The sequence below is a fragment of the Actinoplanes oryzae genome (assembly GCF_030757795.1).
Lineage (GTDB): Bacteria > Actinomycetota > Actinomycetes > Mycobacteriales > Micromonosporaceae > Actinoplanes.
In genome coordinates this window covers 1-51,110 of sequence record NZ_JAUQWH010000049.1, presented here as the reverse complement: position 1 = coordinate 51,110, position 51,110 = coordinate 1, and the positions used below count along the sequence as shown (strand labels likewise).

Genomic DNA, 51,110 nt, shown 5'->3' with positions numbered 1-51,110 from the left:
GGCAACTGCCAGCCGAGTACCGACCGCAACAGCCGACCCTGGATCAAGTGGATCAAGTGAGTACGCAAGCCCTCACCGACAGGCGGCTGTTGGGCGAGCAGTGGGGCACGCTCACCCAACTCGGGGCTGTCATCGATGACCTCGAAGCCCGCCGAGCTCAACTAGCTTTGAGCCGTGCCGACGGTGTCACAGCCCCGGCACAGCAGAACCGACAACGCATGCTGGCGACTACTGCTGCCTACACGCTGCTCGCCGCAGTGCTAAAGAACAGCCCGCCCATCAGCACCCTCGACCTCACCGCTGACCTCGCCACCCAGGCCCACTGGGCCGCCGCTACAAAGGATCTGGCTCTGCAGGCAGTCGACGCAGGACGCGCCCGCGCCGCAGCCATCGTCCCCCTGCTCGAACGAATCGCCGGCCAAGCAACCGACATCACCAGCGCTACGCCGACTGACGGCAAACCCATCGAAACGGCGTACGACGAGGCCGTCGGCCGCCGCGCTGTCGCTGTGAAAACTCGCGACACGGCCCTCACCCAGATCCCGATCATGAACGATTTGCAGCACCGCATCGCGGTCGTCCAGCCCCACCTCGATGCCCTCAACGTCCTCGTCGAGCTACTCGGCAACGGCAAGTTCGGCATCGCTGTGGTTCAGGAACGCCAGCAGAACCTGCTCGGAGCCGCCACCACGATCATCCGTGGCATGACCCTCGGCCGTTTTGCGTTCGGACCCGACTTCCAGATCTACGACTCGCACACCGGCATTCTCCGCGACGTCAAGACCCTCTCCGGCGGCGAGACGTTCCAGGCCAGCCTTGCTCTCGCGCTTGCCGTCGTCGAACAAGCCAGCAGCACCGGCGGGAGAACCGAATCGCTGTTCCTGGACGAAGGATTCGGCAGCCTTGACCACAACGCCCTCACCTACGCTCTCGACGCGTTGTCCACCCAAGTCACCGCCGGCCGGCTCGTCGTCGTGATCAGCCACATGCTCGCCGTAGCCCAGCATGTCCCGGCGCTGCTCCGCGTCTCCAAGAACGCGGCCGGGAGCACCGTGCGTTGGGCAACCGACACCGAACTAAACGAGCTCGCCGACGATCTGGAAACCGGCTCCCTGCACCTCTGACACGATCTCCAGGCACCGATTCGGCGAGAGCAAGGGAGCTATGGCACGGCAAATGAGTCGATGGTTTTGTCACCCGGCCACGCACCGGCTCCGTGTGTACCTACCTGGGCATCCACCGCTGAGCAGCAACTCACCCAGTCGAGAGTACGTTGGCGGTAGCCGTCGTCAGCAACACCGGCGACAACGGCAGGCATTGCATGTCGTACCCGCGTCGTAGGCTTCGTTCTGATGGCTACACGAGGAGTCGAAGGCGCTTACCAGGGAGCGCTCCGGGCGTTCCAGAATCCGATGCTCGCCTTGCTTCACCAAACGCACGCACCATTCGTGGTGACGGTGCTAGCAATGACCTTTACCGCGGAGCGCCCGACGGTCGCGGTGGCGGACGCGCATACCGAAATCAACGATGCCCTCGACCAGTTACGGGCTGCCGGCTACGGCGACGAAGACAACCAGCCGCTGCCCGCAGGCAACGCTCGTGACCTCTGTCGACAGTGGGTGCAGGCGGGATGGCTGGTGCGGCAGGTGTCCGACAACGATGCCGAGGTCTATCGGCTCTCGGCGTACGGCGTCGGTGCGCTCGAAGTCGCCGGCCGGGTCGGCGGAGCCCGTACACGGGTGTCCGAGTCGCGGGTCAGGACGCTGCTGGAGGCGATCGAGCGCCTGGCCCAGGACGCTGATCCGGACCTCATGTCCAGGATGGTTCGCTTGCACGAGGAGATTCAGCAGCGCCAGAAGGAACTGACGCGGCTCGAGAAGGGGGGCGCCGTCGAGACGGTTGACGACGAGCAACTCCTCGAGGAGGCCGAGAACGTGCTGCACCTGGCGCGGGAGTTGCCCGCCGACTTCGCTCGTGTGGCCGAGTCGATCAAAGCCATTCAGCGTGACGTCGTCGCGGAACTGCGGCACGACGTGCGCCCCACCGGTGAGGTGCTGCGCGAGTACCTCGCGCGCGGTCAGCGGATTCTGGACGCGACGCCGGAAGGCCGTGCCTTCGCCGGAGCGCTTCGTCTGATCGGTGACCCGGCGCAGATCGACGGCCTGTGGAGCCAGCTACGAACGGTGCTACGGCACCAATTCACCGAGTTGTTGCCACCGCAGCAGCAACGAGAGCTGACCGACATCTCTCGGAGGATCGAGCATGGAGTGAAGGAAGTGCTGGCCGCCCAGCGGCAGGCGTCGCATGTCATCACCACCCAGGTCCGCAACCACGATCCGATGCGGGACCGCCAGGTGGACGAGATGTTGAGGGACGTCATGTCGGGGCTGCACAAATGGGTTCCCGCATCTCGCCGTGGCGAGGCCGTCGAGCCGTTACGCCGACTGCCTGTGGCCGACGTCGGACATCTACGCCAGAGGTTGAGCGACCCCCGGCCACCACAACCACCTGCACCGCTGCGCAACTGGGATGAGCCCGACGACATCACGGCTGCGGACACTCGGGCGTGGGGTGGTCCTCGGTACGCCGAGTTGCGCGCGCATCTGCAGGCGTTCGCAGACGGGGCGGCGACCGTCGACGTGATGGCCGCGTTTCGTGCGGCGGGTGAGGAGATTCAGCGGCCGGTGGACCTGCTCGGGCTGCTGGAGATCGCGCACGGGGACGGGATGAGCGAGACGAGCGAGTTGGCGGTGGTCGAGACGGTGCGGCCAGATCAGACGCGGCGGCGGTTTGCTCTGGGCGCTGTGGTAGCGGCGAATCCGGCAGGTGTGGACGGGAGTGGTGACGATGAGTGAGCCGGGTGGGGCCGACGACGGCTGGTCGGCGGGTGAGGCGGCCGGATTCATCGATCCTGTCTCGATGGAGGAGGATCCGACCGAGCTGTTCGCCGGTGATGCGGGCACGCTGGAGGCCGACGTGCGCCGGGTGCTGGTCCAGTTGTTGCGGCGCAAGTTCCTGCTCGCGGAGAAGAGTCCGGCGTACTGGCGCATTCTGCTGGAGAACCAGCAGATCATCGAGTCGCGGATGCATGACCTGTTCGTGCGTCTGGTGGTCGACCACGAGCGCGGTGTCGCGTACAAGTCGCAGGTGCGTTCTGTAGAGATGGACGTGCCGATCCTGCTCAAGGACGACCCGTACAACCGGGCCGAGACCTTGGTTCTGGTTCACCTGCGCACCGTTTTCCAGCGCGAACGGGGTACGGGTGAGAGCACGGCGCGGGTAGACATCGAGGAGCTGGAGCAGACCGTGCTGACCTACTTCGACCCGCACGACCACAACCTGGCCCGGCGTCAGCAGGAGGTGCGCAACGCCGTGCAGCGGCTGGTCACCGAGGGGCTGCTCGCCGAGGAATCCGCCGGCCGGTACCGGATCACCCCGATGGTGGAGGTAGTGCTGAGTACGGAGAAGCTCGCCGAGCTAGACCAGTGGTTGCGTGAGCAGAACGAGGCCGCCGCGTGAGCATGATCGACACGCTGTTCGGGCTCGTTCCGGCAGCATCGCGGGGTCAGCAGTGGGTGGCGCGGGATCTGCAGCTGGTCAACTGGGGCGGCTACGACGGCCATCATCACGTGCGGCTCTCGCCGGGCGCGACGCTGCTGAGCGGAGGTTCCGGGTCGGGTAAGTCGACGCTGATGGACTCGTACATCGCGTTGCTCATGCCGCACACGACGCCGTTCAACGGGGCGTCCAACGGCGGGGTGGTCGGCAGGCCGCGGGGCAAGGACCAGCGCAACATCCTGTCGTACGCGCGCGGCAAGCTCGACGAGTCTCGTAGTGACGGTGAGACGAAGTTGCGGGTGCTGCGCGGCGACGGCCGTGACACCTGGTCTGCCATCGCGATGACGTGGGTGGATCACACCGGTGCCGAGTTCACCGCACTGCGGGCCTGGTACGTACCGTCGTCGGCCCGCAACCTTGACGACACCGTGGTGGTCCGTGCCACCTGCGATCACGGGTATGACCTACGGACTCTGGAAGGCCCGGCGGGTAAGAAGTTCGCCCGCGCCGAGGTCGATGCAACCGGTCTGGTCTGCAGTGGCACCGACCGGGAGTTCACCGCGCGGCTGCACACGACGCTCGGCATCGGTGCCGCGGGTGACGGGCACAAGGCGATCGCGTTGCTGGGGCGCATCCAGGCCGGCCAGCAGATCACCACGGTCGACGCCCTGTACAAGACGATGGTCCTGGAAGAGCCGGCCACGCTGGCCACCGCGGACGCGGTGGTGCAGCAGTTCGATGAACTGTCCGGCACCCGTGCCCGGATGATCACCGCACGCCAGCAGGTGAAGGCGCTAACCCCGATCCGTGAACACCGACAAACCATCGACGACGCGGCGGGCCGATTGACGTCAATCGACAAGATCGGATCGTTCGCCGCTACGGCGTCGCCCGCCGCGTTGTGGCGTCACCAACGCCGGATGGAGCTGTTGCGCGCGGCGGAGGAGGACCTGGGCCGACGGCACCGTCGGGCACAGGACGAGCTGGCAGAGACTAACGCTCTGGTCAAAGCCGCCGAGGCACGTCGCGACGGGGTCGCCGACACCATTCGTGCCTCCGGTGGAGACCGCCTGGAGACCGCCCAACGGGAGATCAGCGCCGTTCAGCAGCGGCTGGGCGACGTCGGCAGGGCCCGGGAACGGCTGGACAGGGTGCTGGACACGATCGGTGCCTCGGTCGCGACCAGTGACGAGTTCGCCGCGCTGGTCGAAACGGCGCACCGCTCGGTGGCTGACGTCGACGCCCGGCGGACTGCTCAGCTGACGTACGCCGAGGCAATTGCGGAAGAGAAGGAGGCTGGACGCGAGCTAAGAGGCCTGCGCGCCGAACGCGACGCGGTTAAGGCCCACCGGGGCAACATCCCGACCGAGCTGCACACGGCCCGCGCGAAGCTGGCTGCAGCCGCTGGCCTCAGCCCCGAGGACCTGCCGTTTGTCGGCGAGCTGATCGAGGTGCGAACGGAGTTCGAGCCGTGGCGCGAGGCGTTCAACCTGGCGCTCGGCGGATTCGCCACCCGGATGCTGATCGACATCGGCCGGTTGAACGCGTTCCGTGAGGCGATCAACGCAGTGCCGACTGCACGGCGTATCCAGTTCGAGGGCGTGCGTACCGGGCAGCGTGACGAGGCCGGGCTCGACAGCAAGACGCTGCCCGGCAGGCTCGACTATCGGCCGTCGCCGTTCACCGTCTGGCTTAAGGGTGAACTTGCCCGCCGGTTCGCCTATGTCTGTGTTGACACACCGAGACTGCTGCCGCAGTACACCAAGGCACTCACGATCACCGGCCAGACCTCCGAAGGTGGCCGGGGCGCGCATGGCGGCCATGGCCGAGGCAACGTCCTCGGTTTCACGAACACTAGGACGCTCGCCGACCTCGACACCAGGATCAGCCACGCCCGCAAGCGCGTCGACGCCGCGGCCACGGGGGTAGAGAAGGAGGAGGCAAATCTCAACTCGATGGAAGCGCGCCGCACCGCGTACCAAAGTCTGATCGATCTTTCGTGGAAGCAGGTAGATGTCGCTGGTGTCCAGGCCGAGCACAAACACTGGAACGGTGTCATCGAGGAGATTCGGGCCGGCAACCCGGAGATCGATCAGCTGCAGCGCGGCCTGGACGCTCTCAAGGAACAGGTCAGGGAACTGATCGAACGGGTCGGCCAGCAGAAGAAGAACATGAAGGAACTCGGTGATTCCTGGGCTGCGACCGTCGACGAGGTGGATAGCGCCCAGCTGGCGCTCGACAGGGCCGAAGAGGCGGGCGTCGACCTCACCCGTGAGCATCGGGACTACCTGGAGACCCTCTTCGAAGGAACCACCGAACGCGCCGGCCCGGCGCAGGCGCTCGCCGAGTTCGATGCGGGAGTCAGACGTGCCGCCGAACGGGTCGGCACCGACCGACGATCCGCGACGGAGTCGATCGGCCGATCGCGCAAGGCGCTGCAGGATACCTTTTCCACCTTCCTCGAACGCTGGCCGAACCCCAACCTCGGCATCGAACCGGATGCCTCCTACCGCGACTTCGAGCGCCTTCTTACCGACCTGGAAACCAGCGGCCTGCATGAGCTGGAGACCGAGTGGCGTGACAGTCTGCTCAACCTTTCCGGCAATGACCTGACTGGCCTGGACAGCGAGCTCGCCGCCGCTGTCCGAGAGATCCGCGACCGGATCGACCCCGTCAACCGCATCCTCGCCGAATTACCGTTCGCTGACGACGGGCACCGGCTGCGCATCGACCCGCAGGAAAGCCACTCCACGGCCCGCGCTCGCTTCCGCAAGGAACTACGCGACGTGCGCGCCTTCATCGACAATGCCGCGACAGAGGACGACCGGGAACGCGCCTACAACCGGATGGTCAAGGTGATCGACCGGATCCGCCGCACTGCCCCGGACTTCGCCGACCTCGTCGACGTCCGCAACCACGTCCGGATCAGCGCAGAAAAGATCGACCTCGGCGGTACGCACGTCGCCATCTACGACCACATCGGCGAAAAATCAGGCGGCGAGTCCCAGGAGCTCGTCGCCTTCATCGTCGGTGCAGCCCTGCGCTACCAGCTCGGCGACGCGGGCGCCACCCGTCCCCGCTATGCCCCGGTCTTCCTCGACGAGGCGCTGATCAAAGCAGACGCCCACTTCACCGGCCGCGCCATCGGAGCGTGGCGAGGCCTAGGCTTCCAACTGGTCATCGGAGCGCCGAACGACAAACACAGCGCGATCGAACCACACGTGGACGCTGAGTACCTGATCCTCAAAAACGCCCACGGCCAATCCTGGGCGAAACTGCTGGTCGGGGTAGCAGACGCATGACCGTTCTCGTCACCCCGCAGGACGCCGTCGCGGCTGTCCACGGCAAGCTCAGACAGAAATGGGCGGAGGCGGTGTGCGCGGAGTTCGGTGTCGGAGACCGCGTCGCCTTCTCCGTTCGGCTGCGCCCCGGAGTAAGGACGGGCAAGGCGGTCGAGCAGCTTGGATACACCACCTGGACGAGCTGGCACATGCAATGGCGCGACTTCTGCGACCGGCTCCCCGCCGGCGTGGAGGTCGACCGCGCTGCGGTGACCATCCGGGGAGTCGGCGGGGACTTTCCGGCCGTGCTCAACGCTGATCTAGACGGCGCCGCCGCGCTCCTCGACGGCGCTGAAACGCCGACCGTGGACCTCGGGCGGGCCCGTAAGTTGGCATCGTCCCTGCAATCCGCCAGCGCCACCCTCACCCCATCCACGCTGCGGGCCGTCTACAGCCTTCCACCCAACGACGTGGACGTCCTCATCAGCGCAGTGACCTGGCTATGCCAGCACCCCGACGCCGGGAACTGGACGTTGCGGCAACTTCCCGTGCCCGGGATGCACACCAAATGGCTCGACACCCACGGCGCGCTACTACGCGACGTCGCGGGACGTGATGTCCGCGACGAAGTCCGGCCCCGGCTGACCGTCATGCACCTGACCTACGTCGATCCCGGCCATGCTGTGTCTGGCCGGCGTAGGCACGATGCCTGGACCACTGGGGACGTGCACGACATTGCCTACCCACCGCGCGTCGTACTCGTCGTCGAAAACCGCGACTCCCGGCTCTGGTTCCCACAGGTCAACGACACAATCGTGGTCGAGGGAGGCGGCAAGGCAGCAGCCACCCTCCTCGCGAACGTGCCTTGGATCCGCGCCGCAAATCACGTTGTCTACTGGGGCGACATCGACGCTGACGGGTACGCAATCCTCGACCGCTTCCGCGCCGCGCTCGCCGTACCCGCGCCAGACGGGTCACCAGCCAAACATGTCACCTCTATCCTCATGGACGCCACCGACCTCCACCGCTACTCCCTGCACGGCGTTAACCATGACAAGGCCGGGCGACCCATCAAGGCCTCACAGGAGGACTTGCCGCATTTAACCGAGGCCGAGACCATTGCATACGCCACCATCGCTACCGCAGGCCCAACTCCATTTCGCCGAATCGAACAAGAAGCCATCCCTCTCGATCACGCCGTAGCTCAACTCCTGCGTATATTTAAAACATAGCACCAGTTCAGAGTCGCATATCCGTCACCGCAATAGACAAGAATATCGTCAGCATCCAGATCGCCATCAGCAGAGAACTGAAGCCAAACACTGAAGTCGAACACGTCAACCGGCTCACTAGCTGAGGGGTCTGCGGTTGCCGGCGGCATCGATCTTCGAGCGTGATCGGGTCGATTGCCATCGGCACGAGTATGCGTCGACCCAGCCCAACGTCCGCTACATGACGTGACGGACGATCGCCGACCGCAGGGCGATCGGAGATCATGGGAATGCCGTTAACTTCGAGAATGCCGCGCGCAAGGGTTCAATGCGAGTCTCCGCAGCTTACGCCCAGGCCAAGCCGTCCGGAGTCGGCCGAAGCACGACCGCGGCAGTAGCTATTGGCTGGCCTTCCTCACAGCGAGAGTCTGCTGCGGCATCGGCCCCCAAGCGCTGCCGACAACCTCGTAACGAGAGCCCTCAAACTCATAGAACTGCTCGTCGTATTGGCCCGGGTGCTCGAACTCGGTGAGCCGATCCCCGTTCATATGGTCCAATAGCACAGTTACCTTGATCATAGTCATGGACTATACCGCAAATTCTGCACTCTACGACAGACATCGTGTACGATCTTGGTCGGCACACGAATACGGGCATCGTCGCCGGACGACGGGTATCAGTGTCGAGTCAGCGCATAAGCCCATCTCCTCCATTGTCCGGCTGTTACTGCGGCAGGAGGGCGGCCGTCTGTGAGGGTCTTGTCGCAAACTCGCGACGTGAGAGACTACGTAGATCTAGCCGCCGCAGCGGACACGCTCCAAGCGGCCGAACAGGTCGGCGCAGAGCAGCATCGGCATCAGGGAGTGCGACCGCACCATCGGTGGCATGAGCGTGCGCCATTCTCCCCTTCGGGAAGGTCACAGTTAAGCGTCAAGGCGATCAGGCGGGTCAGGCATCCGACCGTCTGGCAACTGGAGCATGTGCTGGGTCAATCCATCGCGTGGTGTAAGCGTAGACGGAAAACGAAAGGACTCTCACCGGGCTATCTCAGCCATACCCCAAGCGAATCAGCCCGGCTCCGACCGCTCATGCGCAGAAATAGGTCGACTGCTTGCTCCTCGGTGAGGGTACAGATGTAGTCGGCGGCCGCCCGATGCGGCGCCAGATCTTCCCCCTCTTCTTTCTTGGCAGAATCGTAGATATCCCAAAACCGTCGTGGTCTACCGAGGTGCCCCTTCGAGAAATCTAAAGATGCCGAGTTGACTAGCATCTCGTGGAGCTCGGTCACCAAGCGCTGCTGCCCCACCTCAGCTGCACGTATATTTGGATTCATGACAACGTAATACGTAGTTATATGCTTTAGTATCTCGGCTACGTATTGCGTGTGGTCATCGACGCAAACATACGGCGGCCCTGAAATTGAATGACACCCTCGATCCAGCTGCATGATTAAGCTACTGATTAGGCTGTGAAGTTCAGCCTGATGGCGGCGCGAGCCATCGTATGGGTGCGAGATGCTTCCGGCGAACGCTGATTCCACGTAGTTCGCTGCCCTGTTAAACGCTTTCGGCTGGAAACCGCCTTGCCGCCCCAGTTCGTCGCGCACAAAAGTTCGGAAATTTTTCCATTCCGCTACCAGCGTTTCTGGCCTTACGAGTCCTGCGTGAATAAAATCCTCGAGGTCGTGCGTAGCAAAGGAGATATCGTCGGCCCAGTCCATGATGATCGCATTCGGGGACCTGACTCCTGCATCACCTGGCGCTGTCATCTCTCCGCGCGCGAAAATGAAATCATCTTCCTCTGTTCGATACGCCCCCCGTTTCTTCCCCCTGCTTCGGTCGGTCAGAGCTGGAGCGGGCTTTGGCTTAACGAACTGAGGATATTTCAGGATGGCAGATAGCGATGCCAGGGTAAGGTCGAGCCCGGGGCTCTTTTGATTGCGAACGCAAAGCTTGGTGACAATCCGAAAAGACTGAGCGTTGCCCTCGAATCCCTGCTTCGTTCCGGTGACTCCATCCAGGATGTCCCTAAGCGCCGATTCAGCGGCATGCCCAAACGGCGGATGCCCCAAGTCATGTGCCAGTCCGGCCACTTCGACGACATCGGGCACAAGGTCGCATGTATCGAGTTCGGGCTCTTCGCGCAGGAGACGCTCAGCAATCCGGCGACCCATCTGCGCCACTTTGAGACTGTGGGTCAGGCGGTTATGAATCAAGTGCCTTTCATGCACCGCCGCAACTTGCGTTATTCCGGCGAGTCTTCGAAACTCCGCCGAGTAGAGTACCCTGTCTCTATCTTTCTCGGCTGGATATCGGTACTCGTTGGCATCCCTATCGCGCTTCGCATAATTGCGGCGTGAGCGGTTTTTCTTGCGCTCTTTTTCGATGTCTTCGTACATGTTGGACCACCCACTCCGGGCGACCCATCGAGTGCCCGAAAGGACCGCCCTATGCGCTTACCTTGGATATCTTGCCGTCTCGCCCACTGGGAAGAAGCTCACCATTCTTGGTCATTGTAAACAGCGCCTGCCACAGGGCTCGCTGGCGGGCGGCGGTAGTCGGAAGCATTCTTTCTATAAGCTCGTGCCGATGCACTGCCTCGGCGAGATTGTGTACGTACGATCGAAGATCGCTAAGCGCGATGGCTTCCTCGACTTCTTCGTCTCGTTCGACAACGACACCGACATTACCTTCTGGCGTGAATTCCAATCTTCCTTCCGTTAGGAGATAATGCCATCCGATCAAGAGGGAGTCGTATGAAACCAGGAACTTCTCAGAAGCCTGACGAACCAGGACAGACGGGGCGAGCGGGCCCATAGTCGAAGTAACACTCAGCAGGGCGTCGATCGCCTGGTTCTGCTGATTGGTGGTGTTGCCCATTGAGTCTCCGAGAGTCTGCGCGTGCGGGATGCACGACGGTATCAGCAGACAGATGCTTCATGAAAACCTCAGGTGGCGATTTAGCCGGTGCCCCAGTGGCCCCAAATCAGACAAAGTTTACGTCTATCCCTTTAGGTCAATAACAGCTTACTTCCGGTAGACAACTCCCAGTCGTACCTCAACGTCACGATCTCAGAATCCCTACCGGATTGAATCTGACCCCAAGAGCGGGTTTTCAAATAGTAAAAAGCGTCTCTGCAGGTGGACCGCCACCCCATCTCGGCAGATGAGCTTTCTGTCGGAATTTGTGCCATGTCACATATACTTGAACACTCGGCTCGACTCGTCTGTCTCCAGAGTTCAACCCTTGCTTTCGGCTGCGAGCGGGTGCGGATGGCCGGTCAAGGCAGCGAGTGCGGTGGCGACTGCTTGGATGTCGGCTTTGATATAGGTTGTGGTGGCGGGGCCGGTGTTGTCAGTGTGGCCGGCGTAGGCGCGGGCGATGCCGTAGCCGAAGTTGCGTTCGACCCAGGTCAGCGTGGTGTGGCGGAGCCAGTGGGTGGACACGCTTTGTGCTGCGACCCACGGAAGCCGGTCACCGATTCGTTTCCAGAGGTGATCATAGCGGCGAGGGGTGAGGGCCCGGCCGTCGCGATACCGCAGTAGCTGCTCTGCCGGCAGCAGTGCGCCCCGGGCGGAAGCGTGATCTTTCAGCCGGGAGGCCAAGTCGAGGGTGATCGGCTGCCAGCGCAGCGTCTCGCCCTTCTCTCGTAGCCGCACCAGGCCGTAGGTGATGTCGAGGTCCATCAGCCGCAGGGCGAGGGTGCCTCCGCGGCGGCATGCGGTCTCGGTATGAAGCCGAAGGAGCAAGGCGTCGAGGACTGCGTCGTTGCCGCTGGTACGCGCGACCTGATTGATCTCGTCGAGCTCGTGTGCCGTCAGGGCTCTGCGGGGGCTCGGTAACCGCCGGGGCTTCGCAATCTGATGGGCCGGGCTGCTGGTCGGGGCGATGATTCCATCGGCGATCGCCCGGTTGAAGAACGCGCGAGCTGCAGAGATGAGGTTCTCTCCCGCGTGGCGGCCTCCACGTCCGTTTCGTCGCTGGCGAGCAGTGCGGGCACACCTGCGTTGGAGGGCTTCGACGTCGGTGGCGGAGATGGCGGCAACTGATCGGTCTCCCCACGCGTCGGCCATGCGATTCCAGTACGAGCCGTAGGTGCGGTTGGATGCCGCGCTCGCCGCCTCGCGTACTCGCGGGAGATACTCGCGGATAGTCGGGGCCGAGGTGCTCTTGCTGAGCTGTAGGTCCGCGACAGTGAGGCCTAGCTGTTCCAGCAGCGCCCGTGCGGTGGCGATTCGGTCAGGATCAGCGGCCATCACCTTCACGCCCTTGCGGCTGCTCGCCGTAGTAGGAGGCGAGCAACGCGGTGATCAGGGTATGAGGGTGGACCAGCAGAATGTCCTGCCGAGGCGCTGCGACGACCATGACACGATGACCGGGTTCGAGCCCGAGCAGCATCCGAGCTGATCCGGGAACGGCCAAGTCTCCGCGCGCACCGATGCGGTGCCGGCCCGTCGGCGACGAACCAACGATCACGATGTCACCGACAACGGTCAGATCAATGCGATGGCCTGGGTTCCAGCCCAAGTCCCGAAGCAAGCTACGGGCGGAGAACCGGCCGGAGCCGTCGAGCTGGGCTATGTCGAGATCGAGTGAGCCCGTATCAGCCTCTGAGGGCAGGTTGAGCCGTCGCGGCTCCGGAGCCAGGAGCGGACCGGTCTGTGCAGGTCGACGAGTCGCAGGTGGGATCAGCGCGCCGATCATCTGTTCAGCGTGGCCAGTTCTCAACCGGTGAGGTGAGCCCACGACGACCATGGTGACGTTCGGAAGAGATCAACGTCCGGGATTTGGACAAGGTCGGACTAATCGACGCGACCCATCGCCGTTTCGGAAACAAAAATGGTGAAAAACCACCGTGAAGGCGATTTTTCACCATAAATGGTGTCCGAGGGCGGAACCCCCACGAGTGGTACAGATACCACAACAGTATCCGTGTTCATGTGGTAATCCTATCATTGTTCACTCTTCGTTGGCCGCCCGCAGCAATGCCAAATCCGCCGCACAAGTAATAGGCGAAGCTCCGGTAGCCCCAGATTATTAGGGGCTACCGGAGCTTCGCCTATTACCGACATGACTCGCATCACCGCAGCGGCCACAGCCCAGCTACTTGATAGAGCCTCGAAAAGCCGGTGAAGACCAGAGTGAGGTTAGCGTGTCCCGATCTTACTCAGTAGCGGAAGCGGGTGACCACCGAGTTGAGTTCCGCGGCGGTGGTCGCTAGTTCGGCCGCAGCGGCCCGGGTGTCGGCCACGGTGGAGGTGGTGCGGCTCGTGGAAGCCGAGACCGCGCCGATGTTCGAGGCGATCTCCACGGCGCCGGAGGCAGCACCGGACAAGGTCCGGTTCATCTCCTGCGTGGTGGCGGTCTGTTCCTCGACCGCCGAGGCGATCGTGACCTGGAAGCTGTTGATGCGCTCGATGATCTCCGAGATGCTGCCGATTGCCGTGACGGCGCCGTTCGTGTCGTTCTGAATGGCCTGTACGCGCTGAGCGATGTCCTCGGTTGCTTTGGCGGTCTCCTGGGCCAAGTCTTTGACCTCGCCGGCCACGACTGCGAAGCCCTTGCCCATCTCGCCTGCGCGGGCCGCTTCGATCGTGGCGTTCAGCGCGAGCAGGTTCGTCTGCTCCGCGATGGAAGTGATCACCTTCACTACGGTGGCGATCTCTGTCGACGACTCGCCGAGCCGGGCCACGATGGCGTTGGTTTGCGCGGCCATTTCCACGGCTTTGACCGCAACGCCTGAGGCTTCAGTAGTGGAGGCGCTGATGTCGTTGATAGCTGATCCCATCTCCTGGGCACCGGCCGTAACGATGGTGAGGTTACTCGAGACCCGGTCGGCCGCCGCCGCGACGGTCCCGGCTTGCATCGACGCTTCGTTGGCTGCCTGGTCGACTTCTGCGGACACTTCGGAGAGGCGGTTGGCTGCGGCATCGATCGTCGATGCGTTTCCGGCCAGTCGTACAACGTCTTCTCGGAGGCGGGCAACGGCTTGATCGAGCGCTGCGGCCATGCGCCCGATCTCGTCCCCGCTGGTGACGCCTGCGCTGCGGGTGAGGTCGCCTTCTGCCAGCGCCTCGGCCAGTTGGGAAACCCTACGTACGTGGCTGCGGGCTCGCCTGGCGATACGGAGTCCGATCAAGAGGCTGACAGCGGTGCCGGCGGCCAGCAGGGCTCCAATGATCCAGTTCGCTTTCGTGGCCGATTCCTGCGCTGCGGCTATGTCTCGCTCCGCCAGCGCCACAGCTTGCTCGTGCAGGATACTTTCGTCGTCGCTTAGAGCGCCGAAGAGTGCGTTGTACTCATCTTGGCGAGTGGCGATCTGTGCGGTGGTCAGCTTGCTGACGTCGACGGCCTGGAAAGCTACATAGGCTTGCCAGTCGCTTTGCGCTTTGGCGACTGCTTCGACCGCGACTGCGTCGGAAGCCATGCCCGCCCGGAGCACGGCCAAGGCTGCGACGAGTTCCTGATCTTTGGCGGCCATGCTCTTGTCAATGACGTCACCGATGCTCGGGAAGAGTTGCTTTGCGAGAGCGTTAGTGCTGTATGCCTCGACATTCTTGGAGAATGTGCTCGTCGCGGTCAGCAGGGTGATCGCACTGCGTTCCGAATTGGCCGAAGACTCGTTCAGTTGATGCACTGTGGTCATCGACGTCAGACCAATCAAAGCGCCGCTTGCTGTCGCGGACAGCACCGCAGTGGCGATCTTGGTGCCCAATGAACGATTCGCGAGTATGCCGCCAAGCTTCATGCCGCGCCCTCTCCTTAAACCGGGTACACCGTAATGATCGGCTCTCAGGGCAGAGGCTTGAGGCGTAAATCACAACATTAACGTTCAAAATCTAAACAGTCGCACCCGCGACGGATCGTTCGTGCGTCATCTCGGCTCAGAGATGACGCACGAGCCGCGGGCCGCGGCAATCAGTCCGCTTCGCGGGTGCTGAAAGCCGCGTCGAAGGCAGCCTCCGGGGCGTCGAACAGGTGGCGGCGGACGAACTGCAACGCCTCTGGGGCGCCCATGAGCCGATCCATGCCGGCGTCCTCCCACTCGATGGAGATCGGCCCTTGATAGCCGATGGCGTTGAGGGTGCGGAAGCACCGTTCCCAGGGCACATCGCCGTGGCCGGTGGAGACGAAGTCCCAGCCGCGGCGCGGGTCGGCCCAGGCGAGGTGGGAGCCGAGCCGGCCGTTGCGGCCGTTGCCAGTTGCCAGCTTCACGTCCTTGCAGTCCACGTGGTAGATGCGGTCCGCAAAGTCGAGAAGGAAGCCGACCGGGTCAAGGTCCTGCCACATCATGTGTGAGGGGTCCCAGTTGAGGCCGAACGCCGGGCGATTGCCGATCGCGTCGAGGGCCCGCTTCGTGCTCCAGTAGTCGTAAGCGATCTCGCTGGGATGGACCTCGTGGGCGAAGCGGACACCGACTTCGTCGAAGACGTCGAGGATCGGGTTCCAGCGGTCGGCGAAGTCCTGGTATCCGGCGTCGATGACGTCCTGGCCGACGGGCGGGAACATTGCGACGTACTTCCAGATGGCGGAGCCGGTGAAGCCGACCACGGTGTCGACGCCGAGGCGTGCGGCGGTGCGGGCAGTGTTCTTCATCTGCTCGGCGGCCCGCCGTCGCACGCCCTCGGGGTCACCGTCTCCCCAGACGGAGTCGGGCAGCATGTCGCGGTGCCGCTGGTCGATGGGGTCGTCGCAGACCGCCTGGCCCTTCAGGTGGTTGGAGATCGCGAACACCTTCAGGCCGTGCTCGTCGAGGACGGCGCGTTTGCCCGCGAGGTAGTCGTCGTCGATCGCGCCGCGGTCGGGGTCGAGGTGGTCGCCCCAGCAGGCGATCTCCAATCCGTCGTAGCCCCACGACGACGCAAGCCGGCACACCTCGGTGAACGGCAGGTCGGCCCACTGGCCGGTGAACAGGGTGACGGGACGGCTCATCGAGTGGCTCCGGTCGTGGCGAGGTCCGCAGCGGGCACGTCCACCCAGGCGCCGGTGCTGGCGGAGCTGAGCACGGCGTCGATGATCCTCGCGGACCGCAGTCCGTCGGCGAAGGTCGGCAGTCCGTCCGGGACATCACCGCGTACGGCCTGGTAGGTGTCGGCGACGAAGCTTTCGAAACAGGACGCGTAGCCCTGCCCGTGCCCGGCGGGCAGGTGCGACAGGCGACGCTGGTCGGCACTGCCCTGGCCGGGATCGCGCTGCAGGATCTCGGCGGAGGTCTCGGAGCCGAGCCATACCGTCTCCGGATTCTCCTGATCGAAGACCGCCGAGCGGTTCTGCCCGTCGAACTCGAACCAGAGCCGGTTCTTGCGCCCCGGGGAAACCTGCGAGACGTTGACCGAACCGAGCACACCCGACGCGGTCCGGAACGTCACCACTGCGGCGTCCTCGGTGTCCACCGTCCGCAACTCGCCGCCTGAGGTACCGCCGAAGGTGGCCGCCGAGCCCGCCGGGCGCCGCGCCACAGTGGTGGCCGTCGTGGCGGTCAGCGACGCGATGCGCTCCCCGGTGACGAATTCCATCAGGTCGCACCAGTGCGAGCCGATGTCGGCGAACGCGCGCGAAGGCCCGCCCGCGGCGGCGTCCACCCGCCAGCTGGTGGCCAGCGGAGAGACGAGCCAGTCCTGCAGGTAGCTGCCGTGCAGCAGTTGCCAGGGGCCGAACTCGCCGGCGGCGACCCGGGCCCGGATCTCTCGGACGAGCGGGTGGAACCGGTAGACGAACGGCACAGTCGCCACCCGGTCATGGCGGGCGACCAGATCGGTGAGGCTTTGGGCCTGCTCGGCACCAACGGCAAGAGGCTTCTCACAGACGACGTGCGCACCTGCGGCAACAGCGGCCTCGACGTGCTCGGCATGCACACTGTTCGGGGTACAGACGTGGACGACGTCTGGAGCCAGCCTGGCCAGGTCGTCGATGGAGCGCAGTGGCTCGGTGCGCCAGCGGGAGGCGGCCCGGGCGGTGCTGTCCTCGCTACCGGCCATGGCGCCGACGATCTGGGCGCCCGCGAGCAGCGCGGCGCGGCGGTGGACTTCGCCAATCATTCCGGTGCCGAGGATGGCAACCCTCAAGGGATTGTTCATGTCATGTCCTGTTCAAGGAAGGGGGTCAGAGCACGATGCCGGCGAAGGCAACACAGGCCGGTTGTGGGGTCGCGATCTCGGCGACGGGCCTCAGCGAGCCGTCGCTGGCATCGACGGCGAAGCTGCGGACCAGGTTGGCGGGCCGATCCGCGACCAGAAGAAACGTCCCCGTGGGGTCGAAGGCGAAGCTTCGGGCGGCGACCCCGGGATGCAGAGAGCGACCCAACGCGACATGCCCGCTGCGGCTGAGCCGACCATCGGTTCCGACAGCGAACCAGGCCAGGGAATCCTCGCCGCGGTTGTTGACGTAGACGAATCGGCCACCCGGGTGAATCCGGACGTCGGCGGGCTCATTGGGTCCCCGGTAATCGGGGGCCGTGGACAATTGCTCGTCCAGTAGTGTGAGCGATCCGTCTACCGGGTCGAAGGCCAGCGACATCAGCCGTGAGGAAAATTCGCAGGTGACGAAGGCGTGACCGGATTGCGGATCGAACACCAGGTGCCGGGGTCCTGTTTCGGGGCGGCACTGGTACACCGACACGGTCTTCAGCCCGTCGTCGAGCGACAGCACGAGGATCTGGTCGGTTCCTTTGTCACACACCAGCACGTACCGGCCGGACGGGTCGAGCACCGCGCTGTGCGCGTGTGCGCTGGCCTGGCCGTGCCCGCCAACCTGTGGGGAGCCGTTGGGGTCGGGCCCGTGCCCGTCCAGCACCCGCGCGTCGCGCAGATCCGCCAGGGCGCCGTCGCGGTCGAGGTCGTACAACAGCACGGTGGAGTCGTCGTACTCGTAGCGGACCGTCCAGCCGCCGCCGGGCTCGGCGACGACGCGTTCGATGTGGTCGAAGCTGCCATGGTTGGCGGTCATCAGGACCCGGCGGGACTCGCTGACCGTCAGGTAGCACGGGAATGCTCCCGGGGCTGTGCGCGAGTTCACCAGCCGCAGGCCACCGTCGGCGGGGTCCACGGCGTAGGCGTACACCGACGCCGCCGGACCGGCCGGGCCGCGGCCGTCGGTCTTGCGCTCGTCGACGGCGTACAGGGTGGCGAGTTCGGGAGCGTAGGCGAGAAAGCCCGCCTCGGCCGGCTCGGGTACCTGGCTCAGCCGGGTGAGCCGGGTGCCGTCGGCGCTGACGTCCAGCACGTGAATGCCGCCGCCGGCCGGGTTGCCGTCGCTGTAGCAGCCGATGTAGGCGATCAGTCGGCCGATCATGATGCCAGCAACCGGCGCATCATCTCGTGGTGGCGCCGGACCTGCTCCACCTCGTCCATCATCTCCGCGCGGGTGCGGTCCTGGGAGTAGCGCTGCCCCTCGTACTCGGTGTTGAGGTAGCCGTTGTAGCCGCCTTCTTTGAGCGCTTCGATCGCGGAGGCGGTGTCGATGGCGATGTCCTCGTACTCGCCGGCTCGGCCTGGGATCTCCGACATGTGGTTGAACTTGGCCTGCACGCTCACCACGAGCGGGACCAGCTCCCGCAACTGCGCACCGGTGGCGTAGGACAACGTCAGCGCCTCCGCCACCACCGTGTAGTCGATCTCGGCAGGGGCGGGGACACGTTTGTCGGTGAACGCGCGCACCTCTTCGAAGACCTCGCGCAGCCCGTCGTCGCAGGAGCCGGTGCGCAGGAAACGGGTGAACGCCGAACGGATGTTGCCTGCGGTGTGGGTGGTGTGCGTGAACGATCCGGTGGCGAGCAGCCCCGACAGTTCTACCGCTGCCTCGCACGCCTGCGGGTTGGCGCCGCGACGTTCGAACCAGGCGAGCTGGACCTGGGAGGGCCGGGTGCCGAAAACCCCGAAGTCCGGGACGATGCCGAGATGTGTGGTGCCGGTGCTCTGCACGTACCGCTGAATCTCCTGGACCTCGGGCCCGTCCAGGCGCATCGGCTGATGGATCTCCTTGCCGATGCGGATGTTGAGCTCCTCGGCCAGCGGCAGTGCGGAGACCATGATGTCCAGAGGTACCACCGACAGGCATTTGACGTTGGCGAATCCGAGACGTTTCGCCAGGCGGAGGTCGTGGCGCAGCCGGTCGGCGCACTCCTCGTGGCTCATGACGTGGTCGCGGAACCGCAGCACGTCCATGCCGACGTTCATCGTCACCGGCACCGTGCCGTAGCTCTGCATCCAACCGTGCCAGCGCCGCACGAACTCGTCGCCCGGGTCCGGGTAGTGCAGCGACATCTCGTCGATGATCTCGACACCGTCGGCGCCCCCGAGGTTCTGGGCGACCTCCCGGATCTGCCCTTCCAGGTCCAGTTCCTTGAAGAACTGCGTCTGCTGGTACGAGTAGAACGACACCCCACGCTTGATGCCCATCACTTCTCCTCGTTCACGGAAAGGGTGTAGGTGACGACGTAGGGCGTCTTGTCCGACCCGGCGCCTGTGCCCGGCTCCGGCGGGTCCGTCACCCATTGCTCGTCCGTCGGCAGGTAGCCGTAGGCGGCCAGGACGCTCTGCTGGAACCGCACGGTGTGCTGCCCGGCGGCGAGGGGCCGGTCCGTCGCGACGTGCAGGATCGCCTCGTCGTCGTAGTCCCAGTGCTCGTCGACGGCGGTCCGGGTCTGCTCGAAGCTGCGCGGCGGCTGGCCGTTGACCTCGAAGGTCTGGACCTCCCGGGGGTACGAGACCCCGTCGACCTCCACGAAGTAGCCGTTGTGCAGCGACAGGTAGCAGCCGCGGTAGTTGGCGTGGCGTACCGCGAGCTGGAAGCCGGTAGGTTCGTTGCGCAGGCTGTCCGCGCGGATCAGGTAGTTGTCGAACATGGTTGTCGCCTCCCTACTTCTGCTGAGCGATGTGCTCGGCGGCCCGCGCGGTCAGCGCCATGATCGTCAGGGTGGGTCCGACGGCGCCGTTGGAGACGTAGCTACTCGCGTCGGTGACGTAGAGGTTGGGGATGTCCCACGTCTGGTTGTGCTCGTTGAGCACGGAGCGGGCCGGGTCGCTGCCCATCCGGGCCCCGCCGCACTCGTGGATGGCGGCGCCCATCGCCATGCTCTTGGGGAAGCCGAGGCGGAAGATGAGCCGGCTGATCGGGTCGGCGTCGGGCCAGATCTTCGTCGAGTCCAGGCCGAGGGCGGAGCCGGCGAAGTTGACCTGGTACCCGCTGGCCTCGGCCATCTCGCGCAGCCCGCGGACCTGGGCGCGCATCATGGCCCGCTCGTTGTCGGTGATCTGCAGGCGGATCCGCGGGATGGGGATCCCCCAGGCGTCGGTGCGCCGCGGGTGCACGGTGATGCTGTTGTCGTAGTACGGCAGCATCTCGCCGAACGCCATCAGCCCCACGGTGCCGGGATTGCCGTCGGGCACCGGGATACGGCCGATGGTGCCCTGCACCGCGTAGCCGCGGGCGAACTCGGCCGGGTTGGCGCCGTCGAGGTTGTTGAACCGGGGGATGTAGACCCCGCCGACGGGCGCGTAGTAGGGGTCGTCCGGTGCCGGGTTGACGGTTTCGTGGCCGCGGCGTTTCGGGTCGCCGCCGAACAGCAGGCTGGGGGTCTGGTCCATGAAGTAGCGGCCCAGCATGCCCGAAGAGTTGCCGAGGCCGTTCGGGTGCCCGTCGGTCGCCGAATTGAGCAGCAGCCGCACCGACTCGATGGTCGAGGCGCACAGCACCACATAGTCGGCGCTCACCCGGTGCTCGGTCTTGGCCTTACGGTCGATGAAGACGACGCCGTCGGCCCGGCCAGTACGCCGATCGACGGTGACCTTCGAGACGACGGCATCGGTACGTGTCGTGAGCCGGCCCGTCTTACGTGCCGCGACGATCCCGAGCGGTACCCGGTGCAGGTTCGGCGCGGCGTAGCGCCAGGGGATGACGTGCCGCTCGGACCAGCGCTGCTCGACGGTCGCCTTGAACTCCTTCTCCGCCTCGGTGAACAGCGACGGTCCCCGGTACTTGCCGTCGGGCAGGTTCGGCAGCTTCTCGTCCGTGCCGTAGATGCCCATGAACTCCTCGACCCGGTCGTAGAAGGGTTCGAGGTCGGCGTACGAGATGGGCCAGTCCTCGCCGTGCCCGTCGTGACTCGCGGCCTTGAACTCGTGGTCGGAGCCGCGCAGCAGCACCCGGCCGTACGAGTGCAACCGCCCGCCGAGCTGCTGCCCGCGGATCCACAGGAAGTCACCGCCCTGCGTGGCGTACGGGCTCTTCAGGTCGTTGACCAGGAACGGGCTGGTCTGCGCCTTGAACATGGCCCGCCGTGACTGCCGGTGCTGGCCCTGCAGCACCGCTTTCGCCCGTCCGACGAGGTCGATGCTCATCGCGGCGGGCGGGGCCGGCGGCTGCGGGACGAAGTCGGCCTCGGTGATGTCCCGGCCGGCCTCGAGCAGCAGCACCTCCAGACCACGCTCGGTGAGCTCCTTGACGGCAATGCTGCCCGCCGCGCCCGATCCGACGACCACGACGTCGAAACGCTCGTCGAGGCTCTTCACGACAGCCGTCCAGGGATGCGCGCGGTGTCAGTGCTCGAGGTGTTCATGGACGTGCCTTTCTGGGGTTCCCGTGGGGGTGGTGGGGACAGCCGCGGCTAGGCTTCGCTGCGGCGGGAGTCTCGGAAGAACGCTGTCCACAGGGCGGTGGTGAGGATTGCCGCGCCGATCGGGACCAGCCACAGCGGTGTCCAGTCGCCAGGGCCGGAATCGGCGGTCACCACGGCGGCGTAGACCTCTCCGGCGCCGTAGGAGCCGATGAGTGCGCCGAGCCCGGAGACGACCAGGATCAGCATGTTCTGCGCCTGCGCGGCGATCTCCGCCCGGGCGACCTGGTTGAGGTACATGGCGCCGATGACCAGGAAGAAGTCGTTGCAGATGCCGTGCAGGGCCACCGCGGCGACCGCCATGGACAGGTGCCCGTCGGCGGCGGCGATGAACAGCACGAACCGGACACCCCACATGCACATGCCCAGCAGCAGGGCCCATTTCATGCCGATGCGCGACAGCACAATCGGGATGACGACGATGAAGAGCACCTCGGAGGCTTGTCCGATGGCGAGGACCCCGGCGACGTTCTCGATGCCGAGCGCGCCGAGGAACGGAGAGGCATAGGTGTTGTAGACGCCCAGCGAGATCGAGGTGAGCAGTGCGCAGATGAAGAAGACGGCGACGTTGCGTTGCCGCAGCAGGGGGAAGGCCCTCGCCCCGATCATGTCGCCCAGCGAGAAGCGCGCGCCCTTGGCCACCGGAGGCGAGGACGGCAGCGTGAAGGCGTAGAGGCCGAGCACCAGACTGGCGATCGCCGTGACGTAGAAGATGTCGGGTGAGGCCGACAGGGCCAGCGCACCCACTCCGAGGCCGGCGACGACCCAGCCCACCGTGCCGAAGACCCGGATGTAGGGAAAGAGCCGCTCGTTGTCGCCGAGGTGGCGGAAGGCGATCGTGTTGCTCAGGCCCAGCGTGGGCATGAAGAACAGCATGTAGACGAAGATCAGAGTAAGGACCGTGGTGCCGTTGCCGGCTCGTACGGCGCCCGGCAGGAACAGCATCACGCCGGCGCCGGCGAGGTGGGCGAGTCCCAGCACCCGTTGCGAGGGCAGGAAGCGGTCGCCGAGGGCGCCGAACAGCATCGGCGAGACGATCGTGGCGACGGCGGCCAGGGAATAGGCGAGGGCGATCGAGCCGGCAAGTCCGTTGGTCGCCAGGACGAGACCCAGGGTGGCGAACCAGGATCCGAAGACGACGAACTCCAGCAACATCATCGCCGTCAGGCGCAGGAAGACCGGTTTGGCGGAGGTGAGCTCGCCGCTCGGCAGGGGGGTGCTATCGGTGCGAATGGAGCCTTGCCCCATGGCGTGACCACTCATCGGGTTGCCCTTCGGCTATCAACGGCTCACTGAAGATTGTTCAGCAAGTGAATATTCTGAGCACTCAGGTGTTGATATTCATACAGTGTTACGAACGCTTTGCCAATAGGTTGCCGTGGGAAAGCTCACCATCTTGAGGATGCCTGCGCGTGCAGCGCCTCACCTCATCACCAGGTGAACACTCGCTCGCCGCCACAGCGGCACGGCCCGGCGAGCCCTTGACGTCATCGCACTTCAGGCGCACCCACCCGCAGACCATTCACTTGACGAACCTTCGGCTCGGACATTAAATGTTCAACATTCATGTCATGATGATTCTCGCGAGCTCAGGAGGCTGGCCGGGATATGCCTCGTACCCCTCATATCTCAGAGTCGCCGCCCGTGGACGCTCTGAAACCGGACTCGGGTCCCGGCAGGCACCGGCCGTGGTGGCGTGACTTCATCTCCGTTGGTCCGCACAACGGCGCCCACCGTCCAGCGCTGCGCGTCGCCGCCGCCATTACCACTCCGTTGACACTCCTGCTAGTTCTCGGACACCCGAGCTGGAGTGGATACGCCGTCTTCGGTGCGGTCAGCGCGATCTACAGCAAGAACCCCGACTACTCGGCACGTTGGCGCCACCAGGCGGCGGCGGGACTGGCCCTGACCATCGCGGTTACCACCGGCGCCGCCGTCGCAGCGATAGCGCCGGGCTCCCTGCTGGCAGTGGCGGCAATGGCCCTGCTGTCGCTGCTGGGCTGCCTGCTCACCCAGTCCCGGCATTGGAAACCGAACCCGGCCCTCTTCCTCGTGTTCGCGGCAGGGACGATCTCCGCCTACCCACATACCTGGCAGGAGGTGCCCCTCGCAGCAGCATTGGCTGCCGGCTCCGCGGGTTTCGGCATAGTCCTGGGCCAGCTCGGACACCTGCTGCCGGGCCATACCCGCCGCCAGGAACCGGTGCTCCCGGCCGTGCCGCTGCGGCACCTGATACGCCGGTCCGCCTTCCGCACCGACGCCGCGGCGCATCTCCTGGCACCGCTGCTGGCCGGAGGGGCCGCGACGATGCTCGGAATCGGTCACCCTTTCTGGGCTGCCGTGTCGGCGACCGTCCCCATGGGTGCTGCCACTCTGGCCGCCCAGCTGAACCGGGCCGGTCATCGCATCGCCGGCACTTCGCTCGGCCTGCTGCTAGCCGTCGCCCTGCTCGGAGCCGACCCTCCGCTCTGGTTCCTCGTCGCCGCCGTAGTGCTCCTTCAGACCGCCACCGAACTGTTCGTGGCCCGCAACTACGGCATCGCCGTCGTCTTCCTCACCCCGTTGGCCCTCGTCCTCGGCGACCTGGCCGCTTCCAGCCCGCTGCCCACGCTCGTCGCCGACCGCTTCATCGAGACGCTGCTCGGCATCGCGGTGTCCACCGCTCTGCTGCTGTCGCTGCGCAAGAGAACCAGCAGCAGAGACTCCGTGATCGAGAGAATCGCCGGTTAACGCGCATCCCGCAGGTCGGAGAGTAGATCACGAGCGGCTTCGGCGATACGGGGGCGAACCCCGAGTTCACGCAGCTGATCGCTCGCCGCGGCCATCTCGTCCGCGCGCCGCCGGGCGTGCCGGAGACTGCCGTCGACCAGGCGATCGACGGCATGCTGATCGAATCCGGCGAGCTCGGCCGCGATATTGGCCCGCAACCAATCACCGCAGCCTGCGGCCTCGCCCGCAGCAAGTGCCTCCATCACCGCGGCGGCCAGCCCCTTGTAGAAGACGCTACGCAGCAGCTTCCGGGAGATTGCCTCCCCAGCCGGGCCCGGCTGGATCGTCACATCGGCACCAAGACCGGACATGATCGCTTCATACCGGGTGGCCCCCTCACCGGACACCAGCATCGGAGTCCGCAGCCCTTTACCCGGTACCGGAGCCATCAGTGCAACATCGGCGACCACCACGCCGTGCGGCGCGCAGAGCCCCGCCAAGCCGGCCTTGGCCGCAGGCGCAGCGGTGTTCAGGTCAGCCCAGACCGTGCCAGGCGCCAGGCCGGGAAGGGCATTCACCAACGCGGGTACCGCGTCGTGTGAACTGTTCACACTCAGAACCAGGACGGCGTCACGGACCGCGCGCGTCTCATTCTCGCAAGCGGTGACGCCGTCCGGTGGGGTGCATCGTGGGTCGTAGCCGTGGATGTCGGCTCCGGCCGCGACCAGGTCCCGGGCGATCTCCGCGCCGGCTTCGCCCAGCCCGAGCACCGCGATACGCACGCCGGTCACCCTTCCACCACAGCCGCGCTGGCCGCCTCCGCCGCCATGCCCATCCACTCCGGAACAGTGCTCAGACCCTGACCGATATGGTCCATCACCGCTGCCACCCCTCCGAGAACGGCGGCGTCCGCACCGGTCTGCGCCGGTTGAATCCTGATGCTGGGTGACGCCGCCCGCAGGCTGCCGATCTCCACCGACGAGTTCAGACCGTCGAAGACCAGATCACCCGCCGCGCCGAGATCCCCGCCTACCGCCATCACGCTCGGCGCCATCACCTTGGCGGCGTTGGCGAAAGCCCGCCCCAGGTAGCTTCCTGCCTCGTACAGCACCCGGCGGCAGGTGGGATCACCGGCTCGGGCGCTGTCGATCACCTCCCGCAGGGAACCCTTCGTGGTGCCGAGTGAGGCCCCCAGCGCGGTCAGGATCGCGTGCTGCGAGGTGAACGTCGTCAGGCAGCCACGGCTGCCGCAGAAGCAGTACGGGCCGGACTCCTCCAGCACCATGTGCCCCATCTCCCCGGCGAGTCCGTCCCCGCCCCGGTAGATCTCGCCGTTGAGGATCAGGCCACCGCCCACCCCTGCCGAGCACATCACGTACAGGAAATCACTGGAGCCCCGGCCCGCACCCCAGGTCCACTCCGCCAGTGCTGCGAGGTTCGCGTCATTCTCGGCGACCACGACCGTGCCGAGTCGTTCGCTCAGCACGGTCGCGATGGCAACGTCCCTCCAGGCCGGAAGATGAATACGCGCCCACGACGTGATGGCCCCGGTCGACCGGGCGATCGGGGCCGGCATCGCGATCGCGACCCCGGCAAGCCGGTCCGCACTGAGGCTCGCGCGGGCGGCCAGGTCACGCACCACTGCGGCCACCACTTCGGGCGTTCCGCCCTCCCCGCACCCGACGTCAGCGAATTCCATGGCGGTGTCCATGCGGCGGCCGGCTCCGAAATCGAACAGGACAGCCCGCATGGCCGACACACCGATGTGCACGGCGACCACGATGCCCCGTCCGGAGACCAGCGCGACAAGCGACTCCCGGCCGTTGACCGGCTGCACATCGGCGATTCCGTCAGCACGCAGCTGCCGGACGACGTTGTTGATCGTCGCGGGCGACAGCCCGGTCTGCCGCGCCAGGCCGGCTTGCGAGCAGGGGCCACCGGTACGCAGCGCTTCCAGGACGCGCCCGGTACTGCCATGCCGATCTGCGTTTCTCCCACCAGAGCCGCGACGGCCGGCCTTGTGATCCCCAGATGCCATACGAGCAGCCTATTATTCAATTATTGAATAGTCAACCGCCCGCGAGGGCGGCATGACGCGAACGTTTCAGCACACCCATGCACCGACCCGCGCACCTCGACACCGGAGCAGTCGCCGCTCACGCCCGTCCAACCGACCACCTTCCGACACAAAAGACCTGGTTAAGAACGCAGGTCACGTTTGTAACCACCACATGTTGGCCATGTGTCAGCAATATTGCTAGCAACTCTTGACTTTCCCCGATTAATCAAAGAACCATGTGGTAGGCGTCACATGACCCGCTCCTGCGGCACCTCCGGTACGGGTCAGCGACCGACAACTTCCTCATGCCTCTTCTAGGAGCCCGCCTTGAGCGCAGCACCTAATCCCCATAGCGCCTTCGCCCCCCCTCCTCCACCCGGCGCGCACGGCCACCGCACCGGTGTCGCCATCGCCGCTGAGCACGTCAGCAAGCAATTCGGTCACGTCCACGCTCTCCGGGACGCCTCGATCAGGGCGGAATACGGCCAGATCGTGGCCCTCTTCGGCGACAATGGGGCGGGCAAGTCCACCTTTCTGCGCATCCTGCAGGGCATCCACCGCCCCGACTCCGGGCAGGTCGTCGTGGCCGACGCCCCGGTGACGATGTCGTCAGTGCGCAACGCACAAGCCCTCGGCGTCGATACCGTCCACCAAGACCTCTCGATGGCGCCCGACCTCAGCGTGGTGGACAACATGTTCATCGGACATGAGCTTCTCCGGCGGGGCCCGCTATCCACGCTCGGCGTACTGGACCGCCGGGAGATGGCCGAACGCACTGATGCAGCCCTGCGTGAACTGTCCATCAACCTGCCGTCCCTGTCTGTTCCGGTCCGAGACCTCTCCGGCGGCCAGCGGCAGGCAATCGCGGTGGCCCGAGCGGTCATGTGGTCACGGACCGCAGTCCTGATGGACGAGCCCACCGCCGCACTCGGCGCGCGCCAATCGGAACTGGTCTGCGACATGATGCGGACCGTCGCCGCCCGTGGCATCGGCGTCGTCGTGGTCTCGCACGACCTGCCCCGCATCCTGGACGTTGCCGACCGCGTGGTGATCCTGTGGCGCGGGAGCACAGCCCTCGATGCGCCAGCTAAAGATCTGACCGTTCCCGACGTGGTGGCGACCATGGTCGGCTACAACCAGCACGAGGAGGCGGCATGAGCTCCGTGACAGAGTCCGCCCCCGGCACAACAGCGATCGACACTCGGGCCGTGGCCGCACAACCAGCATGGCGCCGGTTGCTGGCCACGCGGGCCACCGGCATCCTGGTGCTGGATCTGTTGTTGTTCCTACTGTTCACCGTTCTGTCCGACGGATTGTTCGCGTCCTTGGCCAACGTCCAGTCACTGCTGCTGTCCATGACCGAAGCGCTGCTGCTGGCGGTCGGCCTGGCCATGATGCTCGGCGCCGGCATCTTCGACCTCTCGCTCGGCGCGAACCTGGTGCTCTCGTCCGTCGTCGGTGCCACGCTGATGAGCACGGTTGGGCAACGTTCGGCCGACGGGACCTCGTATGAGAACCTCGGCGTCACCGTCGCGGTCGGAGTAGGCGGATGCCTTCTCACCGGGGCACTGTTCGGACTGGTCAACGGATTTCTCGTGGCGTACTGGCGGATCAACGCCCTGATCGCCACCCTGGGCACGCTCGGCGTCGGGACCGGCCTCGCCTTCGTCGTCAGCGGAGGCGCCGACATCGCAGGCCTGCCACCGGAGGTTCAGTCCGGCTTCGGCCTCGTGACGCTCGGCGTCATACCGGTACCGGCAATCGTGGCGCTTCTGATCGCCGCCGCCATGTACTTCTGCATCCGCTTCACCCGATTCGGATCGCGAACCGTAGCCATCGGCTCTGCCACCAGCGCGGCCGAACGCGCCGGAATTCGTGTACCCCTTCATTTGCTGCGGCTGGCGGTCCTGGCCGGGCTGCTGGCGGGAGTGGCCGGGTTCATTGATTTGTCCCACTTCACCAGCACCAGCCTCAACGGTCACGCCAACGACGCCCTGAACGCCGTCACCGCGGCGGTCATCGGCGGCACCCTGCTCGAAGGCGGAAAGGTGTCGATCCCGGGAGCGCTCTGGGGCACAGGTCTCGCCGTCATCCTGCAGGGCGGGCTGGTCATCGTCGGAGTGTCGTCGTACTACCAACTCATGGCCGTCGGCATCGTGCTCATCGTGGCGGTCGGCCTGGACCGGGTCAGTTCGCTGCGCCGCGACCGTCGCTGAGCTGCCCCACTCTCTCTTGAACGTTCCTGCCCGGCACAACCGGCTCTCGGATTGTCAACAATATTGTCAATGTTGCTGTCGCCCGCGACAGCTTCCCTCGGAAGAGTGATGTCGTGACAAATAGCCCGCACCGGCCGCTCCTCGGCATGGCCGCCGCCCTCACCGTCTGCCTCACCGCCGCCTGCGGCGAGGTCTCCTCCGGCTCCTCCACAAATTCGTCGGCCGACGGCAAGATCTCCGTCGCCGCTGTCTACGGAATGACCAGCGACCCGTTCTGGACGTCGCTCGGCTGTGGGGCGAAGGCCGAGGCCGCCGCGCTCGGCGTGGAGTACAAAGAGTTCACCTCCGCCTCCGGGGACACGGCGGCGTACTCGCAGAACTTCTCGTCGGCCCAGCTCGCCAACCCCAGCGGAATCATGGTCAATCCCTCGAACCCCAACCAGTTCATCAGCCAGTACCAGAGTTCGATGAACAAGGGCGTCCCGGTGGTGACCATCAACTCCTCCGACCCGCCGGCGCAATACAAGGTGGTCGGAACCGACACCCGCGACCTGAGTTTCCTCGACGACCTAACCGATCTGCTTCCCCAAGGCGACGGCAAGCTCGCCGTCATCAACGGCATTCCCGGACTGCCGCCGGTGGACAACCGCCTCAACCCGGTCGTGGACGCCATCACGAAGAGCCGACCCGGGCTCACCGCGTTGCCTGCGCAGTACACCAATTTCGATGTCACCAAAGCGACTTCGACCGTTTCCTCCCTACTCATCGCCCACCCCGACCTGAAGGTCATCGTGGCGGCCGACGGCCCCGACGGGCAGGCGACCGCCGCCGCGGTCAAACAGGCCGGGAAGTCGGGCAAGGTGGCCGTCATCGCCTTGGACGCGGTGCCCGCCGAGGTCGACGCCCTGAAGGCAGGCACGATAACCGCCCTCGTAGCCCAGGCACCCGCCAAGATCGGCCAGCAGCAGGTGAAGGTCCTCGTCGACTACCTGCAGAAGAACCCCGGCGGAGGGCAAATCAGCGCGTCCAGCGACCTGGTCGGTGTTCCGCAGAAGCTGCTGACCAAGGACAACGTCGACGATCCGGCCCTCGGCGACTGGGTCTACAAGAGCCGTTGCTGACCAAGCAGGCTGCCGGAACCACGCGGTCCCCGGCACCCTGCTCCCGCCCCCGGAAGGAATCAGCATGATCATCGATTGTCACGGTCATTACACGACGGCGCCGGCCGCGCACACAGCCTGGCGTGAGCAACAGATCGCGGCATGGGAGGCCGGGGTCAGCCCACCGCCCTACCCTCAGATCGGCGACGACGAGATCCGCGAAACCATCGAAACCAGCCAGTTGCGGCTGATGGACGAGCGGGGCATCGACGTCACCCTGTTCTCACCCCGTGCCTCGGCTTCGTCCCCGCACCTCGGCGATGCAGCGGTGAGCCAGGACTGGTCCCGGCACTGCAACGACCTGATCCATCGGGTGACAACCCTGTTCCCCGGCCGGTTCGCCGGCGTCTGCCAGCTGCCCCAGTCACCGCGCGGCGGCTTGGACGCCTCGATCGCCGAGCTACGTCGATGCGTCGACGAACTTGGTTTCGTCGGCTGCAATCTCAACCCGGATCCCAGCGGAGGCCTACTCACGGCGCCGCCGCTGACCGACAAGAGCTGGTACCCGTTCTACGAGGCCATGGTGGAGCTCGACGTCCCGGCGATGGTGCACGTCTCAGCCTCGGCCACGCCCGGGTTGCACGCGACGGGCGCTTACTACATCAATGCCGACACCACCGCGTTCATGCAGCTGGTGCAGGGCGACCTGTTCACCGATCTGCCCGGCCTGCGGCTCATCATCCCGCACGGTGGGGGCGCGGTGCCCTACCACTGGGGGCGCTACCGCGGGCTGGCCGACATGCTGTCCCGGCCCGAGCTGGACACCCATCTGATGAGCAACGTCTTCTTCGACACCTGCGTGTACCACCAGAGCGGCATCGACCTGCTGCTCGGCGTCGTCGACACCGCCAACGTGCTGTTCGGCTCGGAGATGGTGGGCGCGGTCCGAGGCGTCGACCCACGCACCGGCCATCATTTCGACGACACCCGTCGCTACCTCGAGGCGTCGACGCTCGACGCGAGCGCCCGCGCCGCGGTCTTCGAGGGCAACGCCCGGCGCGTCTACCCGCGGCTCGATGCCGCCCTCGCCGCATCGGAAGGATCCCGATGAAGACCGTTGTCGTCACCGACCCCCCACGCGCCGACATCGCGGACGCGGACGCCCTCGGAAAATTCGGTGTCGCTACCGTGCACGAGGCGCTCGGCCGCGTCGGCTACCTCGGGCCCCAGCTGCGCCCGGCCTGGCCCGGCGCACGCATCGGCGGCACCGCCGTCACCGTCCTGTGCTGGCCCGGTGACAACACCATGATCCACGTTGCTGTCGAGCAGTGCCGACCCGGTGACGTCCTGGTCGTCGCGACCAACTCTCCGTGCACCGACGGACTGTTCGGCGAGCTCTTCGCCACATCGCTGGCCCACCGCGGCGTACGCGGAGCAGTCCTCGGCTGCGGCGTCCGCGACGTCGCTGAGCTCCGCGCCATGGGTTTCCCCGCATGGTCCACCGCGGTGAGCGCGCAGGGAACGGTCAAGGCCACCGCGGGTGCTGTCAACGTCCCCGTGGTTCTGGGCGCTCACGTGATCCACCCCGGTGACGTCGTCCTGGCCGACGACGACGGCGTCACCCTCGTCCCCCGGGCTGACGTACCACGGGCCCTGACCGCCGCGCAGGCACGCGCCGACAAGGAAGCAGCCACACGTGCCGCGTTCGAGAAGGGCGAACTCGGCCTGGACCGCTACGGCATGCGCGGCAAACTCGCCACACTCGGCATCGAGTACGTCCCCTACGACGCCTACGCAAGGGACAGCCGATGAGCCCGTCCGGGTACGACGAGACCGGCGTGCGCTGCACGATGATGCGGGGTGGAACCTCCAAAGGGCTCTACTTCGAGGCCTGCGACCTGCCCACCGGACCCGCAGAACGTAACGACCTCCTGGTACGCCTGATGGGCACCCCCGACCCTCGTCAGATCGACGGCCTCGGCGGCGCCACCTCACTGACCAGCAAGGTAGCCGTTGTCAGCCGGTCACCCGACCGGGATGCCGACGTCGACTACCTCTTCCTGCAATTGGGCGTCGACGACACCACGGTCAGCGACCGGCAGAACTGCGGCAATATCCTCGCCGGTGTCGGCCCGTTCGCCGTCGAACGCGGACTCGTGACCGCCGGGAAACGTGAGACCTCCGTACGCATCCGGATGATCAACTCCGGCAGTATCGCGGTCGCCACCTTTCCCACGCCCGGTGGTCGGCCCGACTACCGGGGCACCACCGCTATCGCGGGGGTTCCGGGCGCAGCCGCACCGGTCGTCCTGGCGTTCACGAACACCGAGGGATCCGCGACAGGCGCTCTGCTGCCCACCGGCAACGTGTACGACGTCGTCGAGGGCATCGGCGCGACCTGCGTCGACAACGGCATGCCCGTCGTCGTGGCCCGCGCGGATTCCTTCGGGCTGACCGGGCACGAGCCGCACGACGTGCTCACCGCCGACACCGCGCTGGGGGAACGCATCGACGTCTTCCGCCGCAAGGCCGCCCAGCTCATGGGACTCGGCGACGTCTCGGCCTCCTCCGTTCCCAAAACTGTACTGATCGCCGCGCCTGCCGACGGCGGCCACCTCAGCACCCGATCATTCATCCCGGTACAACCGCACTCCTCCCTGGGCGTGTTCGCCGCGATCAGCACCGTCACCGGGATGCTGCTGCCCGGCGCCGTAGGCCACGACCTCGCCCAGGGCTGGGCAACCGGCGACTCCCGTATCGACGTGGAGCACCCCACGGGCCATCTGCTGATCGATGTATCCGTGGACACCACGCGGACACCGGTACACGTCGTGCGTTCCGGCGTCGTGCGCACCGCCCGCAAGCTCTTCGACGGCACCGCGTACCCGCGTGCCTGAGACAACCCCTCACACCGTGGAGATCACATGCCCCCTTCGAACGACATCGCTCACCTGGCCCACATCGAACTACGCACCTCGGTGATGGAGGAGAGCCTCGCGTTCTTCACCCGGTTCCTCGGCATGACCGAAAACGGCACCGTCGGAGACTCGGTCTTCCTGCGTGCCTTCGACGACTACGAACAAGCGACTATCAAACTCACCGCGCACACAACCTCCGGTATCGGGCGCACCAACCTGCGAGCGAGCAGCCCCGAAGCGCTGGCGAACCGGGTCGCGAAGATCGAAGCCGCGGGACGCGGTATCGGCTGGCAGGATGGCGACCCCGGCTACGGGCCGACCTACGTGTTCACCGCCCCCGACGGCCACGAGTACGGGCTGTACTACGAGAGCCGGTGGTACACACCGCCCGCCGGTCTCGAACCCGCGTTGAAGAATCAGGCCCAGGCGACCCCGTCGCACGGCGTCCCGGTACGCCGGCTCGACCACGTCAACTATCTCAGCCTCGACGTCGTCGACAATCGTGACTTCCTGTGCGACATGCTCGGCGCGCGGGTCACCGAACAGATCGTGCTCGATGACGGCACCATCGCCGGTTCCTGGACGACGTTCACCAACAAGGGCTACGACGCTGTCTACACCCGCGACCGGACCAGGACTCCGGGCCGGTTGCACCATCTCGCCTTTGCCGTCGACACCCGCGATCACGTTCTGCGCGCCGCGGACCTCGCGATCGAGCAAGGCGTCTTCATCGAGACCGGCCCGCACAAGCACGCCATCCAGCAAACCTTCTTCCTGTACGTCTACGAGCCCGGCGGCAACCGCATCGAACTGTGCAACGCCGGTGCCCGGCTGATGCTCGCCCCGGACTGGCAGCCGATCGACTGGACCGAGGCGGAACGCGCCAGGGGCCAGGCCTGGGGATTGAAGACCATCGAGTCGTTCCACACCCACGGCACACCCCCGGTCGCGTGACCGCGATGAACCGTCCTTATCCGACAGCCGCACGTGAGGACAACAGCCGTGCCGGACAAGTACTTCGACGCCGTGATCGTCGGCAGGCGAACCCTGACCGACCGCATCGCCGAATTTCAGATCGCCGCCGCCGATGACCGCAGCCTGCCGATGGCGGAGGCGGGAACCCATCTCGAACTTCGATTCGGCGGCGCAGACGGGCGTTTCCTGCGGCACTACTCCGTCGTTGGCCCGCTCACGCTGGATCCCCGGCCCGAGTCATTCTGGCGCATCGCCGTGCAGCACGAGTTCCGCAACCGCGGCTCCGCGTTCCTGCACACCCACGTCCGGCGGGGCGCACGCCTGCTGGTGTCCCGGCCCGCCGGCGCTTTCCGGCTGCGCCGCAACGCCCCGCACACGCTGCTGGTAGCGGGCGGAATCGGCATCACCGCGATCCTGCCGATGATGCGATCGCTGGCCGTACGCGGCCGATCGTTCTCCATGCTGTACGCCGGAACCCGGCGTGCTGCCATGGCCTATGCCGACGAGGTAACGGCGATCGGCGGCGAGCGGGTCCACCTGCACGAATCCGACCGCAACGGGCTGCCGGACCTAGATGCGCTGCTCGCCGGTCAGCCACCCGGAACCATCGTCCACGTCTGTGGACCGCCCCCCATGATCGAAGCGCTGCGTAGCCGGGCTCGGGTACGGGGATGGCCGGACGAGCGGGTGCGTTTCGAGGTGTTCAACGCGGCGCACCGTCCCGACGACACCGGATTCACCGTGCGCCTGCCGTCCGGGCGCAGCGTCGAGGTCGGCGCCGGCATCACCATCCTCGACGCGTTGGAAGCCGCCGGTGTGGACACGCTCTCGGACTGCCGCCGTGGCGAATGCGGGCTCTGCGCCACCGACGTCCTCGATCAGCATGAGGGCATCGACCACCGCGACAGCTACCTCACGCCGGAAGAGAAGACAGCCGCGACTCAACTGACCCTGTGCTGCTCCCGAGCCCGCGGTCGGCTCATCGACCTCGATCTCAGCTAGGAGAGAGACCATGTCTGTGCCCGTTTCCGACGCGGCGGTGTTCGCCGCCATGGAACCGCACGACCCCGGCCAGTTCGCCACTCACACGACTCCTCTGGTACGCAACTGCTGGTACGTCGCCGGCCGCGCGGACGAGCTGGGTCGCGTCCCGCTGGCTCGCACACTGCTCGGCACCGAGGTAGTCCTGTATCGCACCCTCGCCGGCGAACCGGTGGCCATGCGCAACCGCTGCCCCCATCGGTCCTTCCCCCTGGCGCGCGGACAGCTCTCCGGTGACCGGCTGATCTGCGGCTACCACGGCATGGAGTTCGAACCCGACGGAGTTTGTGCCCGTATGCCGGCCATGGCCACCACCCCTTCCACCGTGGCGGTCCGCACGTTCCCCGTCGTCGACCGGGGCCCGTTGACCTGGATCTGGATGGGCTCGCCCGACCTTGCCGACGAGAAACTGGTCCCCGACACGAGCTGGCTGGCGGACCCGGCCTGGGGCACGGTCGCCGGCCAGTTCCACATCGACACCGACTATGTCGCCATGCACGAGAACTTGATCGACCAGACCCATTTCCCGTTCCTGCATCCCGACACCGTCGGTACCCCGGAGTACGCCCGTTCGAAGCTGACCGCCACCACGCAGGACAACCAAGTGATCATCCACCGGGCACTACGGAACTCTCCGCCACCGGCGGTATACGGTAAGCCCGCCGACATCATGCACAAGCGGGTGGACCGCACCTCCGAGGCACGATTCGTGTCTCCGGCGCTGCACGTCGCCTTTGCCGAAATCATCGATTCCGTGCCGGACCCGGGAAAGCCGAGCAATTATCGGTACAACATCACGCACGCTTTTACACCCGAAAGCAACACCTCCATTCACTACTGGTGGTTCAACTCGCGCGACTACCTTCCCGGCGATCCGGGCATCGACATGTTTTTGCGGGAGGCGTCCGCCAAGGCGTACTCGGAGGACGTCGAGGCCCTGGAGTGGATCATGAGTGTGGTGCGCAACGATCACGATCCCCAGATCGACCTCAGCTTCGCACCGGACAAACCCGGACTTATGGCTCGAAGGATAATGTACCGCCTCGCCGAGCTGGAAAAGTCGTGACGAAGCCGGGGGCGGACAAAAGGACGGCCTGCCCGCCCCCCGGCCACCCTCGCCTCACCATCGTCGAGCCGATGTCTATCGTCATCGGCATGGCCGAAACGCAGTCGTCCGACACCTCGCTCAGCGGCGCAGCCGGTCGTCTGACTGCTGAGCAGAGACTCCGCGAGGCGCTACTGGCGGGTCGGCTGGCCCCCGGCCACCGCCTGGTCGAAACCGAGCTGGCGGAGCAGTTCGGCGTCAACCGCAGCAGCGTCCACTTCGCGCTACGCGCCTTGGAGACCGACGGTCTGGTCGAGCGCATTCCCCACCGAGGGGCACGCGTGCGCTTCGTTTCGATCAGCGAGGCCGTCGGCATCCTGGAGTGCCGGCAACTGCTCGACGGGCTCATCACCCGCAAGGCAGCGGAGAACGCCACCGATCAGGAAGCAACGTTGCTGGACGGCAATCGGCGACGCATGAGAGACGCCATCGCCGGCCACGACTTCGTCAAATATTCGGATCTCATCCAGGAACATCACCGGCTCATCCGGACGATCGGCCGGCACCCCATAGCTACCGCCATTGAGGAACGGCTCCAGTGGCAGATCATCCGCCACCAGTTCCGATTGTCGCTGCGACCGGAACGTGCCGAGGAGTCCCTGCGCGAGATCGAGGCCGTCGTTGATGCCGTCATCGGCCACGACCCGGCCGAAGCCGAAGCGGCCTCCCACAGACACTTCCGCGGCGTGATAGCAGCGGTGCTGCGGGAAGCGACGAAACCAGTGGAATAGCGACCGGCTGCAGACGCAGGCTGCCGTGGCGGCGCACCGAACCACCGCAGCAGCCTGCGCCGATCCCGTCAATCACGGCCGCCGACTGCTAACTAATGCGTTGTCCATGAACGTTCGCCGGGTCTGTTCGGTCAGGCGGCCTTGAACCGGGACCAGCCCCAGCGTTGCTGGCGTTCGCTGCGGACGCGGACAGGTTGTCCAGGATGACGTAGATCGGGGCGCCGTCCGGCCGTGTCCTGCGGATCGATTTCAGCGCGGACAGGGTGTGATCTGCGCCTTTGCGCCGACGGTTGACGCCCCAGAGCTGGTCGTCGCCGAGGCTGTAACAGCCGTGGAAGTAGCGGATGCCGTGCGTGTGGCTATCTCCGGGTCTTCGGGGTTCTGTCCCGTCAAGCGTGATTGATCTTCAGGTCAGTGGGCCAGGAGGACTCGTTTGCGGAGCAGGTCGAAGCTGGCTCGGCCATACATTTGCCGCTTGAGCATCTTGATCCGGTTGACGTTGCCTTCGACCGGTCCGGAGCTGTGGGGCAGGCTCAGCCCGGCGGTCACGGCGTCGAGGTCGCTTGTCACGCCGTTGATGAACCGGTTGATGCCCGGCAGATCGGCGTGCTTGGCGTGGGTGAGCCATTCGCCGAGGCGGTGACCGTGTCGCTGAGTCATGATCTCGGCGAAGGAACGCACCAACTCGGCCGCGGTCCGCAGTTCCGGGCAGCTTTCGAGGACCGTGGCCAGGCCGACGGTGTCGCTGTCGGTGAGGTTATCGGGGTGCCGGCAGATCCAGCCGGTGATTTGCCGCGTCGAGAACGGTTTCGGGTTCACGCGTAGGTCCGGTCGTGCCCGGTGCTGTTCGACGAAGCCGCGGACGATGCCGTAGCCGCCGGTGAATCCTTGCGCGACAACCTCGCGGTGCAGCACCGAGGCTTTGAGACATCAGCCGGCGATCCGCTCAGCCAGATAGGGCTTGAACCGGTCGAGCAGACTTGCCCGCTGCTTCGGCACGATCATCATTTCCTGCCACGTCGCGGCGTGGGCATAAAGGGACACGGTCCGGTGGTTCCAGCCCATGTGACGGGCGATCTGCCGGAACCCGGCGCCTTGCGCAAGCATCTCGTGAACCAGGGCATGATTCGCCTGGCGGCGTTGGGCCTTCGCGCCCTGCGGCTCCGCGCCCGCATCCGCATCTGCGGCGGTGGAAGCCCCGGCGACGGGTTTCTCGATCAAGCAGCTCTTGTGTTTGGCGACCAGGCGTTCGACCGCGGTCGCGAGGTTCTGCCAGAGGTGGAAACGGTCCGCAACCTGCACCGCGTCCGGCGCCCCGGTCCGAGCGCCGTCGGCATAAGAGGACGCCCGGTCCCGGCAAATCACCTCCGGTGACTCGTGTCCGAGTAACCAGCCGGCGAGCGGTGCCGCGTCACGTCCCTCAACGAGGTCGAGGACACGGTGGTTCTCGCAGTCGATCAGAACGGTGCCGTAATGGTGTCCTCGCCTGATGGCGAAGTCGTCGACACCGAGCACCCGCACCGAGCCCACCGCCGAGTCAGGGACCGCCCGGACCAGCCGCAACAGGCTGTTACGGCTGGTCCGAACCCCGACCTTGCCGGCCAGCCGGACACCGGCCCGACCGGCCAACGCCAATCCGATCGACGTCAGCATCCTCCGCAACGGATCGCTGCGACGAGCCCGTCGGCGTGTCAGCCCGACGACTGCTCGACGAACGTCCGCATCTCGCAGACGGTGTTGAGGCAGAAGAAGCGGCGCACCGTCAGACACAACTCCACCAGCCGGCCAGCGACCGGCAAATCAGCCAACCGGCGCTGATACCGCGAATGCACCCGCCGAGACGACACCGAGCACGCCGGGCAGCACTGTTCGCCGCTGCGCACCGCGGCATGAAGAACGACGCCTCCGCCGGTAGTAGTGACTTCGCTGATCTCTACGCCGTCAAGATGAGGCAGGAGCCTGCCGATGATCTCATCACACCATCAACCCAACGATCGATCACGATAAACATCGATCACTCTTCACGGGACAGAACCCAGTTTTGACACCACGGTTGGTGGACGCTCGATCGGATGGATTCGATGTTCGCGAGTTTCGACACCACCGGTGGTGGTGGGAGCATCGGCTGATCCGAGACGGAGGCCGGCCGATGCCGCGGATGTCGAAGATCGAGAAGTTCGCGGCGATCCGCCGTGATCTCGCCGCGGAAAGGCAGCCGGCGTCGACAATGCGCACGCCCACCGGTGGCGGCACAACTTCGCCCACGAATGGCACAAGGCCGGCGGAAACACCGGCGACCTGCTGTTGCTACTCGGCTGGGCGTCGGAGGACATGCCCCGCCGGCATGGAGCCAGCGCTGCCGCTGAGCGTGCGCAGGAGCTTCAAGTCCGGATGGGGATCGGCGAGAATGTCTGACTCAGACGTATCCCCGGCCATGAGACCGTGATGGCGACCTGCTAACAGCAGCGCAAGTGTGGGAGCCTGGCGGCGGCTCCCACACCCCGGTTCTTGTCTCAGCCGGCGGTAGCGCCGAAGGACTCCAACCGGTGCCGCAGCGCCTTCAGGCCGAGGCTGGGCTGCAGATCGCCTCGGCCTGAAGGAGCAGACCGCGACCACTCAGGAGATGAACCGCACGCTCAGCGGAGCAGCCTCCGGCGCGGGTGAGATCGCCACGACGATCAGCACGGTCTCGGACGCCACCCGCCGTACGACCGACACGGTGGCCGACACCAGGGCCGCCGCGAATGAGCTGACGGTGACGGCCGCGGAGCTGCAGTCGGTGGTCTCCCGCTTCCGCTTCTGAACGGGTGTGGGCCCCGGATCGTGCCCTGGGGCATTTACGAGGCGACGGACAGGGTGCCCTGCTGGATCAGGTGCAGTAGCCCCGGAAACCTATTGTCGAGTTCCTCGCGGCGCAGGACCGGCAGCCGGTGCGGGCCGTCCGCGGTGCATACCGTGATGCCCGCGTTGAGCAGCTTGGTGAGGTGGTAGGAGCAGGTCGAGGTCGGTAGTGCGACCTGTTCGGCGATCTCACCGGCGGTGCGCAGCTCGCCGTCGATGAGCAGACGCACGATCGCGAGGCGGCTCTCGTCGCCGAGGACCGCGAAGACCTTGTCCAGGCCGGGCAGGGGTATCGGGGCCGAGGTCCGGGGTGCGCGCGCCATGACCGCATGCTAGCATCCTCCAACATTTCCAAATTCTTGGAAATGCCGAATAGGTGAGGTGGGCTATGAGCGACGACAGCCGCGTCCAGTACCTGCTCGACCGGATCGAGATCCAGGACAAGGTCGCGCTGTACGGCCTGGGGCAGGATCTGCACCAGGCCGACAGCGGAGATGCCAACGTGCTCGCGCAATGGGGCGAGTTGTTCACCCCGGACGTGAAGATCGACGCGACCTCGGCCGGGGCGAAGGTTTTCGAACTGCCGGAGTATGCCGAGATGATGCGCGGCAAGGGGCTGGTCGGGGGTGCTGCAGGTCTGGGCCTGTCCTTCAACGCGTGGCAACACGTCGAAGGGCACGCAACGGTCACCCTGCAGGGCGACCGGGCCCACTCGATTACCCCGCACCTGCACATGCACGCGGCTCGAAACGGCTTGGGCAACACCTTCGCCGTCGGCTACTGGCATGACGACTGGTTGCGCACGGAACAGGGCTGGCGGATCCACTTCCGCCGACTGGAACACCTGTTCATCCAGACGTTCGCGGCCATCGATAACCCGCCGATCGTGTCCGGCATCGATCACTTCTGATACACGACGCTCGATTCCGGAAGCTCCCGCGCCTGCTATCCAGACGGGCGCGGGTGTTCTCCGTTGAAAGAAATCGACCGAACGAAACCTGCAGCAATGACTTCGACGGGACCGGCGCACCGATCACGGACGCCGCACTTACGAGGTATCCGGGCTTGGACCGGCTGGTGTTTCAGCCGGCCGGCACTCCCGAATCGATCCTCTTGCCGGCAGCTCCTGGGCGTCAGCGGCGTCGAGGTCCTCTACCGCTTCCAGGCATTCGACGTCAGCGGTCGCCGAGAAGGTCCTCGGCGTCCAGCTGGTCAGGAATGCGGCGCGGTAGCCGTTGGTCGCTGCGATGATCGGGTCTGCGTGGTGGTGCTGGTTGGCTTCCACCACGGCGCCGAGTATGGCGACGCCGATGCCGGCGCCGATCTGCTGGCCGACGGACACCAGGGCGGACGCGACGCCGGCGTCGGCGTCGCGTCGGCGTCGGCGTCGGCGGGGTGGACGGCGGCCAGTGCGGTGAGGGTGAGCGGGACGAACGTCGCGCCGAGTCCGGCCCCGAGAACCGCGAGCGGGATGATCATATCTGGATATGCGCGGTCGCGGTGGCCTGGAGAGCCAGTCCGGCCGCGCCGGTCGCCGCGAGCAGCAGGCCGGCGAGCAGGGTGGGACGGGTGCCGGTCCGGGTGACGATGTGGCCGCTGAGGATCGCCGCGGCACCGAGTGGGACGGCGAAGGTGAGGAACGCCAGCCCGGCTCGCAGGCTTTGAAGACCGAGCACGTTCTGCACGTAGAGCATGAGGAAGAACGCGAGGCCGTAGAGGGCCAGGCCGGCCACCAGCGTGCCGGTGTACGCGACGGCACGGGCCCGGTCGGCGAGGATGCGCCAGGGCAGGGGGCTCGGCGCGGCGACGCTGCGGGTGCCGATAATTCCCTACTCCGCGACGGTCGGTTTCGCCGGTCGCCGGGCACTGAGCAGCAACCCGCTGCCGGCCCCCAACGACACCAGGCCCAAACCCGCTGTCGCGCTGATTCCCGGAACTCCGTCGACAGTGATCAGGACGATGATGGCCGCGGCGAGGTTGAAGAGGAAGAGAAACCACATTACCGGTTTCGTGCCGAGGAAGGATTTGACGGGTTCATTCCGGGCTATCAGGGTCCCGGTGATGAGCGAGACGACCAAACCGCCGTACGTCGCAATGGTTTGGAAAAGTCCGTCAAAAACGAAGCTCGAGCCGATGCAGTTGGCGATGCCGACGACGAAAAGAGCCCAGACACCGGCCCAGATGAGGCGTGATATCAAGATTCTTCCTTCCGAATTTGGCGCGTGGTTCGGTGGGCGCGGCAGAACGCCGCAAGATGAACTGGAACAGCTCGGTAATTGGTTCCAGAACAGCTTTCCGATCGAGGCGGTCCGGAAGAACAGCAGATGAGTGATGCTCGGCTACTGCGAACACGGTAGGCGAGGTCACGGTGAGCTGGCGGATGGGAACCTCAGCTCCCCATCCGCCAGCCGTCGGTCAGCGGTGCCAGCGCATCCAAGCGGCCTGGCCGCCGTCGAGGAGCACGTCGGTGCCGGTCAGATAGAGCGACTCAGGGCCGGTAAGGAAGGCAGCCAGGGCGGCGAGTTCGCCCGGAGTTCCGGGACGACCGATACCGCAGGCCTGCAGGGAGACCATCATGTGATGTCCGGCCTCGCTCTGCTGCTCGGCGTGCGACATCGGGGTGGAGATGACTCCGGGGCTGATCGAGTTGATCCGGGCCCCGCGCCGGTTGTAGTCCATGGCGGCGGCTTGGACCCGGACGTGGTTGGCCCGCTTGGCCAGGATGTACGCCCCCACCGGGGCCCCGCCCTCGGCCGCGCGGACCACGTCGAGGTCGAGCAGGTCCGCGGCGGGCGTAGTGGCCAGGGCGGCTTCCTGGTCCGGGGTGAGCTGGGCAACGTGCCCGGCGACGCTGGCGACGCAGACCAGCGACATTCCCCGGGTCGCGACTGGCTCGAAGGCGTCGATGACGAGGGCGGTGCCGAGCAGGTCGACCTTCATGATCGTGTCAACCGGTGCGGTCGCGGCGGACACACCGGCGGTGTGGACCACTGCGGCCAACCGTCCTTCGGCCGCGGCGGCCTCGGCCAGTTTGGTTACCGATGCGGCGTCGGACACATCGGTGATCTGGCCTGTCACCGCATAGCCCTCGGCCTGCAGGGCCTCGACGGCTCGGTCGAGGGTCTCGGGGGAGGCGTCGGCGAGAATCGTGGTGCGGCCGCTGCCGATCCGGCGCGCCACGGCCAGGCCCATGCCGCCGGCTCCGGTGACGACCACGACATCGGGATTCTGGGTCATCAGATGTCCTTCCAGAGGGCACCCGTGGCGATCTTCTGCCGCCAGGGCCGGATTGCCTTGGGTGACATGCCGACAGCGAGCACGCCGGCAAGCCGGGCGTCCTTGCGGTAGGCGGCCAGGAGACGGCGCTCTTCGAGGTCGCCGTCGACAATGGCGACCTCGTCATGACCACGCAGATAGCCGTAGGCATGGATCTTCATGTCGTACTGGTCGGACCAGAAGTACGGAACCGGCGCGAACGGCTTGCGGGCCTCGGGATTGAGCAGGTTGCGCGCTGCGGCCAGACCCTGTTCGGCGGCGTTGGTGCGGTGCTCGATCCGCATCGTCTCCCCGAACAATGGGTTGTGCCATCGAGCCACATCACCGGCGGCATAGATGCCGGGCGCGGCGGACGTGTACTGGTCGCAGACCACCCCGTCGGCGATCTGCAGGCCGGAGCCGTCGAGCCACTCAGTGTTGGGCAACGATCCGATCGCAATCAGGACCTCGTCGGCCTCGACGAGGTCGCCGCCGGCCAGCCGGACTCCGCCGTCGGCGACCTCGGTCACGCTCACGCCGGTGCGCAGGTCGACGCCGTGCTCGATGTGGGCCTTCGACAGGACCCGGCCGATCTGTGCCCCGACCGCGTGGGCGAGCGGCACCGGCGCGGGTTCGAGCATAACGACCTCGCAGCCGAGCCCCCGGGCCACGGCAGCGGCCTCGGCGCCGAGGAATCCGGCGCCGACGACAGCCAGGCGGACCCCTGGCTTCAATCGTTCCCGCAGGGCGAGTGCGTCTTGCACCGTCCGCAAGACGTGCGCGCCGGCGCCACTGAGCCGCCGTGGCCGGACCCCGGTGGCAATGATCAGCCCGTCGTAGTCAGCGGCTTTGCCGTCGGCGAGCTGTACGCGGCGTGCGGTGGTGTCAAGGCCGACCGCCCTCGCTCCGAGCCGCAACTCCAGTCGCAGGCCCGTGATGTGGTCGAGCGTACGCAGAGCGAGCCGATCGCCTTCCCATTCAGAGGCGAGGATCTGTTTGGACAGCGGCGGGCGATCGTACGGCAAATCGGTTTCTTCACCGACCAGCGTGATCGTCTCGTCGTAGCCTTCGCGGCGCAGGGCTTCGGCGGCCGCGAGCCCGGCCGCCGAGGCACCTACGATGACGATCTGCTTCACGGCGCGACCAGGAGGATCGCGGCGGCCGGGCACACTGCGGCGGCCTCCCGCGCGTCCTCGTGATGCTCGGGGCCGGGCTCAGCGTTCAAGACGATCGCGACGCCGTCCTCCTCGCGCTGGTCGAACAGGTCGGGGGCGACCATGACGCACTGGCCGGCGGCAACGCATTTGGGTTCGTCGAATTCAATGCGCATCAGGTTCTCCTTCACCAGGTCACCGGCAGGGTCTTGAGGCCATAGGCGACGCCTTCCATCGCGAAGGCGACCTCCTCGAACGGCACGGCCAAGGCCAGCGTCGGCACCCGGCGGTAGAGGGTGCTGTAGGCGACCTGCAACTCGACCCGCGCCAGCGACTGGCCCAGGCACTGGTGCACGCCGTAGCCGAACGCGTGGTGCTGGCGTGCGGGGCGGGTAAGATCCAGCTTTCCGGCCTCCGGGAACTCCTGCTCGTCCCAGTTCGCGGCGGACAGGTCGAAGATGATGCCGTCACCGGCCTTGATGGTGGTGCCGTGCAGTTCGATGTCCTCGTTGGCGATGCGCCGGATCCCGGTGTGCACGATGGTCAGGTAGCGCAGCAGCTCCTCGACCGCGTTGGCCACGAACTTGGGGTCGTCGCTGCGCTCGCGCAGCAGCGCCAGCTGGTCGGGGTTGCGCAGCAGGGCCAGGGTGGCCAGGGAGATCATGCTGGCGCTGGTCTCGTGCCCGGCAATCAGGATCGCCGAGCTCATGATGACCGCCTCTTCGAAGGTCATCTCGCTAGCCTTGACCCGGCCACCCATCTCTGACATGACGTCATCGGCCGGCTCGGCCATCTTCTTCTGCAGCAGCGCGGCCAGGTACTCGCCGAGGTGACGGCTGGCGGTGGCGGCCTCGTCCGGCGTCGACTCGTGGCTGATCGCCTTGGTGCTGTTCTCCTGGAAGAACTCGTGGTCTTCGTACGGGGCACCGAGGATCTGGGTGATGACCAGGGTGGGCACCGGCAGGCCGATCGCTTGCACCAGGTCAGCCGGCTTGGGCCCAGCCAGCATGTCGTCGACCAACTGGTCGACGACCTCTCTGATGCGAGGCCGCAACGCCTCGACCCGTTTGACCATGAAGGGCGCATTCACCGTACGGCGCAGCCGGGTGTGGACGGGCGGATCGGTGTTGGTGATCAGGTCGGGGTGGTGCGGGGCCCCCGCGGCCCGGCCCCGGGTCATGTGCGGGTATCCCTCCCGCTTCTCGTTGATGCTGATCCGCGGGTCGTTGAGCAAGGCCCGCTGGTCGGCGTGGCGGGTGATGAACCACGGCGTGCTGCCGTCCCAGATGCGCACCTTGCCGACCGGGTTCTCCCGGGTCATGGCCAGCACCGGAGCGGCGGGGTCGAAGGGACAGCGGGAGTCGCGTGTGGCCGGATAACCGGGGACGACGCTGGTGTCTGACATGGGTCTCCTCGGGCTGGATGGAGCCGAGATAATTGGTTAAACCCATGCAAACAGAGCTTCCAGACAAGCCGCAGACATCGATCGAACGCCCGGCAGATGTGGATCAGGTCACTTCGCGAGGGCAAGCCGGTAGCCGAACCCCCGGTGCGTGTGGATCAGCGTAGAACCGCTCTCGTCGACCTTCTGGCGCAGTCGCGAGACCAGCCGCTCGATCGTGGCGTCCTGCCGGGCATCGCCCCAGACCTGCCTCGACAGTTGCTCCTTGGACAACACACGGCCAGCGTTGAGCAGCATATGCCGCAACAGCCGGTACTCCGCCGGGGTCACTTCCAGCAGCCGGCCGTCACGCCAGGCCCGCCGGACGACGTCATCTAGCACCAGGTCGCCGTGGCGCAGCACGTCCACCGGCCCGGTGGTGCCGCGTTCCCGTACGAGAACCTCGGCCCGCGCCAGGAGTTCGGCACTGCGGCACGGCTTGGTGATGTAGTCCTCCACCCGGGTTCCGAGTACCGGCACCAGCTCACCCAGGAACTCGCAGCCGGTCACGCAGAGCACCGGCGGCCGCTCCGAGAAGACGGCGTGCTGCCGACCCAGGATGTCGAGGTCGGCGGTGTCCCGGTCGACCACGATCAGATCGACCGGTTGCTCGGCCAGCAGCCGCACCGCAGCAACCCCGGTCGACAGCGTCGCGACCCGGTAGCCGGCCCGCAGCAGCTCGGTCGCCAGCTCGTCGCGTAGGCGGGGCTCTGAGGCCACCACCAGGACATTTGGTTCACGTTTGATCGCCGTCACGGCTTGCACCTCACCTATGCCACGCCCCGGCGGGGACGAACGCACATCGGATCACATGGATTGAAACATCTGGTCGCCGCCCTGTCGTCGTTCGACCGCGGTACGGCTTCGACTTCAACGGCCGGACCCTCACCACCCGGCTCGCGATCACCGACGGCGAACTCGTCGGCGCGCACAGCAGCGGCGAGGCCGCCCACCATCTGACCCGGACCGGGAACATGGTCGTGGCACCGCCGGGTTCGGGCGTGTTCCGGGTCGGGGCCAGCGTCCCGCACGACCACGACGGCGACGACGTACCTCGCGAGTTCTTCCAGAAACTGCTCGACGAACGCGTCCCGGGCGGGCTCCGGCTCGGGCACATGAACTTCAGCGGCGTCTTCACCGCCACGTCCGTGCCTCCTCGCGCTACCGCAAGGACCGGGTCTTCCACTCCGGCGACGCGGCGCACGCCATGAGCCCGTCCGGCGCGCATGGACTCAACACCGGACTGCACGACGCCGTCAACCTGGGGTGGAAACTCGCCGGGGTGCTGCGCGGACAGTACCGGCCCGGCCTGCTCGACACCTACGACCCGGAACGACGCTCCGCCGTATGCGCCTTCTCCGATTTCTCCACCCGGCTCGCCACCATCGGCCTCTACACCAAACGCCGGCAGATCCTGGTACGCGACGCCGCCTACCGTCTGGGCTCGCTCACCGGCCTGCTGGAACGCCACATGTCGCCGCGGCTGGCCCAGCTCGACAGCCATTACGGGCCGGGCAAGGGCCGCCTGGGTGCCGGTGCCCGGGTACCAGTCGGGTGGACGCCCACCCCGGTCGCCGCGACCCTCGCCGTTGACTCACGAGGTCGTGGGACGCCTGCCGGCCCGGCTTGGAGCGACGAAATCTTCGGTGGCGTCGTGCAGGGCCCAGGCAAACCGCCCGGCGCTGCGCAACACCCGGTCCGAGCAGACCGGCGCGGGAAGAGGCGGATGGGCCGCCTCTCCGGGCAGGCGAGTCAGCACATCCTGGCCGCCCGGCCCGCCTCCGAGCATCCGGGGCGCGCGGGTGGAACCGCAGGCCGCCGGGTGATCGAGGAGGGCCTGGACATCGGCCGCGGCGGGGCCGCGGCGGTGGGTGACGGTGTCGCCGTCACGGATCGGGGCAGCAAACCGGCCGTCGGGTAACACGTCATCGCTCATCGGGAAAAGTCTCCTTCAGGGACGGCAGCGGCTGGGGGCGCCGCACGGTGCTGCAGCGTGGTCCAGGGCAACCCGAGCCCGCACTGCACCGCCATTCCACTTTTGCACTATATTGATGCGTACGATCGTACATTCAGTGTACGATCGTACGCATGACAGCCACCGACACCGCCGATGACGACTTCCGATCCATGCGTGACCGGATGTTGGCCGGAGACCTGTATCGCGGCGCCGATCCGGAGCTCGAAGCCGAGATGCGCCGGGCCATGGTGCTGACCAAGGCGTTCAACGACAGCGACCCGACGGACCCGGACGCGCGCCGCGAGCTGCTGCAGCAATTGCTCGGTTCTGTCGGCGCCGAGGTGGACATTCGCCCGCCCCTGCATGTCGACTACGGCAGCCACCTGCACGTCGGCGACCGCACCTTCATCAACTTCGGGCTGATGGCCCTCGACGTCGCCCAGATCCGCATCGGCCAGGACGTGCTGATGGGGCCGAACGTGCAGCTGCTGACGCCGACGCACCCGATCGACCCCGAACCACGCCGCGCGAAATGGGAGGCGGCACTGCCGATCACGATCGGCGACAACGTGTGGATCGGCGGGATGACAGTGATCTGCCCCGGCGTGACCGTCGGCGACAACTCGGTGATCGGCGCCGGTGCCGTCGTCACCAAGGACATTCCCGCCGACGTGGTCGCGGTGGGCAACCCGGCACGCGTCATCCGCTCCGTGTACGACAGATGAAAGCGCCACGCCGCCGCTACGAGCCGGACCGCCGGCAACGGCTCGTCGAGGCCACCCTCGACGTCATCGCCGAACGCGGTGTAGCCGGCACGACCCACCGCCGGGTGGCCGCCGCCGCCGACGTGCCGCTAGGCTCGGTGACCTACCACTTCACCAGCCTCGACGATCTGCTCACATCCGCCTTCACCCACCTCGCGCAAACCATGGCCGCCGCGTTCGAGCAGCGGCTGGCGGCGATCGAACCGGGTGCAGACGCCCGCGCGGACGTGGTCGAGTCGATGCTGCCCGACCTGGTCGACAACCAGCGCAGCGCTGTACTGACCTACGAGTTGTACGCCGCGGCGGCCCGAGACCCACGTCTACGGGCGATCACCCAGGCGTGGATGGACCGCAGCCGCCAGGCACTGCAACGACACTTCGACCCCGACACCGCGGAAACTCTCGACGCGCTGATCGAGGGCCTACTGCTGCACGCGACCCTCTCCACCCGGCCGGTCGACGCCCGCAAGATCAGAGATGCGGTCGCCCGGCTCATCCCCGGCGCCTCCCCCGAAAGGCGCCCATGACCACCATCGCCGCTCGGCGTACCGGCCTGTTCCTGCTCTTCTTCATCCCCGGGCTCCTGCTGTCGTCCTGGGTGACCCGAACTCCCGATGTGCGGGACCTGCTCGATGCCTCGACCGCCGAGATGGGCATCGTGCTGTTCGGCCTGTCGGCCGGTTCGATGCTCGGCGTGCTGGGTTCCGGCGCATTCGTGTCCCGGTTCGGCGCCCGCCCCGTCATCACCGTCGGCATCAGCGCCGTCCTGCTCGGCATGCCCGTGATCGCGCTCGGCGCACACCTGTCGCAGAGCGTCCTGGTCGGCGCCGGTCTGTTCCTGTGCGGATTCGGTATCGGCGGCGGCGAGGTCGCCATGAACGTCGATGGCGCCGATGTCGAACGCGTCTCCGGCCGGATTCTCCTGCCGACCCTGCACGGCTTCTACAGCCTCGGCACAGTGCTCGGTGCGGCGACCGGCATGCTGCTGACTCTCGCGGGTCTGCCGGTCGTCTGGCATCTGCTCATCGTCACCGCCATAGCTGTGCCCGTGGCGGTCTTCTCCGTGCGGCGCCTGCCGTACGGCGTGGGCCGGCAACCACGGCGAGCACCGGCCGCCGAGCAGGCCGGAACACCGGCCCCGAAGCTCTGGCGAGAACCGGCGCTGCTGCTCATCGGCGCCATCGTGCTGGCCCTGGCCCTCGCCGAGGGCGCCGCCAACGATTGGCTCCCGCTGATCATGGTCGACGGGCACGACCTCAGCCCGGCCCTGAGCTCTGGCGTCTATCTCGTCTTCAACATCGCGATGGCCACCGGCCGGTTCGTCGGCGGCTGGCTACTGCGACGCTTCACCCGCCCGGTGATCCTGTGCGCCAGCGCGGTCACCGGCGCGATCGGCCTGCTGCTGATCATCGTGGTCGACAACCAGGCTGTCGCCAGCGGCGCCGCCCTACTGTGGGGTCTGGGCGCGGCACTCGGCTTCCCGGTGGCCCTCTCGGCCGCCGCCGACTCGGGGTCCAACTCCACCGCCCGCGTCTCGCTGGTCGCCAGCCTCGGCTACGTCGCGTTCCTCGTCGGCCCGCCCGCGCTCGGCTTCATCGGCGACCACTACAGCCTGCGCAGCGCGATGATCCTTGTCCTGGCCCTCGTCACCCTCGCTGCGGTCCTCGCACCGGCCATGCGAGCACGCAACCTGCCCTCGCCCGGCGACGGTAACGATGTGCGCGAAACTGGTAGCGCTACCGCCGCCCACTGATCACCGATTCGTGGCCGAAGCCCCGTACGAAAGCACCTGCTGACCGGGACGACCGTGTTGTCGTACTTCCAGCAGAGCCCGCGGTCTTGCTGACTGGTGTCCACTTCTCGGAGGAGGTGACGGGAACCTCAACCCACTCGACGCCCCCGGCCCACCACGAACGCAGGTCCTACCAGCGGAACGCGCCCGCCAGTTCCTGCATTCGGCTGGCGATGCGTCCGACATCGGAGGCTGCCGACGCAGTCCGCGCGGCCGAGTCCTTCATTTCCGAGGCCGCGGACGTGACCCCGTCGATCGAGGCGGCGATCTCCCGGCTCCCGGCGGAAATGGTGTCGAACGTGCGGTCCATCTCGGCCCTTGTGGCTGACTGCCCCTCCACCGAGGCCGCGATGTTCGATCGCCGGCCAGCCGCAAGATGTACGCCCAGTTCGAGCGGATGTTCACCCTCCTCGGCGGGACGGATCCCAGCGTCCGCGGGCGGATAGACGTCACGATGGTCGGCGACGGATTCCTGTTCAGCGGCGTCGCCCCGCAGCTGAGCGGCCTTCCCACACGGAGCCGCGCGACCATCTCCTGCGGGTTGCCCGCAAGCTCCTGGTCACCGAATGACCATCAACAGTAACGTTGCCGATCGGCCACATAACTGGAGTGCATCGCATCCGTCCGAGCACCCTCATCATCGATCTCTCCGCCGTCGTGCACGCCCAGGGCCTGCAGTTCTGGTGCTCCGCCCTCGGCGTCCCGGCCGTCTGCGCGGGCTACGGTCCCCATCACATTCTCGACGGCGCGTCGGCCCGAACCGGGTCGTCGTTCAGGAGATCCAGTCGAGTGCGCCCCGGGTGCACTTCGACATCCACACCGACGAGTTCGAGCACCACGCCAAGCCGGTCGAGTAATCTAAATCAAGCAGTTGACTTAACTGGACTCCCTCTTTAGGGTTTTTGGGAAAAAAGACTCTAAAGCGACGGAGGGTTCTGTTGTCTCCCATCACGCCCGAGGATCTGGAAGAGCTTCGTGGGAAGTACCGCCGGGAGCGGGATCGCCGCATCCGGCCCGAAGGCCAGGCTCAATACCGCAAGGTCGCCGGGGAGTTCGGGTACTACGCCAAGGATCCGTATACCCCGATCACGGACCGGGCCCCGCTGACCGACCGGGTCGAGGTTCTGGTGATCGGTGGCGGGTTCGGCGGCCTGATCAGCGGCGCCCGCCTACGGCAAGCCGGCGTCGAAAGCATCCGGATGCTCGACGAGGCCGGCGACTTCGGCGGCACCTGGTACTGGAACCGCTACCCCGGCATCCACTGCGACATCGAGGCCAGCGTCTACATGCCGCTGCTGGAGGAGACCGGCACGGTGCCGACCTGGCGCTACGCCCCGGGCGAGGAAATACGCCAGCACGCGATCACCATCGCCAAGACCTTCGACCTCTA

50 protein-coding genes and 1 pseudogene are annotated in these 51,110 nt (G+C 66.3%); 23 read left to right on the top strand and 28 right to left on the bottom strand.

Annotated features, from left to right (window positions below):
* The 5 genes from RBH18_RS18180 to RBH18_RS18160 form a co-directional block, all read left to right on the top strand.
* On the top strand, positions 1-1,124 hold a 1,124-nt coding region (locus RBH18_RS18180), incomplete at its 5' end, for an SbcC/MukB-like Walker B domain-containing protein (RefSeq protein WP_306209253.1).
* Positions 1,125-1,352: 228 nt separating this feature from the next.
* The gene (locus tag RBH18_RS18175) at positions 1,353-2,855 is read left to right on the top strand and encodes a DUF3375 domain-containing protein (RefSeq protein WP_306209251.1); all 1,503 of its coding nucleotides are present in this window, start codon (positions 1,353-1,355) and stop codon (positions 2,853-2,855) included.
* Positions 2,848-3,519, top strand: coding sequence for a DUF4194 domain-containing protein (locus tag RBH18_RS18170; RefSeq protein ID WP_306209249.1), 672 nt, complete (start codon positions 2,848-2,850; stop codon positions 3,517-3,519). The genes RBH18_RS18175 and RBH18_RS18170 overlap by 8 nt, the downstream gene beginning before the upstream one ends.
* Positions 3,520-3,521: 2 nt before the next feature.
* A complete protein-coding gene (locus RBH18_RS18165; RefSeq protein WP_306209261.1) occupies positions 3,522-6,860 on the top strand; it encodes an ATP-binding protein in 3,339 nt (1,112 codons plus the stop codon).
* Positions 6,857-8,071 (top strand): DUF3322 and DUF2220 domain-containing protein, encoded by a 1,215-nt coding sequence (locus RBH18_RS18160; protein ID WP_306209246.1) that lies wholly within the window; start codon positions 6,857-6,859, stop codon positions 8,069-8,071. The genes RBH18_RS18165 and RBH18_RS18160 overlap by 4 nt, the downstream gene beginning before the upstream one ends.
* 1,021 nt (positions 8,072-9,092) lie before the next feature.
* Here RBH18_RS18160 and RBH18_RS18155 read toward each other — a convergent pair.
* The 12 genes from RBH18_RS18155 to RBH18_RS18100 form a co-directional block, all read right to left on the bottom strand.
* Positions 9,093-10,448 carry a deoxyguanosinetriphosphate triphosphohydrolase family protein gene (locus tag RBH18_RS18155; protein WP_306209244.1) on the bottom strand — a complete coding sequence of 452 codons (1,356 nt, stop codon included), beginning with the start codon at positions 10,446-10,448 and terminating at the stop codon, positions 9,093-9,095.
* Between the two features lie 49 nt (positions 10,449-10,497).
* Complete coding sequence (locus tag RBH18_RS18150) at positions 10,498-10,929, bottom strand: hypothetical protein (RefSeq protein WP_306209242.1); 432 nt, start codon at positions 10,927-10,929, stop codon at positions 10,498-10,500.
* 360 nt (positions 10,930-11,289) lie between these two features.
* Positions 11,290-12,306 carry a tyrosine-type recombinase/integrase gene (locus RBH18_RS18145; RefSeq protein ID WP_306209259.1) on the bottom strand — a complete coding sequence of 339 codons (1,017 nt, stop codon included), beginning with the start codon at positions 12,304-12,306 and terminating at the stop codon, positions 11,290-11,292.
* On the bottom strand, positions 12,296-12,754 hold the full coding sequence (locus tag RBH18_RS18140) for a hypothetical protein (protein ID WP_306209240.1): 459 nt from the start codon (positions 12,752-12,754) through the stop codon (positions 12,296-12,298). The genes RBH18_RS18145 and RBH18_RS18140 overlap by 11 nt, the downstream gene beginning before the upstream one ends.
* A 463-nt stretch (positions 12,755-13,217) precedes the next feature.
* On the bottom strand, positions 13,218-14,798 hold the full coding sequence (locus RBH18_RS18135; protein WP_306209238.1) for a methyl-accepting chemotaxis protein: 1,581 nt from the start codon (positions 14,796-14,798) through the stop codon (positions 13,218-13,220).
* A 170-nt stretch (positions 14,799-14,968) separates the two neighbouring features.
* Positions 14,969-15,982: a sugar phosphate isomerase/epimerase family protein gene (locus RBH18_RS18130; RefSeq protein WP_306209237.1), complete on the bottom strand. Its 1,014-nt coding sequence runs from the start codon at positions 15,980-15,982 to the stop codon at positions 14,969-14,971.
* Positions 15,979-17,127 carry a Gfo/Idh/MocA family protein gene (locus RBH18_RS18125; RefSeq protein ID WP_306209235.1) on the bottom strand — a complete coding sequence of 383 codons (1,149 nt, stop codon included), beginning with the start codon at positions 17,125-17,127 and terminating at the stop codon, positions 15,979-15,981. Before RBH18_RS18125 ends, RBH18_RS18130 begins: the two co-directional genes overlap by 4 nt.
* Positions 17,128-17,152: 25 nt before the next feature.
* Complete coding sequence (locus tag RBH18_RS18120) at positions 17,153-18,340, bottom strand: lactonase family protein (protein ID WP_306209233.1); 1,188 nt, start codon at positions 18,338-18,340, stop codon at positions 17,153-17,155.
* Positions 18,337-19,446, bottom strand: a complete 1,110-nt coding sequence (locus tag RBH18_RS18115; RefSeq protein WP_306209231.1) for an apurinic/apyrimidinic endonuclease family protein — start codon at positions 19,444-19,446, stop codon at positions 18,337-18,339. The genes RBH18_RS18120 and RBH18_RS18115 overlap by 4 nt, the downstream gene beginning before the upstream one ends.
* Positions 19,446-19,892, bottom strand: coding sequence for a C-glycoside deglycosidase beta subunit domain-containing protein (locus tag RBH18_RS18110; RefSeq protein ID WP_306209229.1), 447 nt, complete (start codon positions 19,890-19,892; stop codon positions 19,446-19,448). Before RBH18_RS18110 ends, RBH18_RS18115 begins: the two co-directional genes overlap by 1 nt.
* A gap of 13 nt (positions 19,893-19,905) precedes the next feature.
* Positions 19,906-21,558 (bottom strand): GMC family oxidoreductase, encoded by a 1,653-nt coding sequence (locus RBH18_RS18105; RefSeq protein ID WP_306209227.1) that lies wholly within the window; start codon positions 21,556-21,558, stop codon positions 19,906-19,908.
* 95 nt (positions 21,559-21,653) lie between these two features.
* On the bottom strand, positions 21,654-22,910 hold the full coding sequence (locus tag RBH18_RS18100; RefSeq protein ID WP_306209225.1) for an MFS transporter: 1,257 nt from the start codon (positions 22,908-22,910) through the stop codon (positions 21,654-21,656).
* Between the two features lie 396 nt (positions 22,911-23,306).
* Between RBH18_RS18100 and RBH18_RS18095 the strand changes: the two genes are divergently transcribed.
* A complete protein-coding gene (locus tag RBH18_RS18095) occupies positions 23,307-24,392 on the top strand; it encodes an FUSC family protein (RefSeq protein ID WP_306209223.1) in 1,086 nt (361 codons plus the stop codon).
* Here RBH18_RS18095 and RBH18_RS18090 read toward each other — a convergent pair.
* Both RBH18_RS18090 and RBH18_RS18085 read right to left on the bottom strand, forming a co-directional pair.
* Positions 24,389-25,153 (bottom strand): NAD(P)-dependent oxidoreductase, encoded by a 765-nt coding sequence (locus RBH18_RS18090; RefSeq protein ID WP_306209221.1) that lies wholly within the window; start codon positions 25,151-25,153, stop codon positions 24,389-24,391. The genes RBH18_RS18095 and RBH18_RS18090 overlap by 4 nt on opposite strands.
* Positions 25,154-25,158: 5 nt before the next feature.
* On the bottom strand, positions 25,159-26,409 hold the full coding sequence (locus RBH18_RS18085; protein ID WP_306209219.1) for an ROK family transcriptional regulator: 1,251 nt from the start codon (positions 26,407-26,409) through the stop codon (positions 25,159-25,161).
* 348 nt (positions 26,410-26,757) lie between these two features.
* Between RBH18_RS18085 and RBH18_RS18080 the strand changes: the two genes are divergently transcribed.
* The 10 genes from RBH18_RS18080 (at position 26,758) to RBH18_RS18035 (ending at position 36,516) form a co-directional block, all read left to right on the top strand.
* Positions 26,758-27,588, top strand: a complete 831-nt coding sequence (locus tag RBH18_RS18080; RefSeq protein ID WP_306209217.1) for an ATP-binding cassette domain-containing protein — start codon at positions 26,758-26,760, stop codon at positions 27,586-27,588.
* Complete coding sequence (locus RBH18_RS18075; RefSeq protein WP_306209215.1) at positions 27,585-28,646, top strand: ABC transporter permease; 1,062 nt, start codon at positions 27,585-27,587, stop codon at positions 28,644-28,646. The genes RBH18_RS18080 and RBH18_RS18075 overlap by 4 nt, the downstream gene beginning before the upstream one ends.
* 146 nt (positions 28,647-28,792) lie before the next feature.
* Positions 28,793-29,767 carry a sugar ABC transporter substrate-binding protein gene (locus tag RBH18_RS18070; protein WP_306209213.1) on the top strand — a complete coding sequence of 325 codons (975 nt, stop codon included), beginning with the start codon at positions 28,793-28,795 and terminating at the stop codon, positions 29,765-29,767.
* 64 nt (positions 29,768-29,831) lie between these two features.
* Positions 29,832-30,857 (top strand): amidohydrolase family protein, encoded by a 1,026-nt coding sequence (locus RBH18_RS18065; RefSeq protein ID WP_306209211.1) that lies wholly within the window; start codon positions 29,832-29,834, stop codon positions 30,855-30,857.
* Positions 30,854-31,558: a 4-carboxy-4-hydroxy-2-oxoadipate aldolase/oxaloacetate decarboxylase gene (locus RBH18_RS18060; protein WP_306209209.1), complete on the top strand. Its 705-nt coding sequence runs from the start codon at positions 30,854-30,856 to the stop codon at positions 31,556-31,558. Before RBH18_RS18065 ends, RBH18_RS18060 begins: the two co-directional genes overlap by 4 nt.
* Positions 31,555-32,643, top strand: coding sequence for a 4-oxalomesaconate tautomerase (locus RBH18_RS18055; protein ID WP_306209207.1), 1,089 nt, complete (start codon positions 31,555-31,557; stop codon positions 32,641-32,643). Before RBH18_RS18060 ends, RBH18_RS18055 begins: the two co-directional genes overlap by 4 nt.
* A 27-nt stretch (positions 32,644-32,670) precedes the next feature.
* Positions 32,671-33,618, top strand: a complete 948-nt coding sequence (locus RBH18_RS18050; protein WP_306209205.1) for a VOC family protein — start codon at positions 32,671-32,673, stop codon at positions 33,616-33,618.
* A 48-nt stretch (positions 33,619-33,666) separates the two neighbouring features.
* Positions 33,667-34,641: a PDR/VanB family oxidoreductase gene (locus RBH18_RS18045; RefSeq protein ID WP_306209203.1), complete on the top strand. Its 975-nt coding sequence runs from the start codon at positions 33,667-33,669 to the stop codon at positions 34,639-34,641.
* A gap of 10 nt (positions 34,642-34,651) precedes the next feature.
* Entirely contained in the window at positions 34,652-35,746 is a 1,095-nt protein-coding gene (locus tag RBH18_RS18040) for an aromatic ring-hydroxylating dioxygenase subunit alpha (RefSeq protein ID WP_306209201.1), read from the top strand.
* 71 nt (positions 35,747-35,817) lie between these two features.
* Positions 35,818-36,516 carry a GntR family transcriptional regulator gene (locus RBH18_RS18035; protein WP_306209199.1) on the top strand — a complete coding sequence of 233 codons (699 nt, stop codon included), beginning with the start codon at positions 35,818-35,820 and terminating at the stop codon, positions 36,514-36,516.
* Positions 36,517-36,670: 154 nt separating this feature from the next.
* Here RBH18_RS18035 and RBH18_RS18030 read toward each other — a convergent pair.
* From RBH18_RS18030 to RBH18_RS18015, 4 genes and pseudogenes are all read right to left on the bottom strand, one after another.
* Positions 36,671-36,892: pseudogene (locus RBH18_RS18030) on the bottom strand (IS630 family transposase); the annotation flags it as partial.
* A 35-nt stretch (positions 36,893-36,927) separates the two neighbouring features.
* A complete protein-coding gene (locus RBH18_RS18025) occupies positions 36,928-37,335 on the bottom strand; it encodes a transposase (protein ID WP_372338933.1) in 408 nt (135 codons plus the stop codon).
* Between the two features lie 111 nt (positions 37,336-37,446).
* The gene (locus RBH18_RS18020; RefSeq protein WP_306209195.1) at positions 37,447-38,169 is read right to left on the bottom strand and encodes a transposase; all 723 of its coding nucleotides are present in this window, start codon (positions 38,167-38,169) and stop codon (positions 37,447-37,449) included.
* A 38-nt stretch (positions 38,170-38,207) separates the two neighbouring features.
* Complete coding sequence (locus tag RBH18_RS18015) at positions 38,208-38,399, bottom strand: transposase family protein (RefSeq protein WP_306209193.1); 192 nt, start codon at positions 38,397-38,399, stop codon at positions 38,208-38,210.
* Between the two features lie 740 nt (positions 38,400-39,139).
* Between RBH18_RS18015 and RBH18_RS18010 the strand changes: the two genes are divergently transcribed.
* A complete protein-coding gene (locus RBH18_RS18010; RefSeq protein WP_306209191.1) occupies positions 39,140-39,319 on the top strand; it encodes a hypothetical protein in 180 nt (59 codons plus the stop codon).
* A gap of 34 nt (positions 39,320-39,353) precedes the next feature.
* Here RBH18_RS18010 and RBH18_RS18005 read toward each other — a convergent pair whose 3' ends face one another.
* Positions 39,354-39,680: an ArsR/SmtB family transcription factor gene (locus RBH18_RS18005; protein ID WP_306209189.1), complete on the bottom strand. Its 327-nt coding sequence runs from the start codon at positions 39,678-39,680 to the stop codon at positions 39,354-39,356.
* A gap of 65 nt (positions 39,681-39,745) precedes the next feature.
* Here RBH18_RS18005 and RBH18_RS18000 point away from each other — a divergent pair, with 65 nt between their 5' ends.
* Positions 39,746-40,267: a nuclear transport factor 2 family protein gene (locus RBH18_RS18000; RefSeq protein WP_306209187.1), complete on the top strand. Its 522-nt coding sequence runs from the start codon at positions 39,746-39,748 to the stop codon at positions 40,265-40,267.
* A gap of 138 nt (positions 40,268-40,405) precedes the next feature.
* On the opposite strand, the gene RBH18_RS17995 is transcribed toward RBH18_RS18000, so the two are convergent.
* The 8 genes from RBH18_RS17995 to RBH18_RS17960 all read right to left on the bottom strand — a co-directional run bounded on the left by RBH18_RS17995 (position 40,406) and on the right by RBH18_RS17960 (position 45,963).
* On the bottom strand, positions 40,406-40,699 hold the full coding sequence (locus tag RBH18_RS17995; RefSeq protein WP_306209186.1) for a hypothetical protein: 294 nt from the start codon (positions 40,697-40,699) through the stop codon (positions 40,406-40,408).
* Positions 40,700-40,832: 133 nt separating this feature from the next.
* Positions 40,833-41,147 (bottom strand): MFS transporter, encoded by a 315-nt coding sequence (locus tag RBH18_RS17990; protein ID WP_372338932.1) that lies wholly within the window; start codon positions 41,145-41,147, stop codon positions 40,833-40,835.
* 39 nt (positions 41,148-41,186) lie between these two features.
* Complete coding sequence (locus RBH18_RS17985) at positions 41,187-41,555, bottom strand: hypothetical protein (RefSeq protein ID WP_306209184.1); 369 nt, start codon at positions 41,553-41,555, stop codon at positions 41,187-41,189.
* Between the two features lie 217 nt (positions 41,556-41,772).
* Positions 41,773-42,594: an SDR family oxidoreductase gene (locus RBH18_RS17980; RefSeq protein WP_306209182.1), complete on the bottom strand. Its 822-nt coding sequence runs from the start codon at positions 42,592-42,594 to the stop codon at positions 41,773-41,775.
* Entirely contained in the window at positions 42,594-43,748 is a 1,155-nt protein-coding gene (locus tag RBH18_RS17975; RefSeq protein ID WP_306209181.1) for an NAD(P)/FAD-dependent oxidoreductase, read from the bottom strand. Before RBH18_RS17975 ends, RBH18_RS17980 begins: the two co-directional genes overlap by 1 nt.
* The gene (locus tag RBH18_RS17970; RefSeq protein WP_306209179.1) at positions 43,745-43,957 is read right to left on the bottom strand and encodes a ferredoxin; all 213 of its coding nucleotides are present in this window, start codon (positions 43,955-43,957) and stop codon (positions 43,745-43,747) included. Before RBH18_RS17970 ends, RBH18_RS17975 begins: the two co-directional genes overlap by 4 nt.
* Entirely contained in the window at positions 43,954-45,171 is a 1,218-nt protein-coding gene (locus RBH18_RS17965; protein WP_306209177.1) for a cytochrome P450, read from the bottom strand. Before RBH18_RS17965 ends, RBH18_RS17970 begins: the two co-directional genes overlap by 4 nt.
* Before the next feature lie 108 nt (positions 45,172-45,279).
* On the bottom strand, positions 45,280-45,963 hold the full coding sequence (locus RBH18_RS17960; RefSeq protein WP_306209175.1) for a response regulator transcription factor: 684 nt from the start codon (positions 45,961-45,963) through the stop codon (positions 45,280-45,282).
* Between the two features lie 67 nt (positions 45,964-46,030).
* On the opposite strand from RBH18_RS17960, the gene RBH18_RS17955 reads away from it, so the two are divergent.
* The 4 genes from RBH18_RS17955 (at position 46,031) to RBH18_RS17940 (ending at position 49,681) form a co-directional block, all read left to right on the top strand.
* Positions 46,031-47,128, top strand: coding sequence for an FAD-dependent monooxygenase (locus tag RBH18_RS17955; protein WP_306209255.1), 1,098 nt, complete (start codon positions 46,031-46,033; stop codon positions 47,126-47,128).
* A 167-nt stretch (positions 47,129-47,295) separates the two neighbouring features.
* Complete coding sequence (locus RBH18_RS17950) at positions 47,296-47,889, top strand: sugar O-acetyltransferase (RefSeq protein ID WP_306209173.1); 594 nt, start codon at positions 47,296-47,298, stop codon at positions 47,887-47,889.
* Positions 47,886-48,455: a TetR/AcrR family transcriptional regulator gene (locus RBH18_RS17945; protein WP_306209171.1), complete on the top strand. Its 570-nt coding sequence runs from the start codon at positions 47,886-47,888 to the stop codon at positions 48,453-48,455. Before RBH18_RS17950 ends, RBH18_RS17945 begins: the two co-directional genes overlap by 4 nt.
* Positions 48,452-49,681: an MFS transporter gene (locus RBH18_RS17940; protein WP_306209169.1), complete on the top strand. Its 1,230-nt coding sequence runs from the start codon at positions 48,452-48,454 to the stop codon at positions 49,679-49,681. Before RBH18_RS17945 ends, RBH18_RS17940 begins: the two co-directional genes overlap by 4 nt.
* A 169-nt stretch (positions 49,682-49,850) precedes the next feature.
* Here RBH18_RS17940 and RBH18_RS17935 read toward each other — a convergent pair whose 3' ends face one another.
* Complete coding sequence (locus RBH18_RS17935; RefSeq protein ID WP_306209167.1) at positions 49,851-50,030, bottom strand: hypothetical protein; 180 nt, start codon at positions 50,028-50,030, stop codon at positions 49,851-49,853.
* Positions 50,031-50,658: 628 nt separating this feature from the next.
* Between RBH18_RS17935 and RBH18_RS17930 the strand changes: the two genes are divergently transcribed.
* The coding region (locus tag RBH18_RS17930) for an NAD(P)-binding protein (protein ID WP_306209165.1) at positions 50,659-51,110 on the top strand (452 nt) is incomplete at its 3' end.

Bases quoted from the DNA above. Each gene is read 5' to 3' on its own strand.
- RBH18_RS18140 (WP_306209240.1), bottom strand. From the start codon at position 12,754: ATGATCGGCGCGCTGATCCCACCTGCGACTCGTCGACCTGCACAGACC.
- RBH18_RS18075 (WP_306209215.1), top strand. From the start codon at position 27,585: ATGAGCTCCGTGACAGAGTCCGCCCCCGGCACAACAGCGATCGACACT.
- RBH18_RS18100 (WP_306209225.1), bottom strand. From the start codon at position 22,910: ATGGGGCAAGGCTCCATTCGCACCGATAGCACCCCCCTGCCGAGCGGC.
- RBH18_RS17935 (WP_306209167.1), bottom strand. From the start codon at position 50,030: ATGGACCGCACGTTCGACACCATTTCCGCCGGGAGCCGGGAGATCGCC.
- RBH18_RS18115 (WP_306209231.1), bottom strand. From the start codon at position 19,446: ATGGGCATCAAGCGTGGGGTGTCGTTCTACTCGTACCAGCAGACGCAG.
- RBH18_RS18010 (WP_306209191.1), top strand. From the start codon at position 39,140: ATGAACCGCACGCTCAGCGGAGCAGCCTCCGGCGCGGGTGAGATCGCC.
- RBH18_RS18160 (WP_306209246.1), top strand. From the start codon at position 6,857: ATGACCGTTCTCGTCACCCCGCAGGACGCCGTCGCGGCTGTCCACGGC.
- RBH18_RS18155 (WP_306209244.1), bottom strand. From the start codon at position 10,448: ATGTACGAAGACATCGAAAAAGAGCGCAAGAAAAACCGCTCACGCCGC.
- RBH18_RS18070 (WP_306209213.1), top strand. From the start codon at position 28,793: ATGGCCGCCGCCCTCACCGTCTGCCTCACCGCCGCCTGCGGCGAGGTC.
- RBH18_RS18130 (WP_306209237.1), bottom strand. From the start codon at position 15,982: ATGAGCCGTCCCGTCACCCTGTTCACCGGCCAGTGGGCCGACCTGCCG.
- RBH18_RS18000 (WP_306209187.1), top strand. From the start codon at position 39,746: ATGAGCGACGACAGCCGCGTCCAGTACCTGCTCGACCGGATCGAGATC.
- RBH18_RS18020 (WP_306209195.1), bottom strand. From the start codon at position 38,169: ATGCTGACGTCGATCGGATTGGCGTTGGCCGGTCGGGCCGGTGTCCGG.
- RBH18_RS17940 (WP_306209169.1), top strand. From the start codon at position 48,452: ATGACCACCATCGCCGCTCGGCGTACCGGCCTGTTCCTGCTCTTCTTC.
- RBH18_RS17945 (WP_306209171.1), top strand. From the start codon at position 47,886: ATGAAAGCGCCACGCCGCCGCTACGAGCCGGACCGCCGGCAACGGCTC.
- RBH18_RS18150 (WP_306209242.1), bottom strand. From the start codon at position 10,929: ATGGGCAACACCACCAATCAGCAGAACCAGGCGATCGACGCCCTGCTG.
- RBH18_RS18035 (WP_306209199.1), top strand. From the start codon at position 35,818: ATGTCTATCGTCATCGGCATGGCCGAAACGCAGTCGTCCGACACCTCG.
- RBH18_RS18060 (WP_306209209.1), top strand. From the start codon at position 30,854: ATGAAGACCGTTGTCGTCACCGACCCCCCACGCGCCGACATCGCGGAC.
- RBH18_RS17980 (WP_306209182.1), bottom strand. From the start codon at position 42,594: ATGACCCAGAATCCCGATGTCGTGGTCGTCACCGGAGCCGGCGGCATG.
- RBH18_RS18005 (WP_306209189.1), bottom strand. From the start codon at position 39,680: ATGGCGCGCGCACCCCGGACCTCGGCCCCGATACCCCTGCCCGGCCTG.
- RBH18_RS18125 (WP_306209235.1), bottom strand. From the start codon at position 17,127: ATGAACAATCCCTTGAGGGTTGCCATCCTCGGCACCGGAATGATTGGC.
- RBH18_RS18040 (WP_306209201.1), top strand. From the start codon at position 34,652: ATGTCTGTGCCCGTTTCCGACGCGGCGGTGTTCGCCGCCATGGAACCG.
- RBH18_RS18165 (WP_306209261.1), top strand. From the start codon at position 3,522: ATGATCGACACGCTGTTCGGGCTCGTTCCGGCAGCATCGCGGGGTCAG.
- RBH18_RS18110 (WP_306209229.1), bottom strand. From the start codon at position 19,892: ATGTTCGACAACTACCTGATCCGCGCGGACAGCCTGCGCAACGAACCT.
- RBH18_RS18175 (WP_306209251.1), top strand. From the start codon at position 1,353: ATGGCTACACGAGGAGTCGAAGGCGCTTACCAGGGAGCGCTCCGGGCG.
- RBH18_RS18170 (WP_306209249.1), top strand. From the start codon at position 2,848: ATGAGTGAGCCGGGTGGGGCCGACGACGGCTGGTCGGCGGGTGAGGCG.
- RBH18_RS18145 (WP_306209259.1), bottom strand. From the start codon at position 12,306: ATGGCCGCTGATCCTGACCGAATCGCCACCGCACGGGCGCTGCTGGAA.
- RBH18_RS18050 (WP_306209205.1), top strand. From the start codon at position 32,671: ATGCCCCCTTCGAACGACATCGCTCACCTGGCCCACATCGAACTACGC.
- RBH18_RS18055 (WP_306209207.1), top strand. From the start codon at position 31,555: ATGAGCCCGTCCGGGTACGACGAGACCGGCGTGCGCTGCACGATGATG.
- RBH18_RS18065 (WP_306209211.1), top strand. From the start codon at position 29,832: ATGATCATCGATTGTCACGGTCATTACACGACGGCGCCGGCCGCGCAC.
- RBH18_RS17950 (WP_306209173.1), top strand. From the start codon at position 47,296: ATGACAGCCACCGACACCGCCGATGACGACTTCCGATCCATGCGTGAC.
- RBH18_RS18085 (WP_306209219.1), bottom strand. From the start codon at position 26,409: ATGGCATCTGGGGATCACAAGGCCGGCCGTCGCGGCTCTGGTGGGAGA.
- RBH18_RS18135 (WP_306209238.1), bottom strand. From the start codon at position 14,798: ATGAAGCTTGGCGGCATACTCGCGAATCGTTCATTGGGCACCAAGATC.
- RBH18_RS17965 (WP_306209177.1), bottom strand. From the start codon at position 45,171: ATGTCAGACACCAGCGTCGTCCCCGGTTATCCGGCCACACGCGACTCC.
- RBH18_RS18120 (WP_306209233.1), bottom strand. From the start codon at position 18,340: ATGATCGGCCGACTGATCGCCTACATCGGCTGCTACAGCGACGGCAAC.